The 56,330-nt window shown below is 70.8% G+C and carries 49 protein-coding genes and 1 pseudogene (2 of these 50 running past the window's edge); 32 read left to right on the plus strand and 18 right to left on the minus strand.

All coding sequences use genetic code 11. From position 1 onward, the window contains the following. The 3 genes from ACIQPT_RS13085 to ACIQPT_RS13095 all read left to right on the plus strand — a co-directional run. Positions 1 to 7,905: the 3' portion of an amino acid adenylation domain-containing protein gene (locus ACIQPT_RS13085; RefSeq protein ID WP_401155456.1), read on the plus strand. 4,206 nt of this gene lie to the left of the window's left edge; only the last 7,905 of its 12,111 coding nucleotides appear in the window; its start codon lies beyond the left edge, outside the window; its stop codon occupies positions 7,903 to 7,905. Between the two features lie 123 nt (positions 7,906 to 8,028). After that, positions 8,029 to 9,315, plus strand: a complete 1,287-nt coding sequence (locus tag ACIQPT_RS13090) for a cation:proton antiporter (protein ID WP_401155458.1) — start codon at positions 8,029 to 8,031, stop codon at positions 9,313 to 9,315. Between the two features lie 91 nt (positions 9,316 to 9,406). After that, complete coding sequence (locus ACIQPT_RS13095; protein ID WP_401155459.1) at positions 9,407 to 10,153, plus strand: aspartyl/asparaginyl beta-hydroxylase domain-containing protein; 747 nt, start codon at positions 9,407 to 9,409, stop codon at positions 10,151 to 10,153. Positions 10,154 to 10,193: 40 nt separating this feature from the next. On the opposite strand, the gene ACIQPT_RS13100 is transcribed toward ACIQPT_RS13095, so the two are convergent. Further along, positions 10,194 to 11,177, minus strand: coding sequence for a LuxR C-terminal-related transcriptional regulator (locus ACIQPT_RS13100; RefSeq protein WP_401155461.1), 984 nt, complete (start codon positions 11,175 to 11,177; stop codon positions 10,194 to 10,196). Between the two features lie 683 nt (positions 11,178 to 11,860). On the opposite strand from ACIQPT_RS13100, the gene ACIQPT_RS13105 reads away from it, so the two are divergent. From ACIQPT_RS13105 to ACIQPT_RS13115, 3 genes and pseudogenes are all read left to right on the plus strand, one after another. Continuing rightward, positions 11,861 to 12,019 carry a hypothetical protein gene (locus ACIQPT_RS13105; RefSeq protein WP_401155463.1) on the plus strand — a complete coding sequence of 53 codons (159 nt, stop codon included), beginning with the start codon at positions 11,861 to 11,863 and terminating at the stop codon, positions 12,017 to 12,019. A gap of 143 nt (positions 12,020 to 12,162) precedes the next feature. Then, positions 12,163 to 13,008, plus strand: a complete 846-nt coding sequence (locus tag ACIQPT_RS13110) for a MurR/RpiR family transcriptional regulator (protein WP_401155465.1) — start codon at positions 12,163 to 12,165, stop codon at positions 13,006 to 13,008. Between the two features lie 173 nt (positions 13,009 to 13,181). After that, positions 13,182 to 13,720, plus strand: a pseudogene (locus ACIQPT_RS13115) (hypothetical protein). 42 nt (positions 13,721 to 13,762) lie between these two features. Here the strand turns inward: ACIQPT_RS13115 and ACIQPT_RS13120 are convergent. The 4 genes from ACIQPT_RS13120 to ACIQPT_RS13135 form a co-directional block, all read right to left on the minus strand. Next, entirely contained in the window at positions 13,763 to 14,137 is a 375-nt protein-coding gene (locus ACIQPT_RS13120; protein WP_401155467.1) for a hypothetical protein, read from the minus strand. Positions 14,138 to 14,239: 102 nt separating this feature from the next. Then, positions 14,240 to 14,713: a roadblock/LC7 domain-containing protein gene (locus ACIQPT_RS13125; protein WP_401155468.1), complete on the minus strand. Its 474-nt coding sequence runs from the start codon at positions 14,711 to 14,713 to the stop codon at positions 14,240 to 14,242. Between the two features lie 38 nt (positions 14,714 to 14,751). Next, positions 14,752 to 15,567: a winged helix-turn-helix domain-containing protein gene (locus ACIQPT_RS13130; RefSeq protein ID WP_401155469.1), complete on the minus strand. Its 816-nt coding sequence runs from the start codon at positions 15,565 to 15,567 to the stop codon at positions 14,752 to 14,754. Then, positions 15,564 to 16,004 carry a hypothetical protein gene (locus tag ACIQPT_RS13135; RefSeq protein ID WP_401155471.1) on the minus strand — a complete coding sequence of 147 codons (441 nt, stop codon included), beginning with the start codon at positions 16,002 to 16,004 and terminating at the stop codon, positions 15,564 to 15,566. The genes ACIQPT_RS13130 and ACIQPT_RS13135 overlap by 4 nt, the downstream gene beginning before the upstream one ends. Positions 16,005 to 16,408: 404 nt before the next feature. On the opposite strand from ACIQPT_RS13135, the gene hutU reads away from it, so the two are divergent. The 4 genes from hutU to hutI all read left to right on the plus strand — a co-directional run bounded on the left by hutU (position 16,409) and on the right by hutI (position 21,979). After that, positions 16,409 to 18,067 carry a urocanate hydratase gene (gene hutU, locus ACIQPT_RS13140; protein ID WP_401155473.1) on the plus strand — a complete coding sequence of 553 codons (1,659 nt, stop codon included), beginning with the start codon at positions 16,409 to 16,411 and terminating at the stop codon, positions 18,065 to 18,067. Further along, a complete protein-coding gene (locus tag ACIQPT_RS13145) occupies positions 18,067 to 19,347 on the plus strand; it encodes an allantoate amidohydrolase (RefSeq protein WP_401155475.1) in 1,281 nt (426 codons plus the stop codon). The genes hutU and ACIQPT_RS13145 overlap by 1 nt, the downstream gene beginning before the upstream one ends. Next, positions 19,338 to 20,705 carry a formimidoylglutamate deiminase gene (locus ACIQPT_RS13150; RefSeq protein ID WP_401155477.1) on the plus strand — a complete coding sequence of 456 codons (1,368 nt, stop codon included), beginning with the start codon at positions 19,338 to 19,340 and terminating at the stop codon, positions 20,703 to 20,705. The genes ACIQPT_RS13145 and ACIQPT_RS13150 overlap by 10 nt, the downstream gene beginning before the upstream one ends. Positions 20,706 to 20,806: 101 nt before the next feature. Next, entirely contained in the window at positions 20,807 to 21,979 is a 1,173-nt protein-coding gene (hutI, locus tag ACIQPT_RS13155) for an imidazolonepropionase (RefSeq protein WP_401155478.1), read from the plus strand. On the opposite strand, the gene ACIQPT_RS13160 is transcribed toward hutI, so the two are convergent. Together ACIQPT_RS13160 and ACIQPT_RS13165 are read right to left on the minus strand one after the other, a co-directional pair. After that, complete coding sequence (locus ACIQPT_RS13160; RefSeq protein WP_401155480.1) at positions 21,942 to 22,661, minus strand: hypothetical protein; 720 nt, start codon at positions 22,659 to 22,661, stop codon at positions 21,942 to 21,944. The genes hutI and ACIQPT_RS13160 overlap by 38 nt on opposite strands. Positions 22,662 to 22,850: 189 nt before the next feature. Continuing rightward, on the minus strand, positions 22,851 to 23,849 hold the full coding sequence (locus tag ACIQPT_RS13165; protein ID WP_401155481.1) for an RNA polymerase sigma factor SigF: 999 nt from the start codon (positions 23,847 to 23,849) through the stop codon (positions 22,851 to 22,853). A gap of 285 nt (positions 23,850 to 24,134) precedes the next feature. Between ACIQPT_RS13165 and ACIQPT_RS13170 the strand changes: the two genes are divergently transcribed. The 6 genes from ACIQPT_RS13170 (at position 24,135) to ACIQPT_RS13195 (ending at position 29,737) form a co-directional block, all read left to right on the plus strand. Further along, entirely contained in the window at positions 24,135 to 24,503 is a 369-nt protein-coding gene (locus tag ACIQPT_RS13170; RefSeq protein WP_189525497.1) for an STAS domain-containing protein, read from the plus strand. A 202-nt stretch (positions 24,504 to 24,705) separates the two neighbouring features. Next, on the plus strand, positions 24,706 to 25,197 hold the full coding sequence (locus tag ACIQPT_RS13175) for an ATP-binding protein (protein ID WP_401155483.1): 492 nt from the start codon (positions 24,706 to 24,708) through the stop codon (positions 25,195 to 25,197). Positions 25,198 to 25,403: 206 nt separating this feature from the next. Continuing rightward, a complete protein-coding gene (locus ACIQPT_RS13180) occupies positions 25,404 to 26,138 on the plus strand; it encodes a peptidase (RefSeq protein WP_401155485.1) in 735 nt (244 codons plus the stop codon). A 25-nt stretch (positions 26,139 to 26,163) separates the two neighbouring features. Further along, entirely contained in the window at positions 26,164 to 27,252 is a 1,089-nt protein-coding gene (locus ACIQPT_RS13185) for a hypothetical protein (protein WP_401155487.1), read from the plus strand. Beyond that, positions 27,249 to 28,331, plus strand: a complete 1,083-nt coding sequence (locus ACIQPT_RS13190; protein WP_401155489.1) for a hypothetical protein — start codon at positions 27,249 to 27,251, stop codon at positions 28,329 to 28,331. The genes ACIQPT_RS13185 and ACIQPT_RS13190 overlap by 4 nt, the downstream gene beginning before the upstream one ends. Before the next feature lie 14 nt (positions 28,332 to 28,345). Further along, positions 28,346 to 29,737 (plus strand): hypothetical protein, encoded by a 1,392-nt coding sequence (locus ACIQPT_RS13195; RefSeq protein ID WP_401155581.1) that lies wholly within the window; start codon positions 28,346 to 28,348, stop codon positions 29,735 to 29,737. A 92-nt stretch (positions 29,738 to 29,829) separates the two neighbouring features. Here the strand turns inward: ACIQPT_RS13195 and ACIQPT_RS13200 are convergent, their stop codons facing one another. Continuing rightward, positions 29,830 to 31,314: an oligopeptide:H+ symporter gene (locus ACIQPT_RS13200; protein ID WP_401155491.1), complete on the minus strand. Its 1,485-nt coding sequence runs from the start codon at positions 31,312 to 31,314 to the stop codon at positions 29,830 to 29,832. Positions 31,315 to 31,805: 491 nt separating this feature from the next. Between ACIQPT_RS13200 and ACIQPT_RS13205 the strand changes: the two genes are divergently transcribed. Together ACIQPT_RS13205 and ACIQPT_RS13210 are read left to right on the plus strand one after the other, a co-directional pair. Further along, on the plus strand, positions 31,806 to 32,483 hold the full coding sequence (locus ACIQPT_RS13205) for a response regulator transcription factor (protein WP_007450117.1): 678 nt from the start codon (positions 31,806 to 31,808) through the stop codon (positions 32,481 to 32,483). Between the two features lie 67 nt (positions 32,484 to 32,550). Further along, on the plus strand, positions 32,551 to 33,816 hold the full coding sequence (locus ACIQPT_RS13210; RefSeq protein ID WP_401155493.1) for an ATP-binding protein: 1,266 nt from the start codon (positions 32,551 to 32,553) through the stop codon (positions 33,814 to 33,816). Positions 33,817 to 33,900: 84 nt separating this feature from the next. Here the strand turns inward: ACIQPT_RS13210 and ACIQPT_RS13215 are convergent, their stop codons facing one another. Next, on the minus strand, positions 33,901 to 34,422 hold the full coding sequence (locus ACIQPT_RS13215) for a GtrA family protein (RefSeq protein WP_401155494.1): 522 nt from the start codon (positions 34,420 to 34,422) through the stop codon (positions 33,901 to 33,903). Between the two features lie 177 nt (positions 34,423 to 34,599). Here ACIQPT_RS13215 and ACIQPT_RS13220 point away from each other — a divergent pair, with 177 nt between their 5' ends. Genes ACIQPT_RS13220 through ACIQPT_RS13230 form a run of 3 tightly spaced genes read left to right on the plus strand, consistent with a single transcriptional unit; the run spans position 34,600 to position 37,490 of the window. Continuing rightward, entirely contained in the window at positions 34,600 to 35,739 is a 1,140-nt protein-coding gene (locus ACIQPT_RS13220; RefSeq protein WP_401155496.1) for a 5-(carboxyamino)imidazole ribonucleotide synthase, read from the plus strand. After that, positions 35,736 to 36,284, plus strand: coding sequence for a 5-(carboxyamino)imidazole ribonucleotide mutase (purE, locus tag ACIQPT_RS13225; RefSeq protein ID WP_007450124.1), 549 nt, complete (start codon positions 35,736 to 35,738; stop codon positions 36,282 to 36,284). Before ACIQPT_RS13220 ends, purE begins: the two co-directional genes overlap by 4 nt. Positions 36,285 to 36,293: 9 nt before the next feature. After that, entirely contained in the window at positions 36,294 to 37,490 is a 1,197-nt protein-coding gene (locus ACIQPT_RS13230; protein ID WP_401155498.1) for a dipeptidase, read from the plus strand. Positions 37,491 to 37,604: 114 nt separating this feature from the next. Here ACIQPT_RS13230 and ACIQPT_RS13235 read toward each other — a convergent pair whose 3' ends face one another. Continuing rightward, complete coding sequence (locus tag ACIQPT_RS13235; protein WP_401155500.1) at positions 37,605 to 38,948, minus strand: UDP-glucose dehydrogenase family protein; 1,344 nt, start codon at positions 38,946 to 38,948, stop codon at positions 37,605 to 37,607. 207 nt (positions 38,949 to 39,155) lie between these two features. Between ACIQPT_RS13235 and ACIQPT_RS13240 the strand changes: the two genes are divergently transcribed. Further along, a complete protein-coding gene (locus ACIQPT_RS13240) occupies positions 39,156 to 40,313 on the plus strand; it encodes an acyl-CoA dehydrogenase (protein ID WP_401155583.1) in 1,158 nt (385 codons plus the stop codon). Positions 40,314 to 40,414: 101 nt separating this feature from the next. Here the strand turns inward: ACIQPT_RS13240 and ACIQPT_RS13245 are convergent, their stop codons facing one another. Together ACIQPT_RS13245 and ACIQPT_RS13250 are read right to left on the minus strand one after the other, a co-directional pair. Continuing rightward, positions 40,415 to 40,945, minus strand: a complete 531-nt coding sequence (locus ACIQPT_RS13245) for a hypothetical protein (RefSeq protein ID WP_401155501.1) — start codon at positions 40,943 to 40,945, stop codon at positions 40,415 to 40,417. 143 nt (positions 40,946 to 41,088) lie between these two features. Beyond that, entirely contained in the window at positions 41,089 to 41,682 is a 594-nt protein-coding gene (locus ACIQPT_RS13250; RefSeq protein WP_401155502.1) for a 1,4-alpha-glucan branching protein, read from the minus strand. 88 nt (positions 41,683 to 41,770) lie between these two features. Between ACIQPT_RS13250 and ACIQPT_RS13255 the strand changes: the two genes are divergently transcribed. Then, entirely contained in the window at positions 41,771 to 42,460 is a 690-nt protein-coding gene (locus ACIQPT_RS13255; RefSeq protein ID WP_401155504.1) for a class I SAM-dependent methyltransferase, read from the plus strand. Continuing rightward, entirely contained in the window at positions 42,457 to 42,993 is a 537-nt protein-coding gene (locus ACIQPT_RS13260; protein ID WP_401155506.1) for an AAA family ATPase, read from the plus strand. The genes ACIQPT_RS13255 and ACIQPT_RS13260 overlap by 4 nt, the downstream gene beginning before the upstream one ends. 39 nt (positions 42,994 to 43,032) lie before the next feature. Here the strand turns inward: ACIQPT_RS13260 and ACIQPT_RS13265 are convergent, their stop codons facing one another. Further along, positions 43,033 to 43,605, minus strand: a complete 573-nt coding sequence (locus tag ACIQPT_RS13265) for a dihydrofolate reductase family protein (protein ID WP_401155507.1) — start codon at positions 43,603 to 43,605, stop codon at positions 43,033 to 43,035. A gap of 150 nt (positions 43,606 to 43,755) precedes the next feature. Between ACIQPT_RS13265 and ACIQPT_RS13270 the strand changes: the two genes are divergently transcribed. The 3 genes from ACIQPT_RS13270 to ACIQPT_RS13280 all read left to right on the plus strand — a co-directional run bounded on the left by ACIQPT_RS13270 (position 43,756) and on the right by ACIQPT_RS13280 (position 45,789). Beyond that, positions 43,756 to 44,226, plus strand: a complete 471-nt coding sequence (locus ACIQPT_RS13270) for a hypothetical protein (RefSeq protein WP_401155509.1) — start codon at positions 43,756 to 43,758, stop codon at positions 44,224 to 44,226. A gap of 41 nt (positions 44,227 to 44,267) precedes the next feature. Then, on the plus strand, positions 44,268 to 45,086 hold the full coding sequence (locus ACIQPT_RS13275; RefSeq protein ID WP_401155585.1) for a class I SAM-dependent methyltransferase: 819 nt from the start codon (positions 44,268 to 44,270) through the stop codon (positions 45,084 to 45,086). 109 nt (positions 45,087 to 45,195) lie between these two features. Beyond that, positions 45,196 to 45,789 carry a hypothetical protein gene (locus ACIQPT_RS13280; RefSeq protein WP_401155510.1) on the plus strand — a complete coding sequence of 198 codons (594 nt, stop codon included), beginning with the start codon at positions 45,196 to 45,198 and terminating at the stop codon, positions 45,787 to 45,789. Between the two features lie 70 nt (positions 45,790 to 45,859). Here the strand turns inward: ACIQPT_RS13280 and ACIQPT_RS13285 are convergent, their stop codons facing one another. After that, entirely contained in the window at positions 45,860 to 46,840 is a 981-nt protein-coding gene (locus ACIQPT_RS13285; RefSeq protein ID WP_401155512.1) for a hypothetical protein, read from the minus strand. 380 nt (positions 46,841 to 47,220) lie between these two features. Between ACIQPT_RS13285 and ACIQPT_RS13290 the strand changes: the two genes are divergently transcribed. From ACIQPT_RS13290 to ACIQPT_RS13300, 3 genes are all read left to right on the plus strand, one after another. Continuing rightward, positions 47,221 to 48,099 (plus strand): helix-turn-helix domain-containing protein, encoded by an 879-nt coding sequence (locus tag ACIQPT_RS13290; protein ID WP_401155514.1) that lies wholly within the window; start codon positions 47,221 to 47,223, stop codon positions 48,097 to 48,099. Then, positions 48,096 to 48,302, plus strand: a complete 207-nt coding sequence (locus ACIQPT_RS13295) for a DUF397 domain-containing protein (protein WP_401155516.1) — start codon at positions 48,096 to 48,098, stop codon at positions 48,300 to 48,302. Before ACIQPT_RS13290 ends, ACIQPT_RS13295 begins: the two co-directional genes overlap by 4 nt. 138 nt (positions 48,303 to 48,440) lie before the next feature. Continuing rightward, positions 48,441 to 49,487 (plus strand): DUF5954 family protein, encoded by a 1,047-nt coding sequence (locus tag ACIQPT_RS13300; protein WP_401155517.1) that lies wholly within the window; start codon positions 48,441 to 48,443, stop codon positions 49,485 to 49,487. A gap of 34 nt (positions 49,488 to 49,521) precedes the next feature. Here ACIQPT_RS13300 and ACIQPT_RS13305 read toward each other — a convergent pair whose 3' ends face one another. Next, the gene (locus tag ACIQPT_RS13305) at positions 49,522 to 50,853 is read right to left on the minus strand and encodes an LCP family protein (RefSeq protein ID WP_401155518.1); all 1,332 of its coding nucleotides are present in this window, start codon (positions 50,851 to 50,853) and stop codon (positions 49,522 to 49,524) included. Between the two features lie 117 nt (positions 50,854 to 50,970). On the opposite strand from ACIQPT_RS13305, the gene ACIQPT_RS13310 reads away from it, so the two are divergent. Next, positions 50,971 to 51,540, plus strand: coding sequence for an acyl-CoA thioesterase (locus ACIQPT_RS13310; RefSeq protein ID WP_401155519.1), 570 nt, complete (start codon positions 50,971 to 50,973; stop codon positions 51,538 to 51,540). Between the two features lie 23 nt (positions 51,541 to 51,563). Here the strand turns inward: ACIQPT_RS13310 and ACIQPT_RS13315 are convergent, their stop codons facing one another. Beyond that, the gene (locus ACIQPT_RS13315; protein ID WP_401155587.1) at positions 51,564 to 52,946 is read right to left on the minus strand and encodes an LCP family protein; all 1,383 of its coding nucleotides are present in this window, start codon (positions 52,944 to 52,946) and stop codon (positions 51,564 to 51,566) included. A 367-nt stretch (positions 52,947 to 53,313) separates the two neighbouring features. Between ACIQPT_RS13315 and ACIQPT_RS13320 the strand changes: the two genes are divergently transcribed. Next, positions 53,314 to 54,342 (plus strand): glycosyltransferase family 2 protein, encoded by a 1,029-nt coding sequence (locus ACIQPT_RS13320; RefSeq protein ID WP_401155521.1) that lies wholly within the window; start codon positions 53,314 to 53,316, stop codon positions 54,340 to 54,342. A gap of 99 nt (positions 54,343 to 54,441) precedes the next feature. Here the strand turns inward: ACIQPT_RS13320 and ACIQPT_RS13325 are convergent, their stop codons facing one another. Together ACIQPT_RS13325 and ACIQPT_RS13330 are read right to left on the minus strand one after the other, a co-directional pair. Continuing rightward, entirely contained in the window at positions 54,442 to 56,163 is a 1,722-nt protein-coding gene (locus tag ACIQPT_RS13325; protein WP_401155522.1) for an LCP family protein, read from the minus strand. A gap of 37 nt (positions 56,164 to 56,200) precedes the next feature. Continuing rightward, positions 56,201 to 56,330, minus strand: the 3' portion of a protein-coding gene (locus ACIQPT_RS13330) for an LCP family protein (protein WP_401155524.1). It continues 1,661 nt past the right edge of the window; 130 of the gene's 1,791 nt are visible here — the last part of the coding sequence; its start codon lies off the right edge, out of view; it ends in the stop codon at positions 56,201 to 56,203.

Below are 56,330 nucleotides of genomic sequence, written 5' to 3' on the forward strand. Positions count from 1 at the left end.
CCCGGCGAACTGTGGGTCGGCGGCCCCGGCCTGGCCCGGGGCTACTGGAACCGCCCGGAACTGACCGCGGAGCGGTTCATCGCGCACCCGTTCTCGGACGACCCCCAGGCCCGCGTGTACCGCACCGGTGACGTGGTGCGGTGGCAGGCGGACGGGCTGCTGGAGTTCGTGGGCCGGGTCGACCACCAGGTGAAGATCCGCGGATTCCGGATCGAGCCGGGCGAGGTCGAGGCACTGCTGCTCGGTCTCCCGGGGCTGTCGGAGGTCGCGGTCGTCGTCCGGGAGGACCAGCCCGGAGACAAGCGGCTCGTGGCTTACGTCGTCGCCGAGCCGGACAGGGGCGGGGAGGTGGATGTCGAGAGTCTGCGCGGACATGTGACCGGTGTGCTGCCGGAGTACATGGTGCCTTCCGCGTTCGTGGTCCTCGACCGGCTCCCGCTGACCACCAACGGCAAGCTGGACCGGCGCGCTCTGCCCGCCCCCGAACTGCCCGCCACCGGTGCCGGGCAGGGGCCGCGCACTCCGCGCGAGGAGGCTCTGTGCGGTCTGTTCGCCGAGGTCCTGGGCGTGCCCGAGGTCGGCATCGACGACAACTTCTTCGAACTCGGCGGGCACTCCCTCCTCGCCACCCGCCTGGCCGGCCGCATCCGTTCGGTCCTGGGTGCCGAGATGGCGGTGCGGGTCCTGTTCGAGGCCCCCACGGTCCGCGCCCTGGCCGACCGGGTCGCCGAGGCGGGAGCGGCCAGGACCGCGCTGACCGCGATGGAGCGCCCGGAGCGCATCCCGCTGTCACCGGCGCAGAACCGGCTGTGGTTCCTCGACAAGCTCGAAGGGACGAGTACCACCTACAACGTTCCGGTGGTGTTCCGGATCACCGGCGAGCTGAACGCCGACGTGCTCGAGCGTGCCCTGGGCGACGTGGTGGCACGGCACGAGAGCCTGCGGACGGTCTTCCCGGAGGTGGACGGGAACCCGGTGCAGGTGGTCCTGTACGAGGACGCCGCCGAGGTGAAGGTGCGTCGGGTCACCTGTGGTGCGGACGAGGTGGACGCGGTGCTGCGGGAGGCCGGTCTGCATGCGTTCGACCTGGCGACCGAGTTGCCGCTGCGGGTCACGCTGTGCACGGTCGGCCCCGACGAGCACGTCCTTCTGCTGCTCATGCACCACATCGCGAGTGACGGGGCATCGATGGGGCCGCTGGGGCGCGATCTGGAGGTCGCGTTCCGGGCCCGGCTCCAGGGGCTCGCGCCGTCGTGGCCGGCGCTGCCGGTGCAGTACGCGGACTACACGCTGTGGCAGCGTGAGCTCCTCGGTGCGGAGGACGATCCCGACGCACTGGTGAATGAGCAACTGGGCTACTGGTCCAGGGCGTTGGAAGGGATCCCGGACCAGCTCGAGCTGCCCTTCGATCACTCCCGGCCGAAGGTGGCCGGTTACCGGGGCGACTCGGTCTTCTTCGAGCTCGACGCAGAGCTGCACCGCGGGATGGCCGACCTGGCACAGTCGACCGGCACCACCACGTTCATGGTGGCGCAGGCGGCCCTGGTGGTGGCGCTGACGAAGATGGGGGCGGGGACGGACATCCCGATCGGAACCCCGGTCGCGGGACGCGCCGACGATTCACTGGACGACCTCGTCGGCTTCTTCATCAACACCCTGGTGCTGCGCACGGACACCTCGGGAAAACCGACGTTCCTGGAGCTGCTGGACCAGGTCCGGGAGACCGACCTGGCCGCGTACTCCCACCAGGACGTGCCGTTCGAGCGTGTGGTCGAGGCGGTCAACCCCCGGCGCTCACCGGCCCGCCACCCGCTGTTCCAGGTCCTGCTCAATCTGCAGACCGGTGACGACGGCGCCCTGGATCTTCCCGGCCTGGAAGTCGAGGAAATCGTCGGGGAGCAGCAGACGGCGAAGTTCGACATGTCGCTGAACTTCCTCATGAAGTACACCGATCAAGGTCTTCCCGGGCCCGTGCGAGCGTATGTCACCTACGCCGTCGAGCTGTTCGAGCGGGAGACCGTGGAGCGTCTGTTCACCCGTCTCGTACGCGTCCTGAAGTCCGTTGTCGCGGATCCGGCACGGACGCTCAGCCGCATCGATGTGATCGATACGCACGAGCGTGTGCGGTTGTTGGAGGAGTGGGCGGGAGCGGAGCCCGGTGAGGGGCTCGGGGCCGGTTCGGTGCAGGCGGCTTTCGCCGCGCAGGTGGTGCGGTCGCCGGATGCGGTGGCGGTGCGGTGTGCCGGGCGGGAGTTGTCGTACCGGGAGCTGGACGAGCGGGCGAACCGGCTGGCGCATCGGCTGGTGGGTCTCGGTGTGGGTCCGGAGGCGCCGGTGGCGGTGCTGATGGAACGCTCGGTGGACCTGGTCGCGGCCCTGCTCGCGGTGCTCAAGGCGGGGGCGTTCTATCTGCCGCTGCACAGCGCAAGCCCTCTGGAGCGGATGCAGTGGATCGTGGACGAGACGTCCGCGCCCGTGCTGCTCGCCGATGCGGGGATGCGTGAACGCGGCCTGCCCACCGCCCCGGTGACGGTGAACGTGGACGGGGACGAGACGCTTGCCGGCCTGCCCACCAGTGATCCGGGGGTGGAGTGCCGGCCGGAGCAGTTGGCGTACGTGATGTACACCTCGGGCTCGACGGGCCGCCCCAAGGGCGTCGCCATCACCCACCGCGACATCCTCGACCTGGCCGACGACAGCATGTTCGGTGTGCCCGGCGCACACGAGCGGGTGCTGCTCCTCGCCTCGTACGCCTTCGATCCCTCGACCTACGCCTTCTGGATACCGCTCCTGCACGGCGGACGCACGGTCATCACGCCCGAAGGCGATCTGAGCGTCGCCGAACTGGCCCGCCTGATCACCGACGAGAAGATCACCGGACTGGACATCACCGCGGGCCTGTTCCGGGTCATGGCCGAGGAAGCCCCCACCTGCTTCACCGGCGTACGGGAAGTGATCACCGGCGGTGACGTGATCTCCCCGACCGCGGTGCAGCGGGTGCTCCAGCACTGCCCCGACACGGTGGTGCGGGGTGCCTACGGCCCGACCGAGACCACGCTCTTCGCCAGTCAGTCTCCCTGGCGTACGGGCGATGCGATACCCGGGCCGATACCGGCGCCGATACCCGTCGGCCGTCCGCTGGACGGCATGCGGGCCTACATCCTCGACGAGAACCTGTCACTGACACCGGAGGGTGTGGCCGGTGAGCTGTATCTGGCGGGATCGGGCCTGGCCCGGGGGTACTTCGGGCGTCCGGATCTGACGGGGGAGCGGTTCGTCGCCGATCCCTTCGGTCCGGCCGGCAGCCGCATGTACCGCACCGGCGACCTGGCCCGCTGGACCGGTGAAGGACTCCTGGACTTCGTGGGCCGCGCCGACGACCAGGTCAAGATCCGCGGCTACCGCATCGAACTCGCCGAAATCGACGCCGTACTGGGCCGTTTCCCCGGACTCTCCCAGATCGCGGTCGTGGCCCGGGAGGACCAGCCCGGGGACAAGCGGCTCGTGGCCTACGTCGTCGCCGAGGCCGGCTCCGACGCCCCGGACATCGAGGCCCTGAACAGTCACACCACCGGCCTGCTGCCGGAATACATGGTGCCTTCCACCTATCTGGTCCTCGGCCAACTGCCCCTGACCACCAACAACAAGGTCGACTACCGCGCCCTGCCCGCCCCCGACCAGCCCACCACCGGAACTGGACGCACCGCCCGCACCCCCCAGGAGGAAACCCTCTGCCTGCTCTTCGCCGAGACGCTCGGCATGCCCCAGGTCGGCATCGACGACAACTTCTTCGAACTCGGCGGACACTCCCTCCTCGCCACCCGCCTCGTCAGCCGCATCCGCACCACCCTCGGCATCGAACTCCCGGTGCGGGCCCTCTTCGAGGCTCCCACCATCGCCACCCTCACCGACCAGGTGGCGGAGGCGGACTCGGCCAGGACCGCGCTGACCGCGATGGAGCGCCCGGAGCGGATCCCGCTGTCCCCCGCACAGAACCGCCTCTGGTTCCTGGACAAGCTGGAGGGTGCGAACGCCACGTACAACGTTCCGGTGGCGTTCCGGATCACCGGGGACCTGGACGCGGATGCTCTCGAACAGGCGCTGAACGATGTGGTGGTGCGGCACGAGAGCCTGCGGACGGTCTTCCAGGAGGTCGACGGAGGCTCGGCCCAGACCGTGCTGGCGACGGACGCCGTCAGCCTGAGGCTGGAGCATGTCACGTGCTCGGAAGCCGAGTTGGCCGCGACGCTGGGCGACGCGGGACAGTACGTGTTCGACCTGGCCGCCGAGATCCCGCTCCGGACGACGCTGTTCACCCTCGGCCCCGCCGAGCACGTCCTGCTGATCCTCGTCCATCACATCGCGAGCGACGGCGCCTCGATGGGGCCACTCGGACGTGACCTGGAGGCCGCGTTCCGTGCCCGGCTTCAGGGGCACGCGCCGGTGTGGTCGCCGTTGCCGGTGCAGTACGCCGACTACACCCTCTGGCTGCGCGAGCTCCTCGGCGCGGAGGAGGACCCCCACTCCCTGGCCAGCAGGCAACTCGCCTACTGGAAAGAGACCCTGGACGGCATCCCCGACCAGCTCGAGCTCCCCTTCGACCGCCCCCGGCCCAAAGCCGCCGACCACCACGGCGACACCGTCCCCATCACCATCGACGCCGAACTCCACCACGCACTGCTCACCCTCGCCCAGAACACCGACACCACCCTGTTCATGGTGCTCCAAGCCGCACTCGCCACCCTCCTGAACCGACTCGGCGCCGGCACCGACATCCCCCTGGGAACCCCCGTCGCCGGACGCACCGACGAAGCACTCGACGACCTCGTCGGCTTCTTCGTCAACACCCTCGTCCTGCGCAACGACACCTCCGGAAACCCCACCTTCCGCGAACTCCTCGCCCGCACCCGCGAAACCGACCTCGCCGCCTACTCCCACCAGGACATCCCCTTCGAACGACTCGTAGAAGCCATCAACCCCCAACGCTCACTCGCCCGCCACCCCCTCTTCCAGGTGATCTTCGGCCTGGACGCCACGGGCGGCAGTGCGCTGGGCCTGCCCGGTCTGACGGTGACGGAGGAGTCGGTTGCGTTCGAGGTCAGCAGGTTCGACCTGGGCTTCAACTTCACGGAGGAGTACGGAAGCGAAGGCCGGCCGACCGGCATCGGCGGCCTGCTGCACTACAGCACCCACCTGTTCGACCGGGAGAGCGTCGAAGCCCTGGCGACCCGGATGGTGCGGGTGCTGGAGGCGGCGGTCGCGGAGCCGGACCAGCCGCTCGGCCGCATCGCGATCCTCACCGGGCGGGAGCACCGGCAGGTGCTGGGGGAGTGGAACGACACCGCGGTCGAGCTGACCGACGCGACCCTTCCCACGCTCTTCCAGTCGCAGGTCGCGCTGACCTCCGGGCATCCGGCGGTCCTGGCCTCCGACACCGACCTGAGCTACGGCGAACTCAACGAGCGGGCCAACCGCCTGGCCCACCATCTGATCGCGCGGGGGGTCGGCCCCGAGCAGTTCGTCGCCCTCGCTCTGCCGCGTACCGCGCAGACCATGGTGGCGCTGCTCGCCGTACTCAAGGCGGGAGCCGCCTATCTCCCCGTCGACCCCGCCTACCCGGCGGACCGGATCGCCTATCTGCTGCGGGACGCCGATCCGGCGCTCGTCCTCACCGTCGAGGAGACCGAGCAGATGTTCCCGGACGGCTCCCGTACTCCGCGCCTGGTCCTGGACGCTCCCGAGGTCATCGCCGCCCTGGACGGCCGGCCCGCCACCGACCCGACCGACCGTGACCGGAGCGGCGTCCTGCGACCGTCGCACCCGGCGTACATCATCTACACCTCGGGCTCCACCGGCCGCCCCAAGGGCGTCGTCGTCACCCATGCCAACGTGGCCAACCTGGTCGCCTGGGCGCGTGACGAGTTCGGCGCACAGCCACTGGCGCACGTCCTGTTCACCACGTCCCTCAACTTCGACGTCTCCGTGTTCGAGATGTTCGGCCCGCTGCTGACCGGCGGCCGCATCGAAGTCCTTCGTGACCTGCTGGCCCTGGGCGACCGGAACACCGGCGACCGTTCCGGGGTCCTGGTGAGCGGGGTCCCGTCCGCGCTCGCCAGGATCGTGTCCCGGAGTGACGTACGGACCGCGGCGGACACCGTGGTGTTCTGCGGCGAGGCTCTGACCGCCCAGGCCGCCGCCGTGGTCAAGGACGGGCTTCGGGCCGACCGTGTCTACAACATCTACGGCCCGACCGAGGCGACGGTGTACGCCACCGTGTGGTCCACGGACGGTCCCGTCACCCGGGCGCCGTCGATCGGCCGCCCGCTGCACAACACGCGGACCTACGTCCTGGACGGGAACCTGCGGCCGGTTCCGCCGGGTGTGGCGGGTGAGCTGTATCTGGCGGGATCGGGTCTGGCCCGGGGGTACTTCGGACGTCCGGACCTGACCGCCGAGCGGTTCGTCGCTGATCCCTTCGGTCCGGCCGGCAGCCGTATGTACCGGACCGGTGACCTGGCCCGCTGGACCGGGGACGGGCTCCTGGAGTTCGTGGGCCGCGCCGACGACCAGGTCAAGATCCGCGGCTACCGCATCGAACTCGGCGAGATCGAAGCCGTACTGGGTCGCTTCCCGGGGGTGGCGCAGGTGGCGGTGGTGGCCCGCGAGGACCGGCCGGGCGACAAGCGCCTGGTGGGCTATGTGGTCGCCGAGGCGGACCACCAGGAGGTGGACACCGGAGCCCTGCGCGCCCATGCGGCCGGTCTGCTGCCGGAGTACATGGTGCCCTCCGCCCTCGTGGTGCTGGAGCGGCTGCCGTTGACCGCCAACGGCAAGCTGAACCGGCGTGCTCTGCCGGCGCCCTCGTACGAGGCGCACACGGCCGGGCGGGGTCCGCGGACCCCGCGCGAGGAGATCCTCTGCGGGCTGTTCGCGGAGACCCTGGGCCTGCCCGCGGTCGGAGTCGAGGACAACTTCTTCGAGCTGGGCGGCCACTCCCTGCTGGCGGTCCAGCTGATCGGTCGCATCCGGGACGTCCTCGGCGAGACGCCTGCCATCCGTGCGCTCTTCGCCGCGCCCACCGCCGCGACTCTCGCGGAGGAGCTGGGCCGGTCCTCGGGCGGGGACGCGTTCGATGTGCTCCTGCCCATCAGGGAGCACGGCGGGACGTCGGCCCTCTTCTGCGTCCACCCCGTGAGCGGTATCGGCTGGTGCTATGCGCCGCTGGCGGGCATCGCCTCTCCGGGACAGTCCGTCTACGCCCTCCAGGCGCGAGGTCTGGACGGCAAGGAGGCGCTCCCGGGTTCGATACGGGAGATGGCGGCCGACTACGTCCGGCAGATGCGTGCCGTACAGGAATCGGGTCCGTACCACCTGATGGGCTGGTCCTTCGGTGGAGTCGTCGCCCATGAGATGGCCGTCCAGCTGAGGGCTGAGGGCGAGCAGGTGGAGACCCTCGCCCTGCTGGACGCCTACCCCGTCCTCGACGGGCCGTCGCCGCTCCCCGCCACGGAACACGAAGTGGTCGCGGGACTCGCCGAATTCTTCGGAGTGCGGGCCGAGGAGGGCGCGGAGCCGCTCACCATGACCGGGATCGTGGCGGCGCTGCACCGGGACCGAAGCCTGTTCGCCGAACTCGCCGAACGGCATCTCGCGGAAATCGCTGCGATCTACCGGAACAATCACCGGATTCTGACCGCGCACATTCCCGGCGCATTCGACGGGGACGCCCAGTTCTACGAGGCGGCACACGGAAAGCCCGCCGACGCGGACGAGGCGACCGTCTGGAACGCCTACATAGCGGGTCGCCTCGACGTCGCGCGCATCGACTGCAGTCATGCGGAGATGGCGCGCACGGACTCGCTCTCCGAAATATGGCAGGGCATCGCCCGGACCCGCGGGCGATAGGTCTTCGGGGGCGGTCGCGCCCTCCCGGACCTTCACCGATCACCGATTCCTTCGACTCCTCAGAGAGGTGGTGCTTCGCCGATGTCGACCGAGCTCGCTGTTGGTCTGCCCGCTGTCGCTCACATGTCGCATCTCTTCCTGATGCTTTCCCTGGTCATGGTCTGCTGCTATGCCGCCGGCCGGCTCTGCCGGCGGCTGGGGCAGCCTCCGGTGATGGGCGAGATCCTGACCGGCATAGCCCTGGGTCCCTCACTGCTGGGCGCCGTCTGGCCGTCGGGGCAGCGGTGGCTCTTTCCCGTGGACCTGCTCCCGGTGACCGAGGCACTGGCCCAGCTCGGCCTGATCATCTTCATGTTCCTGATCGGACACGAGCTGAACGTGGGGCAGGTCCGCAGGGCCGGCCGCGTCGCGGTGATGGTCAGCAATGTGAGCGTGCTGGTGCCCATGATCGGCGGGGCTCTCCTCGCGGGCGTGATGTACGGGCGATTCGCCGGACCCGGTGTCGGATTCCCGGCGTTCGCCCTCTTCATCGCGTTGGCGATGAGCGTCACCGCGTTCCCGGTGCTCGCCCGGATCCTCACGGACCGGAAGATCGCCGGCACCACCGTGGGAGGACTCGCCATCACCTGCGCGGCGGTCGACGACATCACCGCCTGGTGCCTGCTGGCTCTGGCGACAGCGCTGGGAGGGCACACCTCCATGACCGCGGCGTTCACCACCGTCGTCATGACCGCCCTGTTCATCACCGTGATGATGTACGGAGTGCGCCCCTTGCTGGCCCGGCTGGCCACGCGTCACGCGGATCGGCCGGCCGGCGGAGCGACGTCCCTGCTCCTGCTCCTCACCGGGATCCTGCTGTCGTCCTTCGCCACCGACTGGATCGGCATCCACGCGATCTTCGGAGCGTTCCTGTTCGGCGCCGTCGTTCCGCGCGGTGCGCCACAGGTGGCAGCCGCAGCGGGACAGGTGCGAGGCGTCACCGTGGTGCTTCTGCTGCCGCTGTTCTTCGCCTACTCCGGCATGCACACCGACTTCCGGCTGATCGGTGCGGAGCCTGCCCTGTGGGGCTGGTGCGCCCTGGTCGTCGTCGTCGCGATCGTCACCAAATGGGCGGGCAGCACCGGTGCGGCACGACTGGCCGGGCTCGGCTGGCAGAACTCGCTCTCGCTCGGCGCACTCATGAACTGCCGGGGGCTGACCGAGCTCGTGGTGCTCGGTATCGGACTGGAACTGGGGATCATCACGCCCACCGTGTTCGCCATGCTGGTGGTGATGACGCTGGTCACCACGGGGCTGACCGCGCCCGCACTCAGCCTGATCGACCGCCTGGCCGCCCGGCGGCGAACGCCCTCCGCCGGTCAGCCGGAAGGCGCGACTCCCGTACCGCAGAAGGAATGTGTCGCCGGATGACCTCCCGGCAGGGACCCGGACCTCAGCTCACCCACACCGTCACCTCGTACGAGTCTGCCGAGCAGGCAGCCGTAGCCGGAAAGGACCGGACATGACACCCGAGATAGACCAGATCTTCGAGACGGTGAAGAACCGGCACGGAGCCGACTCCATCACCCGCGTCGAGGAGATGGTGTACGCCAAGCGGCAGGAGCGCCATCCGCTGCAGAAGGACGCCAAGTGGATCATGCCCGGCATCTCGTCGAAGCCCTGGCACGACCCCTACGAGCACCCCGAGATCGAGCCCGTCGTCCGTGCCTTCGAAGCCGGACACGGCGCCATCGGACAGGAGCTCGCGGAGGCGTGGTCCGACCGCAAGAGCGCCTTCTCCGACTACGAGCACTATTTGACCCGGCAGGAGAACTGGCAGGCGCTCTACCTCTTCCGTGACGGCGGGCCGGTCGAGTCCTCGGCGGCTCTGGTGCCCACCGCGTACGACATCCTCACCCGTGAGGTCGTCGATCAGGGCAAGCTCTGCCCCCTCCTGGAAAGCCACTTCTCGACGCTGCTTCCCGGAGCGTCGATCGCCCCGCACTGCGACCTGTGGAACTTCAGCATCAACCTGCACCTCGCGGTCGACATCCCCGAGGGGTGCGGGATCACGGTGGCCGGCGAGACCCGGCACTGGAAGGAGGGCGAGTGCCTGCTCTTCGACTACTCCTTCGTCCATGAGGCGTGGAACAACGGTGTCAGGCCGCGTACCTGCCTTCTCGTCGACCTGTGGCACCCGGAGACGACCGTCCCGGAGCGCGAGGCCCTGGTCGGTCTCATCACCGAGATCCGCGCACTGATGGGCTGAGCGCACCGTGTGTCCCGGGGCCCGGGAGCGGGAAGGGCGGCTACACCCACCCTTCCCGGGCCGCGAGCACGCCCGCCTCGAAACGGCTGTGCGCCTGCAGACGGGTCATCAGGTCGGCGGCCAGCCGGCGGACCGTGCGGAGCGAGACGGCGAGGTGGCGTGCGGCGACCTCATCGGTGCAGCCCTCGGCGAGGAGCCGCAGCAGTTCCCGCTCCTGGGGGCCGAGGCCGCGGTGGTCCTTCGGCAGCGGCTGTCCCCAGGGGGAGGCGTTCTTCCACACCTCGTCGAAGAGCATCACCAGGGCCGCGACGACGCCCGGGCTGTGCAGGACCAGCGCGCCCTTGAGGGCGTTGCCCGGTTCCAGGGGGACGACCGCGGCCTTCCGGTCCACGATGATCATGCGCATGGGCAGGACGGGCACGGTGCGGGTCTCGCTGCCGAGCGAGTTGAGCCATCGGACATAGCCGCCGGTGGCCGCGTCGTTGCGAAGGCTGTCCTGGTAGATCGAGCGGACGGATACGCCACGCTCCAGTGCCAGTTCGTCGAGTCCCTTGGCCGCGGACATGTCCTCGGGCCGCTGGGCGCCGCCGAGAACGAAGGAGAGGCACTCCTCCTTGGTGTTCGCCGCCAATTCCTCCAGGCGTTCCCGGACCGCTTCGATGCCGTCGAGGCATTCGGCGACCTCGGGCAGGAATTCCCGCCGTGATCCTCCGTACTCGGCGGCCAGTGCGGCGATCGACTCCTTGGCCTCTTCCAGTTGTCTCTGGCGACGTGTCAGGGTCGCGCTCCGGCGCGCGTACAAGGCACTCAGGCTCACCCCCGGATCGACCGGGCGAAGCGTGTCCGCCCCCGGCCCGGTCGGGCGCAGCAGGTGCAGATGGGCCAGTTGGTCCAGAGCGGCGCGGACCGCGCTCCCGGGGAGTCCGGAGCGACGGCACAGATCATCGATCCCCTGCTGGGGCGAGTCCAGGAAGGCGCGGTAGACGACTTCAGCAGCGGGTTCCAGGCCGAGGGCTTCCAGCATGCCTTCACCTTTCGTGGCTGGTGCGGATACAACGGGGGATCAGGGGAGTGCGAGGTCCTGTTGATCCCGTGCGGTCGTAGCTGCCCAGCGTCAGGTGAGGTTGGCAGTGCAGGGGCGCAGTGACATCCGTGGATGCCCTGCTCGTATTCGTCCCATGATTGCCAAGCCACATACGCCGTTTCGAACTCCCCCGAGTCATTCGAACGCCAACGTACCAGTCGGTGTCGGGGAGATCATAGGTCGCGCCATCGACAGAGGAAAACGTTTAATGGGAAACCTTTATCCGTTCCCGGTGTCTTGATTACCAAAGCATGGGTTCGGAGATCAGCGGGCCGGTGATCAAATCCAGGTGATCGCGAAGTCCGCGTATGTATGACCTGGCGCTCTCTCCGACCTTTTTGGGTCGATGGTGAGTTTTGCCGGATAGCGGAGCTTTATGCGCCGGTGGCGGAGTGACATGTCGAGGCCAGGCACGACACTGCCACGCGGGAAAAGAGACCGGTCAGCGCCCTGGGCGGGGTCTCCTGGATTGGCGTCATGGTGACAGTGCGGTTCCTGCCAGCGTCGGACAGCGACAGGGCGGGGCGCGGGCGGCCAGTCTCTAGGCATCGCCAGCCGGTCGGCCCCACGGCAGCCGGCTGAATCGCGAAGCAACCACCCGACGCCTCTCCTGGAGTATCGCCATGTCTCGAGCAGTCTCCTTTGTCACCCTTTCGCTGGTTTCCCTGATCGTGCTGGCCGGATCCTTCGCCGGTGTCGGCACGGGTGCCGCCACCCACGTGAAGGCCGACGCCGCGCCGCCCGTCGTCGCGACGCCCGACGACTTCATCTGGGGCCCGTGAGCCGAGGAGGCTCTCCGGCCCGACCCGCCCCGCCCCCGCCCCTCTCCCCGCCCTGCCCCTGCATATGGACATACAGCGACCTTCCTGGCTGAATAGAACGGTCGGCGCCGGTCGTGGCGCGACCGATCCAGCAAGGGGACAGCATGAGTGGGAGCAGCCCCGCCGCGCGGTTGCAGCGGCTCTTCGAGGGCCACCGGCTCACACCCACCCAGCGGCGCATCGCGCACTGCATGGTCCGCCGGGCCGCCGACGCCCCGTTCCTCTCCAGCGTCGAGCTGGCCGAGCTCGCCGGGGTCAGTCAGCCCTCCGTCACCCGCTTCGCCGTCGCCCTCGGATTCGACGGCTATCCGGCGCTGCGCAGGCACCTGCGCGAGGTCGCGCCCGCCGACGCGGAGCAGGAGGACGCGGGGGAGACGTACAACGAGTACCAGCAGGCCGTCCGCGCCGAGATCGAGAACCTCCAGCACCTCTGTGACGTGCTCGCCGACCCCGCACCCGTCGAGCGGGCCGGGCGACTGCTCGCCGGCTCCCGGCCGCTGCCCGTGCTGGGGCTGCGCGCCGCCTCCTCCCAGGCACGCGGGTTCGGGTACTTCGCCGCCAAGGTGCACCCCGACGTCCGGGTCCTCGACGAGGGCGGCAGCATGCTGCCCGACCGGATCGACTCCGCCCGCCGGGCCGGGGCCACCGCCCTGATGTGCTTCGCGCTGCCGCGCCACCCCAAGGAGACCGTGGACGCGCTCGCGTACGCCCGGGACCAGGGGCTGACCGTGGTGACGGTCGCCGACTCCGCCTTCGCGCCCGTCGCCAAGCACAGCGATCTGCTGCTCCCGGCCGCGATCGGCTCGGGGCTCTCCTTCGACACCGTCTGCGCGCCGATGCTCCTCGGCCGGGTGCTGCTGGAGGCGATGTGCGACGGACTCCCCGACGCCCAGGCGCGGTTGGAGGAGTTCGACGTACGGGCGGCGACGCGCGGCCTGTTCGTGGAGTGAGCGCCCCCGCACCCGGCCCTTTCGCGGATTCTCAGGCATCGCTCATCTGTGGCCGTTAATCTCCGCGCCCAGAAGCACCGCACGATCGGCGGTGCGCGGGATCGCGGAGATCGCGGAGATCGCGGAGTGAGAGGGGTACGGACGTGGGGCGCGGAGGACAGTCGCTGGCGAGAGTGGCCGTGACCGTACGGGCCGGGGCGGCGCCGCTGTGGTGGGCGGGGCTGGTGCCGCGGCGGCCGGGGCGTTCGTCCCGGGGCTGACCGGTCGCCGGATCGGGCTGCTGGCCGGGGCGGCGCTCTTCCTCGTCACCGCCGCCGTCGTGGCCCTGGCGCGCGGGAAGCGTTACGCCGAGCTGGCCCGGAGCGCCTCGCGTGCCGGCCGGGGCGACTTCCTCCAGGACCGGGCCGTGACCGTACGGGGGTGGCGGCGCGGGCGCAGGTGGTGGCTGCTGGGGACGTTCGTCGTCGCGGTGGCGTCCTCGTTCGCGCTGCCGGGCGCGGGCGGGCTGATGCTCGCGGGGGCGGGCGCCGGTCTCTGGGCGAAGGCCGTACGCATCGGACAGCGCGAGCGCCGCGAGGACGTCCTGTACTGGGTGCGCACCGACTGGTCCGGACCCGGGAGCCCGGTCGGCAAGCGGGTGAAGGCCCACCGGACGACGGGCCCGGAGGCGGGGGACGCCGCGCCGGGCGGGGCGCGGCGTCGCCGCCGGTGAGTGCTTCCGGCGTTCCCGAAGGTCGCGAAGATTCCGGGGTGCTCAGACCTCCAGGTCGGCCTCGATCTTCTTCAGCTGATGGCGGGCCATCGCCAGGTTCGCCCGGCTGGAGTCCAGCACCAGGTAGAGGAACAGGCCGTTGCTGCCACGGGACTTGAGCAGCCGGATCAGGTGGTACTGGGTGCCGAGCGTGATCAGGATGTCCTCGATCCCGTCCTTGATGCCCAGCTGCTCCATGGTGCGGAGCTTGGCGCGGACCACATCGGTGTTGCCCGCGGCGGCGACCTCCAGATTGAAGTCCTTGCCGCCGCCGAGCGTGCCCAGGGCCATCCCGCTCGTGTAGTCGACGAGGGCGACACCCGTGGTGCCCTCGATCGAGCTCATCGCTTCCTTCAGTGACGCTTCGGTGTTCGCCATGGAGGCTCGTTTCCTTTCCCTGGCCGGTCGCGGTGACCGGGTCCGATTCTGTGCGGGCTTCTGCGTGGGGGCGGGCTTCCGCGTGGGGCGGTGCGGCATGGTCTACGTGGGGCGCTGCGGCAGGGCGCGGTCCGGCGCGGTGGCGGGGCGCGGGGGTGCGGCGCGGGCGGCGGTGGCGGGGCGCTCGGTGCGGGCCAGCGCGGCGTCGACGAGTTCGCCGATCCGGGCGCCCGCGCGGCGGCCCTCCAGATGGAGCCGGCCGACGTTGATGCGGTCCTCGGCCAGCAGGGTCAGAACGGCGGAGGAGCCCGCGGCGTAGGTGGCGATGTAGCCGCTGCCGCCGCGGACCAGCAGCTCACGGAAGCCGCCCCGGCCGGTGGCGTCGGTCATCCGGATCGATACGCCGAGGGCGGCGGCGGTGAGGGCGGCGACGCCCTCCGCCTCGACGCCCGGGGTGTCGTGGGCCAGGACCAGCCCGTCGGTGGAGGCGGCCAGCGCCCCGGAGAGCAGCGGGACCCGGGCCCGTAACCGCTGGAGCTCGTCGAGGACATCACGTACTTCGGCCTCGGGCACCATCAGCTGTCTCCTCCCGGCACGCTGTCTGAGCGCGCGTATCACAGGGCCTCCAATGCGTCTCGGAGCCGGCGCAGCAGGGCGATATCGGGGTCGGCCGTCACTTCGGGAAGCGTGATCCGGCCGGATCCGGAAGCGGAGGCGTCCGGCAGGGGCTGGGCGCGGACCGCCTCCACCAGGCCGGCCGCCGCCAGCCGTCGCAGGTCGACCAGGATGTGGAACGCCGAACGGCCCAGCGCCTGCGCGATGTCCGAGGCCGTACGGACCCCGTCGGCCAGCTCCAGGATCCGGCGCTGCCGGGCCGGGACCGGGGCGTCGGACGGGTGGGCCGCCGGCCGGCGGAGCGGCGCGCTGTCGCAGGCGGGGTCGGGCCAGATCCGGTCCAGGAACTCCCGTCTGCGCAGCGTCTCGCGCTCCACGGCGGCCACCGGGACGGGCCGCACCGGACCGATCCAGTGCGCGACCCCGTAACGGAAGCGGGCGGGCGTCCCGGTCGGGGCGAGGGCGAAGAACGCGGCGTCGTACAGCGCGCCCAGGTGGCACAACTCCAGCGCGCCGCCCGGCACATGACCGCTGTCCACGAGATAGCGGCCGACCCGGCGGTGCGCCCCGGCCTGGGCCACGGCGTCCCACCAGCCCTCGTGCCGCAGGGTCCCGCCGGTGGTGAGCAGGACGTCGATGCCGGGGGTGGCGGGGCTCTCGGCGTGCACCACCTGGCCGTCGGCGAGGTAGAGCGTGCCGCGGTCGCGCATCAGGGCGCCGGTGGCCCGCTCGGCGGCGAGGCGCTGGAGCATGGGGCTCAGGACCGGGAGCCGGTCCGTCCCGGGGGTGTCGAGGTCGGCGGCTATCGCGCTCATGCCAGCACCAGGCGCTCGGCCAGCTCGCCGAGCCGCATCCGGGCGAGTGCGAGATTGCCCTCGGAGCGGTCCAGCCACAGATGCAGGAAGACGCTGCTGTCGAAAGCCGTCTCGACGAACCGGAGCATGTGGTACCCGTCGTGGGTGGTGACGATGACGTCCTCGACGGGGGTGCTCGGCGGGTCCGCGGACCGGCCGCCGTCCTCCGCTTTCGCTGCCGCTTCCGCTGCAGCTTCCGCGGCGAGGTGGGTGAAGGCCGGCTGTTCGGCGGTCATCCGGGCGACCTCCGCCGTCTCGGCGGCGGTCGCCTCGTGGTCGCCGTTGGGGGACTCCCCGATGGTGCCGAGGGCGAGACCGCTCGTCCAGTCGACCACCGAGGCGCCCCGGGCGCCGGGCAGCCTCATGACTTCGAGCAGGCACTCGTCGATTCCGGGCACGCGGATCTCCCCTCCCGACGTGGCGTACGGCTGTAACGCAGAGGCTACGCAACGTACTTACTCCAGGTGGAAGTTCTGGCATTTTCCCTTGGTACATGCGGATCGCGGTGTAAAGGGACGGCCGGAAAGCTGCGGTGGGGACGGCGGCCGGTGTCCCGTCAGGTGCTCGGGGGCGAGGTGGTGTCGTCGGCCCCTCGATCCCGCCGGTAGGAAGCGGGGGAGAGTTTCGGCGGGAAATCGACGCCCCGGGCGCAGGCTCGAGCGGCGGCGATCGTCCCGGGGGCGGCCGCCGGGACGGCAGGGATCACGCCTTCCCGGACGCGGCGCGCACCGCCCCTGTTGACTACGTCTATTCAGAGCATCAGGATGTGAATAGATTTTCACCGTCGCGAGGAGGCACCGCCATGTCAGGACCCCGCCCCGTACGGGCACCGCGCGGCAGCGCACTGACCGCCCTGGGATGGCAGCAGGAAGCCGCCCTGCGGATGCTGCAGAACAACCTCGACCCCGAGGTCGCCGAGCACCCCGACAAGCTCGTCGTCTACGGCGGCACCGGGAAGGCGGCCCGCGACTGGCGTTCGTTCGACGCGATGGTCCGCACGCTGGAGACCCTCAAGCAGGACGAGACGATGCTCGTCCAGTCCGGGCGGCCGGTCGGCGTCATGCAGACCCACGAGTGGGCGCCGCGCGTGCTCATCGCCAACTCCAACCTGGTCGGCGACTGGGCCAACTGGGAGGAGTTCCGCCGCCTGGAGGCGCTCGGCCTCACCATGTACGGCCAGATGACCGCCGGGTCCTGGATCTACATCGGCACCCAGGGCATCCTCCAGGGCACCTACGAGACCTTCGCCGCCGTCGCCGCGAAGAAGTTCGGCGGGACGCTGGCCGGGACGATCACCCTGACCGCCGGGCTGGGCGGCATGGGCGGCGCCCAGCCGCTCGCCGTCACCATGAACGACGGCGTCGCGATCTGTATCGACGTCGACCCGCGCGCCATCGAGCGCCGCATCGAGCACCGCTTCCTGGACGTGAAGGCCGACAACCTGGAGCACGCCCTCCAGCTCGCCGTCGAGGCCCGCGACGCCCGCCGCCCGCTCTCCATCGGCCTCCTCGGCAACGCCGCCGAACTGCTGCCCCGGATGCTCGCCGAGAGCGCGCCGATCGACATCGTCACCGACCAGACCAGCGCCCACGACCCGCTGGCCTACCTCCCGCTCGGCGTCGACTTCGACGACATGGCCGACCTCGCCGCCGAGAAGCCCGCCGACTTCACCCAGCGCGCCCGTGAGTCGATGGCCCGCCACGTCGAGGCCATGGTCGGCTTCATGGACGCCGGGGCCGAGGTCTTCGACTACGGCAACTCCATCCGCGGCGAGGCCCAGCTCGCCGGGTACGACCGCGCCTTCGACTTCCCCGGCTTCGTCCCCGCCTACATCCGCCCCCTCTTCTGCGAGGGCAAGGGCCCCTTCCGCTGGGCCGCGCTGTCCGGCGAGGCCTCCGACATCCACAAGACCGACAAGGCGATGCTGGAGCTCTTCCCGGAGAACGAGTCGCTGCACCGCTGGATCAAGATGGCCGGCGAGCGCGTCCACTTCCAGGGGCTGCCCGCCCGCATCTGCTGGCTCGGCTACGGCGAGCGCGACAAGGCCGGCGAGCGGTTCAACGACATGGTCGCCAGCGGCGAACTGGCCGCCCCGCTGGCCATCGGCCGCGACCACCTCGACTGCGGCTCCGTCGCCTCCCCGTACCGCGAGACCGAGGCCATGCTCGACGGCTCCGACGCCATCGCCGACTGGCCGCTGCTCAACGCCATGGTCAACGTCGCCTCCGGCGCCTCCTGGGTCTCCCTCCACCACGGCGGCGGCGTCGGCATGGGCCGCTCCATCCACGCGGGCCAGGTCTCCGTCGCGGACGGCACGAAGCTCGCGGGCGAGAAGATCCGCCGCGTCCTGACGAACGACCCCGGCATGGGCGTCATCCGCCACGTGGACGCCGGCTACGACATCGCCGAGAACGTCGCCGCCGACCAGGGCGTACGCGTCCCGATGACGGAGGGCAACTGATGCCCACGGGCACCTCCGGGGGTGCGCCCGGCACGTTGCGGCAGTGGCGTGCGGGTGACTCCTTCCTCTCGATGTGGCGGGAGCTGGCCCCCGTCGGACGCCACCCCGACAGCGGCGGCTACCGGCGTTACGCCTGGTCGCCGGCGGACCTCGACTGCCGGGCCTGGTTCCGGACCCAGGCCGAGGCGCGCGGTCTGACCCTGGAGACCGACCGCAACGGCAACCAGTGGGCCTGGCTCGGCGACCCCCTGGCCGGGGACGCCGTCGTCACCGGCTCGCACCTGGACTCCGTCCCGGACGGCGGCGCCTTCGACGGCCCCCTCGGCGTGGTCTCCTCCTTCGCCGCGCTCGACGAACTCCACCGCAGGGGAGTGGAGTTCACCCGGCCTCTCGCGATCACCAACTTCGGTGACGAGGAGGGCGCCCGCTTCGGCCTCGCCTGCGTCGGGTCCCGGCTCGCCGCCGGACAGCTCGCCGTCGCCGACGCCCGCCGGCTGCGCGACGCGGACGGCATCACGCTGCCCGCCGCCATGGAGGCCGCCGGATACGACCCCGGGACCATCGGCCCCGACCCGGAACGGCTCGCCCGGATCGGCGCGTTCGTCGAACTCCACGTCGAGCAGGGCCGCGCCCTCGACCTGACCGGCGACCCCGTCGGCATCGCCTCCGCCATCTGGCCGCACGGCCGCTGGCGGTTCGACTTCCGGGGCGAGGCCAACCACGCGGGCACCACCCGCCTCGCCGACCGCCGCGACCCGATGCTCACGTACGCCGAGACCGTCCTCGCCGCCCGCCGCGAGGCCGAACTGACCGGCGCGCTCGCCACCTTCGGCAAGATCGCGGTCGAGCCCAACGGCGTCAACGCCATCCCCTCCCTCGTACGCGGCTGGCTCGACTCCCGCGCCGCCGACCAGGCCACCCTGGACGCCGTCGTCACCGGCATCGAGCGCGCCGCCCGCGAGTACGCCGAGAAGGCCGGGATCGACCTCGACGTCGTCCGCGAATCCTTCACGCCCGTCGTCGAGTTCGAGCACGCCCTGCGCGACGAGCTCGGCAGGATCCTGGAGCGGACCGGCGACACGGGACGGCCCGTGCCCGTCCTCGGCACCGGCGCGGGCCACGATGCGGGTATTTTGTCCGCCTCGGCGCCCACCGCCATGCTCTTCGTACGGAACCCCACCGGCATCTCGCACTCACCCGCCGAGCACGCCGCCGAGGACGACTGCACGGCCGGGGTGGAGGCACTCGCCGACGTACTGGAAGGTCTCGCGTGCAGCTGACACACCGGACGACGGGCGCGCCCGTCACCGCGACGTACTGGATGGACCACGCCTGGCTCGGCACCCACGTCGAGCCGGGCGTCACCCTGGACGTCGCGGGCGGCCGCATCGCCGGGATCAGGACCGGGGTCGAGGCGCCGCCGCCCGGCGCGACCGTGCTGCGCGGCCTGACCCTCCCCGGCCTCGCCAACACCCACTCCCACGCCTTCCACCGGGCCCTGCGCGCCACCGTCCAGGTCGGCTCGGGCACCTTCTGGACCTGGCGCGAGCTGATGTACCGCACGGCCTCCCGGCTCACCCCCGACACCTACTTCGACCTGGCCCGCGCCACGTACGCCGAAATGGCCCTGGCCGGCATCACCTCCGTCGGCGAATTCCACTATCTGCACCACGCCCCCGGCGGCACCCCCTACGCCAACCCGAACGCCATGGGCGAGGCGCTGATCGCGGCCGCCGCCGAGGCCGGCATCCGGATCACCCTGCTGGACACCGCCTATCTCGCCGCCGGATTCGGCGAGAAGCCCAACCGGCACCAACTGCGCTTCTCCGACACCACCGCCGAGGCCTGGGCCGAGCGCGCCTCCCTCCTCAAGGGCGACGACCACACCCTGATCGGCGCGGCCGTCCACTCCGTCCGGGCGGTCCCGGCGGACCAACTGGCCACCGTCGCCGCCTGGGCCGAGGAACGGAACGCCCCGCTCCACGTCCATCTCTCCGAGCAGACGGCGGAGAACGACGCCTGCCGGGCCGCCCACGGCCGCACCCCCACCCGGCTGCTGGCCGACCACGGGGTCCTCGGCCCGCGCACCACCGGCATCCACAACACCCACCTCACCGAGGCGGACATCGACCTGCTCGGCTCCTCGGCGACGGGCACCTGCATGTGCCCCACCACCGAACGCGACCTGGCCGACGGCATCGGCCCCGCCGCCGCCCTCCAGAAGGCGGGCTCGCCGCTCTCCCTGGGCAGCGACAGCCACGCCGTGATCGACCTTTTCGAAGAGGCGCGCGCGATGGAGCTCAACGAGCGGCTGCGCACCCACATCCGGGGCCACTGGACCGCCGCCGCCCTGCTCCGGGCCGCCTCCGCCGACGGGCACGCCGCACTCGGCCGCCCCGACGCGGGCATCCTGGAACCGGGCGCCCCCGCCGACCTGACGACGATCGCCCTGGACTCCGTCAGAACGGCCGGACCGGTGCCCCGACTGGCAGCGGAGACCGCCGTATTCGCCGCCTCCGCCGCTGATGTGCGGCACACGGTCGTGGCAGGCCGGCACATCGTGAAGGACGGCCGTCACTCCCAGATCGAGGACGTGCCCCGGGCGCTGGCGACAGCCATCGCCGCCCTGCACGGCTGAGCGCCGGACGTGACCGCCCCGCACCACCGACCCCGGACCCCACGGGCCGGATCCACCCCGCTGATCCGGCCCTCGCGGAACGCAAGGAGAACACTCTCCAGATGACGACCACCGCCGTCACCCACATCGCCAGCCTGGTCACCAATGACCCCTCCCTCGGCAACGGGACCCCCCTGGGCCTGATCCAGGACGCGGCCGTCGTCATCGAGGGCGACCGCATCGTCTGGACCGGTGAATCCAGCAAAGCACCCGCCACTGACAACGTCCTCGACGCCGCCGGCCGCGCGGTGATCCCGGGCTTCGTCGACTCCCACTCCCACCTGGTCTTCGCGGGCGACCGCACCCAGGAGTTCAACGCCCGGATGTCCGGGCAGCCCTACCGCGCGGGCGGCATCCGCACCACCGTCGCCGCCACCCGGGCCGCCTCCGACGAGGAGCTCTCGGCCAACGTCGCCCGCTACCTCGCCGAGGCCCTGCGCCAGGGCACCACCACCTTCGAGACCAAGTCCGGCTACGGCCTCACCGTCGAGGACGAGGCCCGCGCCCTGCGCATCGCCGGCCGCCACACCGACGAGGTCACCTACCTCGGCGCCCACATCGTGTCCCCCGACTACGCCGACGACCCCGCCGGATACGTCGACCTGGTCACCGGCCCGATGCTGGAGGCCTGCGCCCCGCACGCCCGCTGGATCGACGTGTTCTGCGAGCAGGGCGCCTTCGACGGCGACCAGGCCCGCGCCATCCTCACGGCGGGCCGCGCCAAGGGCCTGCACCCCCGCATCCACGCCAACCAGCTCACCTACGGCCCCGGCGTCCAGCTCGCCGTCGAGCTCGACGCCGCGTCCGCCGACCACTGCACCCACCTCACCGACGCGGACGTCGACGCGCTCGGCCAGGGCAACACGGTGGCGACCCTGCTCCCCGGCGCGGAGTTCTCCACCCGCGCCACCTGGCCCGACGCCCGCCGCCTCCTCGACGCGGGGGCCACCGTCGCGCTCTCCACGGACTGCAACCCCGGCTCGTCGTTCACCTCGTCGGTGCCGTTCTGCATCGCGCTGGCCGTGCGTGACATGGGGATGACCCCGGACGAGGCCATCTGGTCCGCCACCGCCGGCGGGGCCGCAGCCCTGCGGCGCACGGACATCGGCCGCATCACCCCCGGCGCCCGCGCCGACCTGGTCCTCCTCGACGCCCCGAGCCACGTCCACCTCGCCTACCGCCCGGGCGTCCCGCTGGTCAGCGCGGTGTGGCGGAGCGGACAGCGGGTGGTGTGACGGGCGGCCCGGGGACCGCCGCCGGGACCCAGTCACGCTCCGGCCACGCGTACGCGTCGAAGCCGTCGGGGAGTTTCCCGCAGCCCGCGTAGGCGCTGACGGTGTACGTTCCCGTCTCCCGGTACCAGCGCGCGTCGACGTGCTCCACCTGCTGCACGTCGTCCTCGCCGGCCGGGTTGCGGAAGCGGAAGCCGGGCCGGTCCACGCCGGTGTCGACGAGGGTCCAGCCTTCGCGTTCCAGCCGCGCCCGCATCCGCAGCAGGCCGGACCGGGCGACGTCCTCCGGGACGGCCGTCACCTGCCAGGCCAGGCCGAAGCTTCTGACATCCGGGCGGCCCCGGTCGATGTGGGCCAGGCTCCGCAGCCCTCGGTAGTAGCAGGTGCCCGTCTCCACCCGGCCGCGCCCCACCTCGGGCCGGCCGGGCAGCGCGGCCTCGTCGTAGGCGCGCTGGGCCTGGACCTTGAGCCGGACGGCGATGCGGTCGGGGTCGGCCTTCGGATAGGGCGGACCGTTCCACAGCCAGGCGAGTGCGGCTACCGTCGCCGCCACGGCGACCGCCGCGCAGAGGGCGACGAGGGCGCGGGCGGCGCGGGACCGGGGAAGACGTGGACGACGCCGACGGGGAGCCGTGCGGTACCAGGGATGGGGCCACGGGCGGATCCGGGTCCGGGGCGGGTTCATGATCGAACGCTAGGAGCCGGCGGTCACCGGACGCCTCCGGTGACGTACTCAGCATGGATGAGTAGCCGATCCGGCCCCGGCGCACCGCCCGACACGCGGAAGGACCCGCTCCCGGTATCCGGGGCGGGTCCTTCCGCGGTGCTCTACGGCCCGTGGAGCCCCGTGGCGAGGCGGCGGGGCCGGGTGCGGTCATTCCTCCAGGGTCAGACCCTTACGGAGCTTGGTCAGCGTCCGGGAGAGCAGCCGGGACACGTGCATCTGCGAGATGTTCAGCTCCTCGCCGATCTCCGACTGCGTCATGTTGCTGACGAAGCGGAGCGAGAGGATCATCCGGTCCCGGGAGGGCAGCGCGGCGATCAGCGGCTTCAGCGACTCGACGTACTCGATGCCTTCGAGCCCGTGGTCCTCGTAGCCGATGCGGTCCGCGAGGGCGCCCTCGTTGTCGTCCTCCTCGGGCTTGGCGTCCAGCGAGCTCGCGGTGTACGCGTTGCTCGCGGACATGCCCTCGACGACCTCTTCCGGCGTGATGCCGAGGCGCTCGGACAGCTCCGCCACGGTGGGCGCGCGGTCCAGCTGCTGGGAGAGCTCGTCGCCCGCCTTCGCCAGGTCGAGCCGCAGCTCCTGGAGCCGGCGCGGCACGCGCACGGACCAGCTGGTGTCACGGAAGAAGCGCTTGATCTCGCCGACGATCGTCGGCATCGCGAAGGTGGGGAACTCCACCCCGCGGCTCAGCTCGAACCGGTCGATCGCCTTGATCAGGCCGATCGTGCCGACCTGGACGATGTCCTCCATCGGCTCGCTGCGGGAGCGGAACCGGGAGGCGGCGAACTTGACGAGCGCGAGGTTCAGCTCGACGAGGGTGTTGCGTACGTAGCTGTACTCGTGGGTGCCCTCTTCGAGGGACTCCAGCCGCTCGAAGAGCGTCTTCGACAGGGCCCTGGCGTCCAGAGCTCCCACTTCGGCGTAGGGCGGGATCTCGGGAAGGCCTTCGAGTCCCTCGCCGGCCGCGCCGGAGAAGTCTGAGGTGGTGCCGGTGGTGCCAGTGGTGCCGGATGCACTGGTGGTGCTGGTGGAGCTGGTGCGCGGGCCGGGAACGGCGCTCGCGGCGGGGGAGTCGGAATTGGTCGGTCCCTGAGGACATGCCGACGACGCGTTGTGGGTACGCGCTTCGTCGAGCCGGGGTGACATGGTTCTCCTCCATCGTTCTCGGCATATGGCTGCCGATGCCCATACGTGTTCCTGCGGTGAAGCGGCGCCTCCAAAGCCGGTCGTGTTTTAGGTGTCCCTCTACCCATACCCGGTCCTGGCCAGCAGTGACAAGCGCCAATTACTGCTATATGTCCGGTTTGTTGAGGTCTCCGACTACCGCGTGGCGAACGGAACGCGTACTGTTTTACGCACGTCGGCGGCAGCTACGCATACAGCCGCACAGGCAGTGACGCGCACAGTGACGAACGGCGAAGAGGGACAGGCATGGACCGCGGGACGGTCGGCAGTGCGAACCGGGGTCGGCTTCAGGTCGACGCCCGGACCGAGGGGCGCAGCGAGGTCGTGACGCCGGTGGGTGAGCTCGATCACCACACCGCCGATCTGCTGCGCGAGCCCCTGGAGAGTGCGGTCGAGCAGGGGCGGTCACGCCTGGTGGTCGACTGCTCCCGCCTGGATTTCTGCGATTCCACCGGGCTGAACGTACTGCTCGGCGCCCGTCTCAAGGCGGAGGCGGCCGGAGGAGGGGTTCATCTGGCCGGAATGCTGCCCGTCGTGGCGAGGGTGTTCGAGATCACCGGCGCGGAGGCGGTCTTCACCGTCCACGCCACGCTCGAAGAGGCCCTGGCCACCTGACCCGGCATGAGCGTGCGACCGTGGACGTCTCCGATGTCGGCTGTATCACGCGATCGTGTGCCCCAAGTGGGTGTTGTTGCGAAACGGCAGGGCAGGAGACACCCCGGCGGTGCCCCGCGAGGGCTCCGGCACACTCGGTAACTGATCACTATCTGTTCAACGGCGACATGGCGACATGGCGAATCGGTGAGGTGAAGCGCTGATGAGCACCACCCGGCAGCATCCGCCGGGCGACCTCGGTCGCGAGCCGGACGAAGCGGGCGCAGCCTCGCCCGCCCCGGCCGAGCGGCAGTGGCGCACGCTCTCACTCGGGCAGGCCGGCGGCATCGTTCCGACGGCCCGTGACTTCGCCCGGCAGGCGCTGCACGACTGGGGCTGGCTCCCGGCCTCCAGCGCGGACCGCCGGGCCGCCGCCGAGGACGTCCTGCTCGTCGTGTCCGAGCTGGTGACCAACGCCTGTCTGCACGCGGAGGGCCCCGAGGAGCTCCGGATCGGCCGCACCCCCAAGGTGCTGCGGGTGGAGGTCGTCGACCGGGGAGCCGGACAGCCCGCACCCCGCACGCCGCACCGCGCGGGTCGGCCCGGCGGGCACGGCATGTTCATCGTGCAGCGTCTCTGCCTCGACTGGGGCGTCCTGCGTACGCCGGACGCCCCGGGCAAGACGGTCTGGGCGGAGCTGGCGGCCCCGGCCTAGCCGCGCCCCCACCCGTACACCTCACCGGTACGCCTCCGGCGCACCTCTCACCAGCACCGACAAGAGCGCGCCGGATCGGCGCGCTCTTTGTCTTCCCTCCATCAGGCCCCGGGCGTACCTTGAGCGCCAAATCTGATGTGCCGTCAGTAATGCGCGCCCGTAAGGATCATGGCGCGCGGCGGCGTCCGGCATGAGGGGAACACGAGGTGTCGAACCAGAAGCGGACCACTCTCGCGCTGGCGGCTGCGCTGGCAGGATCGATCGTGGTGGCGGGCGCGCCCGCCGCGCACGCCGAGGTCGTGGACGTCAACTACCAGTGCGTGACGCCCATCGGGCCCAAGGGGGCGGTCTCGCCCATCGATATCAAGGGCGTCAAGAGCGGCGCCGGCTACAAGCTCACCATGTCCTTCCAGAAGGGCGTCTCCTCCAGCCCGGTCGAACTGGGCAAGGGGGCCATGAATCCGAGCGCCGTGATCGAGCTGGGCGGCGCGGAGGAGGGGAAGGTCCAGGTCTCCGGTCCCGCGAACGCCGAGGCGATTCCGGCCAACACCCCCATCAAGATCAGTGACTTGTCGGGGACGTACACCCCGAAGAAGAGCGGCAAGGTCACCTTCACCGCCGGGGTCCTCACCATCAAGGCCCTCGGTACGACGACCACCTGTACGCCCAAGAACAGCCCCGGGCCCTCCCTGGAACTCGACGTCCAGGGGTCGGGCGGTTCATCGGACGGCGGTTCCACGGGCGGTGGATCCACGGATGGCGGCTCCACAGGTGGCTCCACCGGCGGCAGTTCGGCCGGCGCTTCGGGCGGCGGCGAACTGCCCCGCACCGGCCCGCTGGACTCGGCGGCGGCGCTCGGCACGCTCGGCGGCACCGTGCTGCTGACCGGCGCGGCCGGAGTGCTCTGGCTGACCCGGCGAGGGCAGCGCTCCGCAGGCTGATCCCTCCCCGGCAGAGGAGCCGCCCATGTCGCCACCCATCCCGCGCCTCCGCCGGGCGCTGCTCGTCCTCACGGCGGTGCTCGCCGCGCTGCTGTGCGCGCTCACGTCGCTCCCGGCCGCCGCGGCCGCTGCCGATGACGACGGCCCGGCGGACTGGACGGCCCGGCCCGCCGGCGGCACCGACCGGGAGGCCAGGCCGTACGTCTATCTGGAGGGCACCCCCGGCACGGTCCTCCAGGACCGCCTCGCGGTGACCAACTCCGGACGCGATCCGCTGACCGTACGGCTACGGGGCGACGGCCGGGCCGGGTCCTGGATCCGGTTCGCCACGGAAACGGGCACGGGCACGGAGACGGACACAGGCACGGGCACGGAGACAGGCACGGGTACAGGCACAGACACGGGCACGGACACCGTCACCGTCCCGGCCCGGACCCGTGCCGAGGTGCCGTTCGCCCTCACGGTGCCGCCCGACGCGGTGCCCGGCGACGCTTCCGGGGAGGTCGTGGCGGTCGACGAGGGCGAGGAGGTCCGCGTACCGATACGGGTCCGGATCGGCGGCGCGACGCTGGCGGCGCTCACCGTCGAGGACGTCGAGATATCCGGCGGGACCATTCGGTACGCCCTGGTCAACCGGGGCAACGCGATGCTGGAGCCCCGGCTGGCGGTCCGCGTCGACGGGGTGTTCGGCACGCTGCTGGACCGCCCGGAACGGCCCCTGCCGCTGGAGCTGGCCCCCGGCCGCCGGGTGGAGCGGACCGAACCCTGGCCCGACGCCCCGGCCCTGGACGCGGTCACCGTACGGCTGAGGGTCACCGCCCCGGGGGGCGCCCGGGACGAGGCGGAGGCCTCCGCGACGTACGTCCCGGTGGCCCCGGCCGTCGGCGTCGGACTGCTGGTCCTCGGCGCCCTGGCCGTGCTCGGCTCCGGCGCGTACCGGCGGCGACGACGAACCGGGCGGGGTGACCCGGAACCGGAACCGCCGGACAAGGAATCGGCAGGCGACCGACAACCGACCACAGAAACAGAAGCAGAAACAGAGACAGAAACAGAGACAGAGACGAGGCCCTCGGTGAAGGCGGGACCCCTGGTGAAGGCGGGAGCGGAATCGTGACGCAGCAGCCCGGCCCCCGAGTCCTCCGGCGCACCGCGTCGCCCGCCCTCCTGCTCCTGGCCGCCCTCCTGGCGCTCCTGCCCGCCCTGTTCGTCCTCACCGCGCCGGACGCCCGGGCGGCCGACGGCGACCCCACCGTCACCCTGTCCAAGAAGGAGGCGGGCAAGGGTGGCGAGATCACCGTCAGCGGCAGCGGATGGCGCGCCGAGGCGTTGCTGATGCTGCTGATCTGCGGGCAGTCCACGCCGGAGCGGGGCGTGATCGGCGGCACCAACTCCTGTGCCAACGCCGACGGCCGCGCCGTCACGACCGACAAGAAGGGCGCCTTCAGCAAGAAGCTCCCGGTCACCGAACCGCCGAAGCCATGTCCCTGCGTGGTGCACGTCGCCACGGTGACGGGCGAACAGACGCTGGCCGACGCGGTGTTCGCGGTGGCGGGCCACCCCACGGCGGAGCTGCCGCGGCAGACCGGCGGCGGGAAGCTCGCGGTGCTGGCCACCACCCGGCTGGAGGGCGACAGCTCCCTGCTCACCTGGTTCGGGGCCCCGCCCGCCCGCCACCTGGTCTTCACCGTGGGCAATCTCGGCTCCGCCCCCGTCAAGGACCCCGTCTTCGAGATCGGCACCGCGCACGGCGTCTACGCGCCGCAGTGGGAGGAACGTCAGTGGCGCGGCACGGTCGCCCCCGGCGGCAAGGCGCAGATCAAGCTGCCGGTCGAACTGTCCGCGGGCGCGCACGGCGACTACCAGGTCTCCCTGCGGTACGGGGAGAAAGTGCTGGCCGAGCAGCCGTGGGGGGTCGGCCGCCCCTGGGGCGTCACGCTCTTCTGGGTCCTGCTCTGCCTGGTCGTCCCGGCGGCCGTCTTCCGTATCGGCATGGCGGTCGTGGACAAGGTCAGGCCCCGCCCCGCCGGCTCGCACCGTACGCCGACGCCGGCCGCGTGGCGGAGGCCGAAGCCGCGCCGGCACACGGCCACGAGCGACAGCCAGGACGGGGCCACGGCCGTGCTGCCCTGGTTCACCCCGGATTCCGCACCGTCAGAGAACCGACCCCGACCCACGACGAAGGGACAAGCGTGAGCACGCAACGGAGGATGAGCGCGGCCGGAGTCGCGCTGATGCTCGGCGGCGCGGGCATCCTGATGGCCGCGAGTCCGGCCCAGGCCGCCGAGGTCAGTTACGCGACGGAGTGCGTTCCGCCGCCGATCTCGGGACTGCCCGCGGTGCAGGGCACCACGAAGGTGGAGCTGACCGCCCCGGCCGAGGCGAAGGTGGGCGACGAGATCGAGGTCGTCTGGAAGACGGTCGAGGCCGCGTCCAAGAACCCGGACGTGCTGGACCTGGGAGCGGACACGGTCAAGCCGACCGGGACCGTCACCCTGGGCGGTGCGGCGAGCGGCGAACTGAAGCTGGAGGGCCCGCGGCAGAACCCGCCCATTCCGAAGAACAGCCCCATGGTGCTGCCCGACATGAAGGGCACGCTGAAGCTGGAGGCCGCCGGGGAGATCACGCTGACGCCGGGCGCGTACAACATCAACGTGTCCAAGCCGATCTCCACCGACACCAAGTGCGCGCCGAAGGAGGAGGTCCAGCCCGGCGCCACGATCAAGGTCACCGAGGGCGGCGGCGACACCACCGGCGGCACGACCTCCGGAGGCGCGGACACCGGTGGTACGACGACCGGCGGCGCCGACGGCGGCACGGACGCGGGCGGCACCACCTCCGGAGGAAGTGACTCCGGTGGAAGCGACTCCGGAGGCACCGCTTCCGGGGGAGGCGACTCCGGGGGAAGCGACTCCGGCGGGAGCACCGGCGGCGGGGGCGGCGAGACCGACTTCCCCGGCGAGGAGGTGTCCGTCGCCTACGCGTGCAAGACCCCGATCGGGGACAAGAACGCCACCTCGCCCGTCCGGATCAGCGCCAAGAAGAACGGCGGTGACTACGACCTGACGGTGGAGTTCAGCAAGTCCGTGATGGACAGCCCGATCGACATCCCGGCGGGCCAGGTCAAACCGTCCATGGACGTCAAGCTGGGCGGCGCGGACCAGGGCACGGTCAAGGTCGAGGGACCGCTGAACAAGGAGGTCATCAAGACCGGGGCCCCGATCGAGATCCCCGACCTCACCGGCACGTACAAGCCCGGCGCGAGCGGCAAGTCCACGCTCAGCCCCGGCGTCCTGACGGTGATGGCCGCCGGTACGACGACGACCTGCACCCCGCCCGACGACGTGGCGGTCTCCCTGGAGCTGGACACCTCCGCCCAGCCGGGCGGCGCGTCCGGCGGCAGCGGGAACGGCGGCGCGGCGGGCTCCGGCGGAGCGGCGGCGTCCGGCGGCGGCACGGACTCCGGCGGCGGCCTGGCCGACACCGGGGCCGAGGCCGACGGCGCGCTGCGGGCGCTCGGCCTGGTCGCCGGCACGGCGATCCTGCTGGGCGGCGCGGTGTTCACGTTCACCCCGTGGCGGAAGCTGCGCGGCATGCGCTGAGCCCCCCGGCCCTCCGGAGATAGGCCGAGGGGCCGCCGCACCGGAGATCTCCGGTGCGGCGGCCCCTCGCCGTACATCCCTGCGGGCGTCCGTCAGCGGACGTTGCCCATGAGCTGCTTGACCTTGCCGCGGTAGATGAAGATCGCGATACCGGCGGCGACGGCGAGCGTCGCCTCCAGGGCCACGACCCCGGTGCCGTTGAGCTCCACACCGGCCAGCGAGAGCAGACCCGTGGTGCAGTCACCGGCGGTGACGGCGAGGAACCAGACACCCATCATCTGGCTGGCGTACTTCTCCGGAGCCATCTTCGTCGTGACGGAGAGGCCGACCGGAGAGAGCGTCAGCTCGGCCACGGTCTGGATGAAGTAGATCGCGACCAGCCACATCGCGGCGGCCTTGTGGCCGTCGCCCGCGATGGTCAGCGGCATCAGGAAGACGAAGAACGAGGCGCCGACCAGCACGAGACCGGAGCTGAACTTCACGATCGTGCTCGGCTCCTTGCCGCGCCGGTTCAGGGCGAGCCAGAAGGTGGCGAAGACCGGCGCGAGCGCCATGATCAGGACCGGGTTGACCGACTGGTACCAGGAGACCGGGAAGTCCCAGCCGAAGACGCTGTTCTCGGCCGAGGACTCGGCGAAGATCGCCAGCGTCGAGCCGCCCTGGTCGTAGATCATCCAGAAGATGGCCGCGGCCACGAAGAACCAGATGTAGCCGGTCATCTTCGACTGCTCGGTGTCGCTGAGCTCCTTGTCGCGCTTGATGCGCGTCAGGACCATGATCGGAATGACCAGACCCGCGATGGTGATCGGGACCAGCAGCCAGTTCAGCGTGTAGACACCGGTGACGACCGTGCCTATGTAGAAGACGGCCGCGACGCCCAGCCAGATCATCGACTTGCGCAGCGTGGCGGCGCGCTCGTCCCTGGAGAGCGGCTTCGGGACGACGAGGCTGCGCTCGTTCAGGTGGCGGGTGCCCACGAGGAACTGGATGACGCCCAGGCCCATGCCGAGCGCGGCGAGGGCGAAGCCGAGGTGCCAGTTGACGTTCTCGCCGATGGTGCCGATCACCAGGGGGGCCGCGAAGGCGCCCATGTTGATGCCCATGTAGAAGATCGTGAAGCCACCGTCGCGGCGCGGGTCGTCCGGGCCGTCGTAGAGGTGGCCGACCATCGTCGAGATGTTGGACTTCAGCAGGCCGGACCCGATCGCCACGAGGCCGAGACCGGCGAAGAACGTGGCCTCGGAAGGCAGGGCCAGGGTCAGGTGACCCAGCATGATCACGCCGCCCGCGATGGCGACGGTCTTGCGCGGGCCCCAGACCCGGTCGCCGAACCAGCCGCCGGGCATGGCGAGCAGGTACACCAGCGACAGGTAGACCGAGTAGATCGCGGTTGCCGTGCCGGCGTTCATGTCGAGCCCGCCGGGCGCGATCAGGTAGAGCGGGAGCAGTGCCCTCATGCCGTAGTAGCTGAAGCGCTCCCACATCTCCGTCATGAAGAGTGTGGCCAGGCCGCGGGGGTGGCCGAAGAAGGTCTTCTCGCCGGAACTGGGCGAATCCTTCGTCAGGCTGGACGCCATGGTCGATCCTTGCTGGTCGGGACGCGACGCCTCGTGAGCGGTACGCGCCCGGTGGGGGGCAGCCGGCACCGGCGCGGCATACCCCATCCCCACGCCTGAGGGGGACGTGCTCCGCGCGGCCGGGCTCCTGTACGGAGATTCGGCGGCGGAGCGGGGAAGAACCGCGTCGGGATCCACACCCGTCACGCGCTTGCGCGCTCCGGGCCCGGCTCACAGGTCATTCACTCAAAGCGGGCCGGCGGGAACCGGCCCCGCACACAAAAGGGACCCTTGGCGCTCATGGCTGCCCAAAGGTCCTTGAGTAGTGCAACAGGCGTCGGGACACCATACGACACGACACAGCAGGATATGGAAGGACTTGAGACATGGATCACAGGTCCTGGTGGAACCACACTCCCATATTCAAAGGTCCCCGTCCTCTTTATGGCGCTGACCCGCAGGTGGCGTCGTGGGCCTCACTTCCGGACCTCCGTCCGGACTACCATCAGTCCATGACCCGTGTACTGCTCGCCGAGGACGACGCATCCATCTCGGAGCCACTGGCCCGCGCACTGCGTCGGGAGGGTTACGAGGTCGAGGTTCGCCAGGACGGTCCGACCGCGCTCGACGCCGGACTCCAGGGCGGCATCGACCTGGTCGTTCTCGACCTGGGGCTGCCCGGGATGGACGGTCTCGAAGTCGCCCGCAGGCTCCGGGCCGGCGGCCACACCATCCCGATCCTGGTGCTGACCGCCCGCGCCGACGAGGTCGACACGGTGGTCGGCCTGGACGCGGGCGCCGACGACTACGTCACCAAGCCGTTCCGGCTCGCCGAGCTGCTCGCCCGGGTCCGCGCCCTGCTGCGCCGCGGCGCCTCCGAGCCCGTCCCGCAGCCCGCCACCCACGGTGTCAGGATCGACGTCGAGTCGCACCGGGCCTGGATGGGCGAGGAGGAACTCCAGCTCACCGCCAAGGAGTTCGACCTGCTGCGGGTCCTGGTCCGGGACGCCGGCCGGGTCGTCACCCGCGACCAGCTGATGCGCGAGGTCTGGGACACCACCTGGTGGTCCTCCACCAAGACCCTCGACATGCACATCTCCTGGCTGCGCAAGAAGCTCGGCGACGACGCCGCCAATCCGCGCTACATCGCCACCGTCCGGGGCGTCGGCTTCCGGTTCGAGAAGAGCTGACGTACGAAGCTCCCATGCGCTCTGAGAACCGCCCCGACCGCCCCGACGGCCCCATGAGGCGGCGGACATGCGCCGCCGGCTGATCAACTCCACGCTCGCCGTGGTGCTCGTCGTCATCGCCGTCTTCGGCGTCTCGCTGGTGATCGTGGAGACCCGCACCATCAGCGCCAGCGCCCAGGAGAGCGTCGAGTCCGAGGCGCTCCGGCTGATCAGCGTCGTCGAGAGCCGGCTGCTGGGCGACGAGGCGATCAACTCCGGCGTGCTCGCCGAGCAGATCGACCCGGCCCGGTTCGCCCTGATCGAGATCCCCGGCCGCGAGCCCATCGGCGTCGGCGAACGTCCCACCGGCAGCGTCCTGCGCGCCGTCGAGACCGGGGAGCAGGGCGAGAAGGTCACCGTCGAGGAGTCCCGCTCGGCCGTCACCCGCGAGGTCGGGCGCACACTCCTGATCATCGGTGCGGTGGCGCTGCTGGCGATCGTCTCGGCCGTGCTCCTCGCCGTACGCCAGGCCAACCGGCTGGCCTCCCCGCTCACCGACCTCGCCGAGACCGCCGAACGCCTCGGCTCCGGGGACCCCCGCCCCCGCCACAAGCGGTACGGGGTGCCCGAGCTGGACCGGGTCGCGGATGTGCTGGACTCCTCGGCCGAGCGGATCGCCCGGATGCTGACCGCCGAACGCCGGCTGGCCGCGGACGCCTCGCACCAGCTGCGGACGCCGCTGACCGCGCTCTCCATGCGGATCGAGGAGATCTCGGTCACCGACGACCCCGAGACGGTGAAGGAGGAGGCGAACATCGCCCTCACCCAGGTCGAGCGCCTCACCGACGTCGTCGAGCGGCTCCTGACGAACTCCCGCGACCCGCGCACCGGCTCCGCCGTCGTCTTCGACCTCGACGAGATCGTCAAGCAGCAGCTCGAGGAGTGGCGCCCCGCCTACCGCAGCGCCGGCCGCGCCCTCGTCTGCTCCGGCAAGCACGGGCTGCGGGCCGTCGGCACCCCGGGAGCGGTCGCCCAGGTCCTGGCGGCGCTGATCGAGAACTCCCTCATGCACGGCGGCGGCACCGTCGCCCTGCGCACCCGCGTCACCGGGAACCAGGCGGTCATCGAGGTCACCGACGAGGGCCCCGGCGTCCCCGCCGAACTGGGGGCACGGATCTTCGAGCGGACCATCAGCGGCCGCAACTCCACCGGCATCGGCCTGGCCGTCGCCCGCGACCTCGCGGAGGCGGACGGCGGACGGCTGGAGCTGCTCCAGCAGCACCCTGCGGTCTTCGCGCTCTTCCTCAGCCGGGTCCCGGTCGACCGCCAGACCCCTGAGCGCCCGGTGCGCTGAACAACGACGCTCCTGAGCGCCCGGTGCGCTGAACAACGACGCCCCTGAGCGCCCCGTGCGCTGAACAACGACGGGAGCGGCGGGTCAGTTCCGTACGGGGTCGGGCGTTACCCGCTCTTCCGCCGGCCTGCGCTGCTCCAGAAACCGTTCCGCGCTCAGCACGGCCTCCTTGGCGGGCAGGCTCTTGAAGACCCAGGTCCGGTAGGACCAGAAGCGGAACAGGGTGGCGATCCCGATGCCGACGATCTTGAAGACATTGCTCTGGACCGGGCTGTTCCAGCCGAAGCCGTACGTCGCCAGGTACAGCACGCCCGTCTCGATCACCGCGCCCGCCGCGCTGAACAGCAGGAAGAGGGCCAGCTCACGGGTCCGGCCGGTCTTGTCGCGGTCCCGGTAGGTCCAGTAGCGGAAGCCCACGTAGTTGAAGAGGATCGCGACGAACGTCGCCAGCACGCTCGCCCGGACCACCTGGAGGTCCGTCGTGTGCCGCAGCAGGTTGAAGACCGCGATATTGACCAGCAGGCCGAAAGCGCCGACCGCGCCGAACTTGGCGACCTCCCGGGCCAGCAGCTCAAGCCGGGTCCGCAGTGCGCCCGGTTCGCTCATGGTGATCGCTGGTCCCGTCCGTCGGAAGGCGTCTGGATGACGTGTCGACGTAACCACGTCAACCCCGCCATGCTAACCAGCCCTCCCGTGTGACGCCCCGGAGATGCCCGGGAGCCCGCCGGGGGCGGCACCCGGACGGCGTCCCGGGCGCCCCGGCGCGCCCGATACCCTGGAGGCGTGACGTTCCCGGTAGTCGGCATGGTCGGCGGCGGTCAGCTCGCCCGTATGACCCACGAGGCGGGTATCCCCCTCGGCCTGAAATTCAAGCTTCTCAGTGACACTCCCCAGGACTCGGCGGCCCAGGTGGTCAGCGAGGTCGTCATCGGCGACTATCGCGACCTGGACACGCTGCGCGCCTTCGCGCGCGGCTGCGACGTGATCACCTTCGATCACGAGCATGTGCCGACCGAGCATCTGCGGGCCCTGGAGGCGGACGGCATCCCCGTGCGCCCCGGCCCCGATGCCCTGGTGCACGCCCAGGACAAGGGGGTGATGCGCGCCAAGCTCCTGGAGATCGGTGCCCCCTGCCCCCGTAACCGCATCGTGAGCGACCCGGCCGACGCCGCCGCGTTCGCCGAGGAGACCGGGGGATTCCCCGTCATCCTCAAGACCGTGCGCGGCGGCTACGACGGCAAGGGCGTCTGGGTGGTCCGCTCCGAGGCGGACGCGGCCGATCCGTTCCGCGCCGGCGTTCCGGTCCTCGCGGAGGAGAAGGTCGACTTCGTACGGGAGCTGGCGGCCAACATCGTCCGCTCGCCGCACGGCCAGGCCGTCGCCTACCCGGTCGTCGAGTCCATCCAGGTCGACGGCGTCTGCGACACGGTGATCGCCCCGGCGCCCGACCTGTCCGAGCAGCTGGCCGGCGAGGCCCAGCAGCTCGCGCTCCGCATCGCCGCCGAGCTGGACGTCGTCGGCCACCTCGCCGTCGAGCTGTTCGAGACCCGTGACGGCCGCATTCTGGTCAACGAGCTGGCGATGCGCCCGCATAACTCGGGCCACTGGACCCAGGACGGCGCGATCACCTCCCAGTTCGCCAACCACGTACGGGCGGTCCTCGACCTCCCCCTCGGCGACCCGCGCCCGCGCGCGCCCTGGACGGTCATGTGCAACGTCCTGGGCGGTGACTACCCGGACATGTACCAGGCGTATCTGCACTGCATGGCCCGCGACCCGCAGCTCAAGATCCACATGTACGGCAAGGACGTGAAGCCCGGCCGCAAGGTCGGACACGTCAACACCTACGGCGACGACCTGGCGGACGTGCGGGAGCGCGCCCGGCACGCGGCCGACTACCTGCGAGGAACGATCACCGAATGACTTCCCCCGGCACCGGATCCCCCGCCGCACCGCTCGTCGGCATCGTCATGGGCTCGGACTCCGACTGGCCCGTCATGGAGGCGGCGGCCAAGGCGCTCGACGAGTTCGAGATCCCGTACGAGGTCGACGTCGTCTCCGCCCACCGCATGGCACGCGAGATGATCGCTTACGGCGACGCGGCAGCGGGCCGCGGCCTGAAGGCGATCGTCGCGGGCGCGGGCGGCGCCGCCGCGCTGCCCGGCATGCTGGCCTCGGTCACCCCGCTGCCGGTCATCGGCGTCCCGGTGCCGCTGAAGTACCTGGACGGCATGGACAGCCTGCTCTCCATCGTCCAGATGCCGGCCGGGGTCCCCGTCGCCACCGTCTCCGTCGGCGGCGCGCGCAACGCGGGCCTGCTGGCCGCCCGGATCCTCGCCGCGAGCGACCCCGCGCTCCAGGAGCGGATGCAGGAGTTCCTGCAGGAGCTGAACGACCAGGCCACCGAGAAGGGCAAACGTCTGCGCGCCAAGGTCCAGGGCGCGGACTCCTTCGGCTTCGGAAAGTAGGGCAGGCGCATGGACTACGTGCAGCGGGCCCACGAGCTCCTCGCCGCCCACCCCGTCGTGGACGGCCACAACGACCTCCCCTGGGCCCTGCGCGAACAGGTCGGCTACGACCTCGACGCCCGGGACATCGCCGCCGACCAGCGCGGCCTGCTCCACACCGACCTGAACCGGCTGCGGGCCGGCGGGGTCGGCGGCCAGTTCTGGTCGGTGTACGTCCGCACCGACCTGACCGGCGACGCGGCCGTCAGCGCCACCCTGGAACAGATCGACATCGTCGCCGAGCTGATCGCCCGCTATCCGACGCACCTGCGCCGGGCGCTCACCGCCGACGACCTGGAGAAGGCCCGCGCCGAAGGCCGTATCGCCTCCCTGATGGGGGCCGAGGGCGGCCACTCCATCAACAACTCGCTGGGCACCCTGCGCGCCCTGTACGACCTGGGCGTCCGCTACATGACGCTCACGCACAACGACAACATCGACTGGGCCGACAGCGCGACGGACCTGCCGCGCCTCGGCGGGCTCTCCGCCTTCGGCCACGAGGTCGTCCGCGAGATGAACCGCGTCGGCATGCTGGTCGACCTCAGCCACGTCGCGGACGGCGTCATGCGCGACGCGCTCGCGACCAGCACCGCGCCGGTGATCTTCTCGCACTCCTCGGCCCGCGCCGTCTGCGACCACCCGCGCAACATCCCCGACGACGTGCTCGCGGCCCTCCCGGCCAACGGCGGCGTCGCGATGGCGACCTTCGTCCCGAAGTTCGTGCTGCCCGAGGCCGTCGCCTGGACCCTGGCCGCCGACCGCAACATGCGCGAGCACGGCCTGCACCACCTCGACACCACCCCGGTCGCGATGCGCATCCACGAGGACTTCGAGGCGGCCAACCCGCGCCCCGAGGCCACCGTCGCGACGATCGCGGACCACCTGGACCACATGCGCGCGGTCGCGGGCATCGACCACATCGGCATCGGCGGCGACTACGACGGCACGGCGTTCACCCCGCGCGGCCTGGAGGACGTCTCCGGCTACCCGAACCTGATCGCCGAGCTGCTGCGACGTCACTGGTCCGAGGGCGACCTCGCCAAGCTGACCTGGCAGAACTCCGTACGGGTCCTGCGCGACGCGGAAGCCGTGGCCCGCGACGAGCGGAGCGGACGCGGCCCGTCCCACGCGACGATCGCGGAGCTGGACGGCCAGGCCTTCGGCTAGAGGTCTCCCGACCCCGGGTCGAAGGGGCGAACGGTCGACGTCGGGCTCCGGAGGGCATCGCGCCCCTGGAGCCCGACGTCCTCCAGGCACTCAGGCACTCAGGCACTCAGGCCCTCAGGCCTTCGGGCGGCCCATGGCCCGGTACGTCCACCCGGCCTCGCGCCACACCGCACTGTCCAGGGCGTTGCGCCCGTCCAGGATGATCCGGCGGGCGGCCACCTCGCCCAGCTGAGCCGGGTCCAGCTCGCGGAACTCACGCCACTCCGTCAGATGCAGCACCACGTCCGCGCCGCGCACCGCCTCCAGCGCGGAGTCCGCGTAACCGAGCGTCGGGAACAGCCGCCGGGCGTTGTCCATCCCCTTCGGGTCGAACACGGTCACCTGGCCGCCCTGGAGGTGGATCTGCCCGGCGACATTGAGGGCGGGGGAGTCGCGTACGTCGTCGGAGTCGGGCTTGAACGCGGCGCCGAGCACCGCCACCCGCTTGCCGAGGAACGAGTCGCCGCCCACCGCCTCCCGGGCCAGCTCCACCATGTGGCCGCGGCGGCGCATGTTGATGGAGTCGACCTCGCGGAGGAAGGTGAGCGCCTGGTCCGCGCCCAGCTCACCGGCGCGCGCCATGAAGGCGCGGATGTCCTTGGGCAGGCAGCCGCCGCCGAAGCCGATCCCGGCCCGCAGGAACTTCTTCCCGATGCGGTCGTCGTGCCCGATGGCCTCCGCGAGCTTCACGACGTCCCCGTCGGCGGCCTCGCAGACCTCGGCCATCGCGTTGATGAAGGAGATCTTGGTGGCGAGGAAGGAGTTCGCGGAGGTCTTCACCAGCTCGGCGGTCGGGAAGTCGGTCACCACGAACGGCGAGCCCTCGGCCACCGGCCCGGCGTACACCTCACGCAGCAGCTTCTCGGCGGTCTCGCTGCGCACGCCCACCACGATCCGGTCGGGGTGCAGGGTGTCCTTCACGGCGAAGCCCTCGCGGAGGAACTCCGGGTTCCAGGCCAGCTCTGCGCCCTCGCCCACCGGGGCCAGCTCGGCGAGCCGGTCCGCGAGACGGGCGGCGGAGCCGACAGGGACGGTCGACTTGCCGACGACCAGGACGGGCCGGGTCAGATGCGGGGCCAGCGACTCGAAGGCGCTGTCCACATAGCTCATGTCGCACGCGTACTCGCCGTGCTTCTGCGGAGTGTTCACACAGACGAAGTGGACGTCACCGAACTCCCCGACCTCTTCCCAGGAGGTGGTGAAGCGCAGCCGCCCGGTGGACCCCTCGATACCGGCGACGTGCCGCTGAAGCATCTCCTCGAGCCCCGGCTCGTACATCGGCACACGACCGGTGGAGAGCAGCTCGATCTTCTCCGGCACCACATCCAGCCCCAGGACCTCGAAGCCCAGCTCGGCCATGGCCGCGGCATGGGTGGCGCCGAGATAGCCGGTGCCGATCACAGTGATCCTGAGGGCCATGGAGTGCTCCTGGAAGATACGGACGGACGTGCGGACCGAGCATAGTCGGGGACCGGGAAGCCGGAATTCACCGCTCCATCTGCCGGATACATCCGCTATGCCCCACCCCTGTCGGCAAGCTCACGTGCTCGTCACGTATGCCGTCGGGCGGTCGTCGCACTAAAATTGAGTTACTTAACGGTAGTTAGCATCTGGGGAGTGAGCGTCTTGGCGGGTTCGACCGATTTCGACCTGTACCGTCCGGCCGAGGAGCACGACATGCTCCGCGACACCATCCGCGCGCTCGCCGAGTCGAAGATCGCCCCCTTCGCCGCCGCGGTCGACGAGGAGAGCCGCTTCCCGCAGGAGGCGCTGGACGCCCTGGTCGCCTCGGACCTGCACGCCGTCCACGTCCCGGAGGAGTACGGCGGCGCCGGCGCCGACGCGCTCGCCACGGTCATCGTGATCGAGGAGGTGGCCCGCGTCTGCGCCTCCTCCTCCCTGATCCCGGCCGTCAACAAGCTCGGCTCGCTCCCGGTGATCCTCTCCGGCTCCGAGGAGCTGAAGCGGAAGTACCTGGGCCCGCTTGCCAAGGGCGACGCGATGTTCTCGTACGCCCTCTCCGAGCCGGACGCCGGCTCGGACGCGGCGGGCATGAAGACGAAGGCCGTGCGCGACGGCGACTTCTGGGTCCTCAACGGCGTGAAGCGCTGGATCACCAACGCGGGCGTCTCCGAGTACTACACGGTCATGGCGGTCACCGACCCGACGAAGCGCTCCAAGGGCATCTCCGCGTTCGTCGTGGAGAAGTCCGACGAGGGCGTCTCCTTCGGCGCCCCGGAGAAGAAGCTCGGCATCAAGGGCTCGCCGACCCGCGAGGTCTACCTCGACAACGTCCGCATCCCCGCCGACCGGATGATCGGCGAGGAGGGCACCGGCTTCGCCACGGCGATGAAGACCCTGGACCACACCCGCATCACCATCGCGGCCCAGGCCCTCGGCATCGCCCAGGGCGCGCTGGACTACGCCAAGGGGTACGTCCAGGAGCGCAAGCAGTTCGGCAAGCCGATCGCGGACTTCCAGGGCATCCAGTTCATGCTTGCCGACATGGCGATGAAGCTGGAAGCGGCCCGCCAGCTCACCTACTCGGCCGCCGCCAAGTCCCAGCGCGTCGACGGCGACCTCACGTTCTTCGGCGCGGCGGCGAAGTGCTTCGCCTCGGACGTCGCCATGGAGGTCACCACGGACGCCGTCCAGCTGCTCGGCGGCTACGGCTACACGCGGGACTACCCGGTGGAGCGCATGATGCGCGACGCCAAGATCACCCAGATCTACGAGGGCACGAACCAGGTCCAGCGCATCGTGATGGCGCGCAACCTGCCGTAACGGCCTTTTGCACAGCGCCCCTTGTACGGCCCCCGGTGATCCTGCCGGGGGCCGTACTCGTGCCCGCGTTCCCGCCCCGCGGCGGATCATCGACGCGTGATTCAGGGGGCGAGTGGGTCCGTGTCGTGGAAGACGATCTCCGCGCGGACCGGCCGGTCGGTCGCGGGCGGCTTGGACCACGCGACGCGCATTTTCATCGGCTTGAAGCCGTGCGGGCCGCCGCCCCGGAAACGGGCCAGCGTCACTCCGTCCTCGCTGAGGAAGAGGGCGACCGACAGAATCAGTGCGATCACCGAGAGAGTAGCGGGCACGAGAGTCCGGGACTCGGTCCCCGAATCGCTGCTGATCATCTTCACCGTGACCATGATGGTTACCGCGAGTGCGGCCGTCGCGATGAGCCCGATGGCAAGCCACAGCAGCTGGCGTGCCTTGGCGCGTGCCCGGCTGTGCAGCCGGAAGCCGACCATGTCACCACAGGTGGCGCACCGCAGATACCCGGTGCGGACACCCTCGGGCGGCCGGTCTACCCAGGCGGTCTGGAGCTGGTAGTAGTGGTAGGTGGTCGAGCCGCGGTGCTCGGTGTGCGTCCTGTGGATCAGCCGCATTCCGACCCTGGGTCCGATCTGCTGCACTCCGTCCTCCGCTCACCGTGGGCATCCCGGTCAGACCAAGGTACGGCTGAACTCGGGTGCATGCCCAGGCAGTTCGGCGAAGGACGGTGACGGGCTGCCTCCTGCCTCCGGCCGCCCCCACGTCGCGGCCGGTGGAGGCCGCCCTACCGCGGCGCGACGACCGCCAGCTCTCCCCGTACGGCCGTTCCGTCCGGCCGGGTCCATCCGGCGACGAGACGGCCCGACGCCCCCTGCTCGGGTTCCGACGCCCGCAGGACGCGGTTGATCCGAACGTCGGCTCCCTGGTCGACACCGGTTCCGTACACGGTGACGGTCGGGTCAAGGGTGTCGCTCAGGCTCTGGTGCTGCGGTGTCGCCTCGCCACGCAGAAGAGCGCTCAACTGCGCCAGGACCACCGGGTCGTGGGCGCCGTCGTAGACCCACCGGGTGCCGAGCACGCCGTGCTCCGAGGCGCCGATGAGCGCCTCGTCGGATACGCCCTCCAGCGCCGCTCCCCGGTAGCCCAGCGGCACCAGATACGCCACCGGCTCCTGCGCGGCGGCGACGTCCACCACGACCATGAACTCGATGCCGACCTCCCCGTCCGGATCGTCCAGCCGGAACCCGCCGGCCTTGACCAGGTCCGGTCCCGGGTCCGACGTTCCCGCGGCACCCACGTACCAGCTCTGCTTCGGCAACCAGCCGGTGATGAGCTCCAGCTTGGTGGGCGTCATGGTGGTGCGGTGGATGGCTGCCATGCGAGCTCCCTCTCCCTGTCCTCGTTCTTGTTTTGGCGACCTCTGGCCGCCACGTTCCCGAGATGATGGACTTCCTGCCGTGGTGACCATGACGACCCGAGCCCTCCAGGCCATCGACCGATTCCACAGCGTCCACCCGTGGGACCATAACGCTCACTACCACCGGTGGATCATGCGGCAGCTCCCTGTGCGCTTCGACAGGGCTCTGGACATCGGATCGGGCAGCGGAGACCTGGCCCGGCTCCTGGCCACGCGAGCCACGGCAGTGCGGGGCCTGGACGCGGACCGCGCCATCGTCGCGAGGGCCCGGGAACTCACGGACCCGGGTGCCCCCGTGACGTTCACCGCCGGTGACGCCCTGACGGAGACACCGCCCGGTCCCTACGACGTCATCACGTGCGTGGCCACCCTCCACCACCTGCCGTCGTTCGTCGAAGCTCTCACCCACCTTCGCCGGAACCTGGCACCGGGCGGGACCCTGGTCGTCGTCGGTGTCGCCCGCGCGCAGTCCCCCGGCGATCACCTCCTCGGCGTTGCCGCGATCCCGCTGAACATCGCCATGGCCTGGATCAAGAACAAGGGGCGCAGAGCACCACGGCCGGACTCCATGACCGCCCCCACCCGACCGGCGTCCATGACCTTCGCCGAGATCGTTCGCGACGCCCGCGGCGTCCTGCCCGGGGCCCGGCTGCGCCGACGCTTGTTCTGGCGCTACACGCTGGTCTGGCATCAGGGACCTACCGAGGGCCGTACGCCTGCGCCTAGGCTGGACCGATGATCATCTGGCTGAACGGAACCTTCGGCGCGGGCAAGACCACCACCGCGAAGGAGGTGACCTCGCTCCTTCCGGACTCCCGGCTCTTCGACACCGAGACGGTCGGCTGGATGCTCCGGCACGTCCTCGGCGTCCCGGAGAAGGACTTCCAGGACTTCCCGCCCTGGCGGGGCCTGGTGGTGGAGACCGCACGGCAGGTCCTCGACCACGTGGGCGGAACGCTGGTGGTCACGCAGACGGTCCTGGTCGAGGCGTACTGGCAGGAGATCCACGACGGCCTGACGAAGGCCGGAATCCCCGTGCACCACTTCCTTCTGCACACCGACCGGGACACCCTCGTCGGACGCATCGAGACCGACACCGCGCCGGAGAGCGCCGGTGCCCGGCAGTGGCGCCTGGACCATCTGACCGACTACGAGAGGGCCCTGCCCTGGCTCCGCCGGGAGGCTCAGGTGGTCGATACGACGGGCGTCGTGCCCACCCAGGTGGCGAAGACCGTCCTGCAAGGGGTCGCACCGACTGACCGCACCGACTGACCGCACCGGTTGACCGTCCCGACTGACCGCCCCTACGCGTCAGCGGACGACGTCGAAGACGTTCTTCTGGATGCCGTTCGCGTACGCCTCGTGCTCGACCAGCTTCAGCTTCTGGGCGTCCTTGTCCGTCGTGCTGAACAGGCGCTTGCCCGCGCCGAGGAGGATCGGGAAGACCAGCAGGTGGTACCGGTCGATCAGGTCGGCGTCCGCGAGGTTCCGGTTCAGCTCGGTGCTGCCGTGGACGATGATCGGGCCGCCCTCGGTCTCCTTCAGGGCGGCGACCTCGTCCAGCGACCGCAGGATCGTGGTCTCGCCCCAGTCGGACACCAGGTCGCCGTCGGTCAGCTTGGTGGAGACGACGTACTTCGGCATCGCCTTGTACCCGGTGAACTCCTCCATGCCTGGCCACACCGGGCTGAACGCCTCGTAACTGGCCCGGCCCAGCAGCAGGGCTGCGGCCTCGTCCTGCTCCCGCCCCTTGAGCTCGTACGCCTCCGGCAGGAACTCCACGTCCTTGAACGTCCACCCCGAGTTCCGGTAGCCGGGCTCGCCGCCCGGGGCCTCCATGACGCCGTCGAGCGAAACGAACGCGGTGCTGATCAGAGTGCGCATCGGGGTCTCCCGGGTATCTCGTACGGGCATCTCGTGCGGGTGGCCCGTGGGGCACCCACTCTTACGGATGTACTGACCGCGCACCCCGCCGAAACTCATCGGTCCAGCCGGGCCCATCCGTCCGGACCACGGCCGGTAGCCTCCCTCCCCATGACCGAACTCGACAGGCTGACCGCCCTCTTCAGCGCCCTGGGGGCGGATGCCGAGGCCCGCGACTGGGCCGAGTCCGAGGCGGAGGAAGGCCTGCCGCAGCTCGCCCGCTACCGCCTCCTGCGGACGGTGTGGCAGGACGTCGACGCCTGGGGCACGGCCGCCCCGCAGTGGGTGGACGCCTACCGCGCCGACGGGGCGGCCGCCGACGCCGTCGACCGGGCCCTCGCGGCCGGGCTCACCCCCGAGGACCTCGGCGCGCTGGCCCGCGAGGTCGCCAGGGAGACCGCGTTCGGGGTGCTGTACGCCCTGGCGGACCCGGCGGACGGGTCGCTCCCCGCCGAGGTGGAGGAGCAGTTGCCCGGCTGGCGGCTGGCGGAGCTGACCCCGGCCGGCGTACCGACCGGCCGCCATCTCGACGCCCTCCACGAGGACTTCGCCGAACTCGAACCGAAGGGGATCGCGCCGTGACCGACGTAACCGACGCGACCGACGTGACCTACGTGTCCGGCATGACCGACGTGACCACCCCCTTCGACGACGCCGAGCGGCGCATCTGGTCCGGGCGGGCCGAGGCCTACGCCCGCACCTACGCCCGGCTCTGCGCCCACCCCGTCGAGGCCCTCCTCGACGCCGCCGGGGCCGGGCCCGGCACCCGCGTCCTCGACGTGGGCTGCGGCAGCGGGACCGTGAGCGCGGCGGCGGCCGCGCGCGGAGCGTCCGTGTACGCCGCCGACGCCGACCCGGGCATGGCGGAGGCGACCCGCGTGGCGGTGCCGGACGCCGAGGTGCGCGTGGCCCGACTGCCCGAACTCCCCTACGAAGACGGCCACTTCGACGCCGTACTCGCCAACTTCGTGGTCAACCACGTCGGCCGCCCGCTGGCCGCCCTCACCGAGCTGCGCCGGATCACCCGCCCCGGCGGCCGGGTAGCGGTCACCATCTGGCGGTCGCCCGGAGCCCCCGGCCAGGCCCTGATCGGCCGAGCCGCGCAGGCGGCGGGCCTCACCCGTCCCGACTGGCTCCCGGCCCTCGCGCCCGAGGACGACTTCCCCCGTACGCGGGAGGGGCTCGCGGCCCTGCTCGGCGCGGCCGGGTTCCAGGGAGCGGAGTGCTCCGAAGTGGCTTGGGAGCACCGGTCCGACGTCGACGACTGGTGGGCCGGGCCCGAGCAGGGGATCGGCGCGATCGGCCAGGTCCTCAACAGCCGGGGCCCGGAGGGGGTCGCGGAGGCCCGGCGTGCGTACGACGAACTGTGCACCGAATTCCGTTCGGCGGACGGCCTGTTGGCCCTGCCGCATGTCGCGTTGCTGGCTCACGGGAGAGCGTAGGGGAGCACCGCATGAGGGCTCCGGTCGGATCCGCTGATGGAGAATCGTTTGATCACACAGATATCGTGACGCGCGAGGCGACTCGGCGAAGAGGGGGAGAGCCGCAGCCATGAACAAGAAGCACCTGGTCCTGCCCGCCGTGCTCGTCGTCGCGGCAGCGGTCGTCGCGACCGTTCACCTCTGGCCGACGGAGTTCAAGAAGCTGCGCGAGCGGAACCTGTGCCTGGGCATGCTGACGGAGCGGACTGCGGGCCTGCTCCAGGACGGCGAGGGCGGAGCCGTCGTGGTCGACGGGTTCATTCCGGAGGGCTCGGGATCCGTGTCCGGATCGGCGGACCCGATCTTCTCCACCATCTGCTTCGTCAATCGGGAGAACGCCGACGACAAGAGCGGCACGCGGCTCCAGTACACCTTGGACGTGCGGCCCACCGAAACGCTGAACGACCCCCCGAAGGGCTCCACCCCCATCGGGGAGGGCCTCACGGGCTGGGTGGGCCAGCGGCGGAGTGAGGTCCAACTGCCGGGCGGGTGCGCGAAGGAGATGAGGCGGCCCGACGCGCAGTACATCAGCGTCACCCTCAAGGTCTCACCGGTTGCCATCGTCGGACGGGACTGGGACTACGCGTCGCTGAAGAAGGACTCGCGCACCGTGATCCTTGAGGCCGTGGAGAACCTGACCAAGCAGTACGACTGCGCCGCCTGACACGCGGCGAACGAGTCGGCGCTCCCCGACGAGGCCGAGGACACGCTGCCCGCAGGCTGCCCTCTTCAGGCTAGGCCGCTTCCCAGTACTGGCCCCGGCAGTCGCGGCAGTGGCCCGGGTGCGGGGAGCGGAAGGCCCGGTCGCAGCCCTCGCAGGTCTGGAAAGGGGTGGGGGCCGTAGTGGTTCGGCGGGGCGGTACGAGGTCCTGAGCGCCGGGGAGCGGCGGCGGCAGGAGCACGGTGAGGCGGTGCCGGACGATCTTCGCCGGGTACTTGGGCGGCTGCGGAAGCTCGGTCGTCAGCGCATGGCGGATCGCGTCGGGATGCATGTCGCGCTCCAGCCAGGCGGCCACACCCGGGATCAGCTCCTCGATGTGCTCCTCGGAGAGCACCAGCTCCTTCGCGTGACGCCGCAGGTCGGCGAGGAGCGCGGAGGAGGCCTGCCGCAGCTCCGGGGTGAGTTCGCGGGGCTGGGGGAGCGGCGGGCGCGGCGACTTGGGCGCGGTGCGCGACGGGAGCGGACGGACCGGTGGGTGCGCTTCTGCCGGTACGGGGATGGGTCCGGGCGCAGGTTCAGGCACCGCAGCCGCCACCACGGGCACCGCAGGTGCCGCAGCCGCCATCACGGGCATCACGGGCGCCGCAGCCAGAGGTGCCGGCATGGGCTGCGCCGCCGCCGTCGCCAACGCCCCCGGCTGGTTGCAGAACACCGTACGGGTCGCCAGTCGGCCCTTCGTCAGGCTCACGCGGGTCCGGCTCAGGTAGCCGTGGTCCTCCAGCTCGTGCAGGGCGGCGGCGATCGTCGTCTCGCCCTCGGGGAAGCGGGCCGCGAGCGCCTTGATGCCGACCCTGGACCCGGTGGGCAGCGACTGGATGTGCACACCGATCCCGATCGCGGTGAGCGACAACTCGGAGTGCTGGGCGAGGTGGTTGCCGACGATCGTGAACCGGCTCGTGTGCGGGATCACGATGTGGATCACGCCGAAGGACGGCAGGGGCCCGGGAATCTCCGCCAGGGCGCGGGTGAGGGCGATATCGTGCTGGGTATCCATCGGGAAGCTCTTCTCTTCCTTGGTGGTCAGGTCCTCGCTCGGGATTGCCGTCCCGGCGGGGGCCGTCTCATGTCTGGGGTTGGTCAGCGTGAGCATATGCCTGCCAACCCGTGCAAAATCCAGCTCAGTTGGCGAATCTCACCCGTGTGGGTGACCAGCCCTTCCCGCAGCTGACCACCGGGATCGGGTGGGGTGGGGTTGGGTAATTTCTCTTGGTTCTTTAAGTACTTGATGTCGCGACCCGCCAGGTCGCGGTGGGCCACGACCCGGTGGACCCTTGCCGGGTCGTGACGCTCCACGACCCGGTGTGAGCAGCGATTTCGGGTGGATTTCCGAGGATCCGCCCCGCCTTCCGGCCCGCCGTCCCTACGCTGCGCACCATGGCTGACGAAGACGCGTCCGTGCCCGTGCCCGTGCCCGTGCCTGAGCCCGATCTCGACCTGGACATCGATCCGGCCGACGACTCGAGCGCGGTGATGGCCGCCGTGGGGCGGCAGGTCAAACTCTGGCGGGAGGCGGCGGGGCTGCGCGCCGCCGAGCTGGGCGCGGCCATCGGATACGGCGAGGACCTCGTCTACAAGGTCGAGGGTGGACGGCGCATCCCCAAGCCGGAGTTCCTGGACGGGACGGACCGGGTCGTGGGGGCGCGCGGCAAGATCTCCGCGATGAAGCAGGACGTGGCGGAGGCCCGGTATCCGAAGAAGGTGAAGGACCTCGCCCAGCTCGAACGGGCGGCGGTCGAGCTGGGCGCGTACGACAACCACAACATCAACGGGCTTCTCCAGACTGCTGAATACGCCCGCGCGCTCTACGAGATGCGGCGGCCGGCGTTCGGGCCCGACGAGGTCGAGCGGCATGTGGCGGCACGGATGGCGCGCCAGGAGATCTTCCGGCGGAAGCCGTTGACCATGCTCACCTTCGTCCAGGAAGAGGTGACGATCCGACGGCCGTTGGGCGGGCGTCCTGTGCTGCGACGCCAGCTCGAATACCTACTGGAGATCAGCCAGTTGCGGAACGTCGAGATCCAGGTGATGCCGACCGACCGGGAGGACCACGCCGGGATGGGCGGTCAGATGCAGCTTCTCAAGTTCAAGGACGGCAGCGCGGTGGGACAATGGGAGAGTCAGTTGTTCAGCCGCCTGACCTTCGACCCCAAGGAGATCCGGATCCTGGAGCAGCGGCTCGGTCTCGTCCGGGCCCAGGGCCTTACTCCACGGGAATCACGGACCTTCATCGAGAAAGTGCTGGGAGAGACATGACGCGCAAGACCTCGGGTGGAGACGCCTCCGCCCTGGAGTGGTTCAAGAGCAGCTACAGCAGCAACGACGGCCCCGCATGCGTCGAGGTCGCCGCCGCCCGCAGCACTGTGCACGTCCGTGACTCCAAGGACCTCGTCAGGTCCCCGCTCGGCTTCACCTCCGCCGCCTGGGCGGACTTCGTCCCGTACGCCTCCGGCAACTGAAGCGCACTCACGCACGTACGCACACGCCACCCGCGCGCTCCGAGCGCGCCCGGCCCCCACACGCGGCCGGGCGCGCTCGTGTGTGCCCTTTGTGGCGGAAACCCTGACACCGGCAGCCCCCTTCGGCACACTGAGTACATGGACGATCACCCGGGGAAGTCGCCGGACTATCTCACCATCAACGTCACCCACCGCGACGACCCGGTCTTCGAGGTCACCGAGGCGGACGCGTTCGCCTCGGTCCGGAAGTATCCGAACATCGTGGTCCGGGGTCCGCTGTTCGGGCTTGCCGCGCAGCGGCGCGGGGAGCGGCCGCGCTGGCGGTTGCTGGGTGAACTCGACACCGGGTTCCCGCAGATGGCCCGGGACGAGCTGAACTCGCACCTCTGGTTCAAGGCCAAGGACGAGACCGAGGACCGGGCCGAGCGGCAGTCGCTGCTGGAGGCCGTGGCCCGGCTGGAGGTCGATCCGGTCAACGAGGTGACGGCGGACGGAGTCCGCTACCGGGTCGTGCGGGCCGATGAGTTCACCCGGATCGGCGACGGTCGCCTGGAGCCGCCCCGGGCCACCGACCCGGACGACGACAGCTGGGACCTGGACGCCCCCGACCCCTGCCGGACCAAGGGCTTCGTGGTCGATCACGCGGCCGCCGTCGGGCTGACCGAGGGGATCGACCGGGCCGGGCTGCTCCAGCTCTCCTACACCGCCGACCGCTTCCCCGCAGACGTACGGGCCGACTCCCGGCGGGCGGTGACCACCCACCCGGGGGTCGTGCTCCTCCCGGCGACGTTCCGGGTGGTGGAGCGGAAGGAGCTGTCCTGGTCGATGGTGACCGGGCAGTACTCGACCCCGCAGGGCGCCCGGCGCGCCCTCGTCCACCACCTCACCCGGCCCGTGCCCCAGCTGCCGGATCTGCCGGACATGCCGGAGCTGCCCGCGTGGATGAAGGTGGACGAGAAGGAGGCGGCCATCCATGAGCGGGCCGCGAAGAAGTTCACCGCGCGCCGGAGGCCCAATGAACTCGTGGTGCGGGGACGCCGGTTCGAGGTCGTGCGGGTCGAGCGCGTGATGCGCATCGGGCCGGACGGGCCGGAGAAGCCGCGCCCGTCCGACGTGGACGACTACGGCCCCTCCCAGATCCATCCCCCCATGGACGAGCACGGGACCATCACCTACGGCACGTAGGCGATGGTCCCGTGCAACAGCGGTTCTTCGGGCCTCAGTTGCCCTTGACCGTGACCTTCTCGTCGTTGTTGAGCTGCTCCACCAACTGCTTCACCTTGGCCTTGTCCCAGACCAGGTTCCCGTTGACGCTGCCCGAGAGCGGGATGTTCATCGACGTGCCGTCGCCGCCCGTGACGCCCTTCATGGCGAAGAACATGTTGGCCAGCGACCAGAGCGACATGTCCTTGTCCACGATCAGCGTGTCCAGGCCCGCGCCCATCGTCGGGTACAGCTTGAACGGGTTGATGATCGTGGACGGGGTCGCCGTCTGGCTCGCCAGCGCCGCGAGGAACTTCTGCTGGTTCTTCGTACGGTCCAGGTCGCTGTTCGGGAACGCGTAGCGGGTACGGACGAAGGCGAGGGACTGCTCGCCGTTCAGCGTCTGCTTGCCCGCCTGGAAGTCGGCTCCGGACTTCTTGTCCTTGAAGGCCTTCGGGATGTCCAGCTCGACCCCGCCGATCGCGTCCACGATCTTCGCGAAGCCGCCGAAGCCGATCTCGACGTAGTGGTCGATGTGCAGACCGGTGTTGAACTCCACGGTCCGCACCAGCAGCTCGGGGCCGTCCTCGGCGTAGGCGGCGTTCAGCTTCACCTGCCGGCCGGTGCCCTGGAACATCTTCCCGGACTCGGACCCCTTGAAGGAGGGGATCTCCACGTTGGAGTCGCGCGGCAGTGAGATCAGCGTCGGGCCGCTGGAGCCGTCGTGCAGGATCATCATCGAGTCGGTGCGCTTGCCCTCGGCCGAACCGGTGCGCAGCCGCTTCTTCTCCTCGTCCGACATGCCCTCGCGGCTGTCGGAGCCGACGATCAGGTAGTTCGTGCCGTCGCCGGACTTCGGCCGCTCGATGACCTTCGCGAGGTCGACCTCGCGCTTCAGCTTCGAGTCGGCCCAGAAGTACGTCGAGATCGAGACCGTGAGCACCACGACCACCAGGGCCAGCGCGCCGAGCTTGATCCGGCGGCGCCAGTCCGGTGCCGGGCGGCCCTGGACGTAACCCCCGTCACCGCCGCCGCGACGGCCACCGCCGCCGCCCCGGCCGTCGGATCCGCCGCCGCCCGAGCCGTAGACCTGGCCCGTGTTGTAGCCGCTGTCGTAACCGGGGTCGGGGCTGTTGCCGTAGCCGCCGTCCTGGTGGCGGTCGTCGTACCCTCCCTGGCCCCGCGGCGGGCCCTGCGGCCTCTGCGGCGGCACCTGCGGCCTCTGCGGCGGGGCCGGGCGGCGCTGGATGTGCGGCATCGCCCGCGCACTCTCGGGCTGGGGGCTCGCACTGCCCCGCCCGTAGCGGTCGCTGCGGTCGCCGGTCCGTCGATCGGGCCAATCGTTCATCCGAACAGTGTGCCGTCCCGGCCCGCAGCTATTACAGGGTGTAAGGGAAATCGCACCAGGGCTGTTGCGAACCTGATGCATTCTGCGGGATCACGGACCCCGCATAAGGTGGACTGTATGACAGATCAGGCCACTGGCGTAACAGATCAGGCCAACCGCTCGGAAGGCGAGATTCCGGGCAAGCCGACCGCCGCGTCCCGGACCACCCTCAGCCACATCATGACCGGCAGCGACACCAACCTCCTCGGCACGGTGCACGGTGGCGTGATCATGAAACTGGTCGACGACGCCGCCGGCGCGGTGGCAGGCCGGCACTCCGGCGGGCCCGCCGTGACCGCCTCCATGGACGAGATGGTCTTCCTGGAGCCGGTCAGGGTCGGTGACCTCGTTCACGTACGCGCGCAGGTCAACTGGACCGGCCGTTCCTCGATGGAGGTCGGCGTCCGCGTGATGGCCGAACGCTGGAACGAGTCGACCCCCGCCCAGCAGGTCGGCAGCGCCTATCTGGTGTTCGCCGCCGTCGACGGGGACGGCAAGCCGCGCCGCGTACCGCCGGTGATCCCCGAGACCGAGCGTGACAACCGGCGCTACCAGGAGGCGCAGATCCGGCGCACCCACCGGCTCGCCCGCCGCCGAGCGATCAAGGAGCTGCGCGAGAAGCGCGCCGCCGACGGCATCGACGACTGAGCCCGCGAGACCGCCTCACGGCCCTACGGGCACACCACCTCGTCGCCCGTCACCGTGGCGAACTCGCCCGTCTGCCGGCTCTCCGCCTTCACCCGCTGCACCTTGGTGAAGTCCGCGCCCACCGTCACCTTCATCAGCGCGCCCTGGCCCTTCACCGCCTTCAGCTCGCTCCCGGGCAGGGCGGTGGCCAGGGACTTCGCCGACCGGTCCCAGCGCGGGTCGTACTCCACGAGCGTCCGCTTCAGATCCCGCAGCTCCCCGTTGAGCGGGGCCTCGCCGGTGGTGAACCCGGTGGCCCGCAGCGCCTCGTCCACGGTCCGGCCCAGGCCGTCCTTCGGGGTCCCGTTGTAGACCTGCACCCGGATCTCCTTCGGCGCCACGTCCACGAGCGTGGCCGGCGGCTGCTTCGGACCGGCGGCGGGCTTCGGCTTCGCGGGGGCCAGCGGCCGGTCCTCGCGCAGCGCCTGGAACAGCTTCTTCGACTTCTTCGCGTCCCACTGCACCGTGGAGCCGATGCCCTTGACCGGGAAGCTGGGGTTGCCGATGGGCACGGAGGCGAATTCCGACGAGGCCGGACCGAAGTCCTTCATCGCCTTGCCGAGCGCCAGCATCTGCTCCGTACCGAAGCCCTCGTCGGCCCGGACCGAGCCGAGCGCCGAGGCGGCGACCTGCTGGAACTTCACCGGGTTCAGCAGCACCCCGCTGCCCGTCGCCTGCTTGATCAGCGCCGCCATGAACTTCTGCTGGCGCTCCATCCGGCCCAGGTCGGCGGCCACGTCCACATGGCGCGAGCGCACGTACTGGAGTGCCTGGCCGCCGTCCAGCTCATGGGTGCCCGCGGGCAGATCCAGACCGGTGTACGAGTCCTTCATCGGCCGGGCCGTGCAGATCTTCACCCCGCCGACCGCGTCCACCGTCTTCATGAAGCTGGTGAAGTCGACCTCCAGATAGTGGTCGACCTTGACGCCGGTCATGTTCTCGACGGTCCGCACGGTCAGCGTGGGCCCGCCCTCCGCGTAGGCGGCGTTCAGCTTCACCGGGTGGCTCTCGTGGTGCTTGCCCGTGGTGCGGTCGGTGTGGGCGGGCATCTCCGCGTAACTGTCCCGGGGGAGGCTGACCACGCTCGCCCGCTGCCGGTCCGCCGACAGATGGACCAGCATGATCGTGTCGGTGCAGTGGCAGGGGGCGCCGCCGAGCCTGTACTTCTTCTTCTCGGCCTTGGTGATCGTGTCCCGGCCGTCGGTGCCGACGAGCAGCAGATTCGTGCCGTGGCCCCCCTGCGGGCGGTTCTTCATGTCCTTGAACGGATCGACCCGGCCGATCCCGCCCTCCAGGCTGCTCACCACGGCGTGACCGATCCCACCGGCCCCCAGCACCAGCACCGACAGACCGGTGGCCACCCGCATGCCCCAGCGCGGCCGCTCGTCCTGCTTGCGGCGGCGGACCGGCCGGGTGCCCTGGGGCGGACGGCGTCGCGGGGGAGCGGCGGGGCGGGGCCGGGGCGGGCGCTGCGGTCGTTGCGGCGTGGGCACGGGGGGAGACACCTCCGGGGTGCAAGGGAGACACCTCTGCGGTACAGACAAGTACACGGGGGCCAAGGGGACCAATCGCACGGTAGGCCCATACGATCTCCGCCCCGGCCCGCGACCGGGCGGCGCGCGCACCGGTGTCCCCCATTCGCGGTAACGTGGCGGCCGAATAACGCCGCCCCCCTGGGGTGCCCGCCTCCCGGGCGCGGACCCCTGGCGCCCCCGAGGACCCCCTGAGGACCACATGTCTGCCGCGCAGTACCCCGCCGTCTCCGTGATCATGCCGGTGCTCAACGAGGAACGCCATCTCAGGAACTCGGTCCGGCACATCCTGGAGCAGGAGTACGCCGGTGAGATGGAGGTCGTGATCGCGCTCGGCCCCTCCGCCGACCGCACGGACGAGATCGCCGCCGAACTGGTCGCCGAGGACCCCCGGGTCCACACCGTGCCCAACCCCACCGGCCGCACCCCCGCCGCCCTCAACGCGGCGATCAAGGCCTCCCGCCACCCCGTCGTCGTACGGGTCGACGGCCACGGCATGCTCTCGCCGAACTACATCGCGACCGCCGTCCGCCTCCTGGAGGAGACCGGCGCGCAGAACGTCGGCGGCATCATGCACGCCGAGGGCGAGAACGCCTGGGAGGACGCCGTCGCCGCCGCGATGACCTCGAAGATCGGCGTCGGCAACGCGGCCTTCCACACCGGCGGCCAGGCGGGCCCCGCCGAGACCGTCTACCTGGGCGTCTTCCGCCGCGAGGCGCTGGAGCGGGCGGAGGGCTACAACGTCGAGTTCATCCGCGCCCAGGACTGGGAGCTGAACTTCCGCATCCGCGAGGCCGGCGGGCTGATCTGGTTCTCGCCCGAGCTGAAGGTGCAGTACCGCCCACGCCCCTCGGTGAAGGCGCTCGCCAAGCAGTACAAGGACTACGGCCGCTGGCGCCACGTCGTCGCCCGCTACCACCCCGGCTCGATCAACCTCCGCTACCTGGCCCCGCCGACCGCCGTCGTCGCCATCGCGGCGGGCCTGGTCCTGGGCGCGGCCGTCACCCCGTGGGCGCTGGTCGTCCCGGGCGGTTACGTGGCCGCGATCGTCGCCGGGTCGCTGCCCGCGGGCAAGGGCATGTCGCTGAAGGCGCGCGCGCAGATCCCGGTGGCCCTGGCGACCATGCACATGTGCTGGGGCTTCGGCTTCCTCACCAGCCCCCGGTCCCTGGCCAAGCGGGTCATCGCGAGCCGCCGCCCGGCGATGACCGACAGCAGCGAGACCGTCTGACGCAGCGAGACCGTCTGAGCCGGACGGTTCCGTACGTGAAGGGCCCACCGCTCGGCGGTGGGCCCTTCGCCTGTCTCCTGCGCACGGTCCGTTACGGCGTCACCAGGTGTAGTTCGGGTTGACCTTCATGCAGGCGTTCTCGTCGTCGCCGTTGAGAGCGCCCGCCGACTCCGGGGTCTTCTCCTTGCCCTTGGACACCGGGTAGGCCCCGTCCTCGCGCCAGTCCGCGCCCACGGCGAGCGAGATCCCCGAGACGTCGGTGGACTTCTTCACCTGCGACAGCGGAACCCCGAGCGCCTTGGCGACCGCCTGCGCGTCGCCCTCCAGATCCGCGCTCGGATACAGGATCGCCGTCCGCGCCGCCCCGGTCACGTTGTCCGGGTCGACGGTGGTCTTCCCGAAGCCCGCGTTCTTCAGCTGCTCCGCCACGTCCCCCGCACGCCCCGAGGCCGGTCCGAGCGCGTCGGTCGCGGTCCCGTTCCGTACGGCGACGGCGATCTCGCCGACCGGCGCCGACGGGTCCTTGGGCTCCTCCGGCTTCTTCCGCTTGGAGGCCTTGCCGTCCAGCGGGATGTCGTCGCGGACCATCCGGAACAGCTGCTCGGCGTCGCCCGCCTTCGGGTAGACCCGGCCGTCGTTCACGCCGGTGCCGTACACATTGGGCATCGTCGACATCGTGATGCGCTTCGTCGGGACCTTCTTGAACTCCTCGGCCAGGTCGTAGAGCTTCTTGACCGTGCCGAGGCCCTTGTCGACCGTCAGCGCCTTGGTGGCCGCCTCGGCGAGGTTCGTCAGCTTCGCCGGGTCGGTGAGCTTGGTGCCCTTGCGCAGCTCACGCACCATCGAGTTCATGTACTGGTGCTGGGCCTTCGCCCGCCCCAGGTCGGTGTTGTCCTCGAAGCCGTACCGGGTGCGCAGCCACTGGAGGGCCTGCTCGCCCTGGACGGAGGTGGTGCCCTTCTCCAGCTTCAGCCCGGAGCCCTTGCCGTCGCGGCCGCGCGAGTTGATGTTGGCGTCGACACAGACGGGGACACCGCCGATCGCGTCGGCCATCGAGACCACACCCGCGAAGTCGATCATCATGAAGTGGTCGATCCGGATGCCGGTCAGCTCGTACCAGGTGGCCACCGTGCACCCCGGACCACCGCGGCCCAGACTCTCGTTGGTCTGCACATCCCCCGTGCTGGCCGGGAAGACCTCGCCGTCCGGGGCCGTGCACTTGGGCATCTTCAGCATGGTGTCGCGCGGCATGCTGATCACGGAGAGGTTGGAGCGGTCCGCGGAGATGTGGAGCAGCATCTGCACATCGGCCAGCGGCGGTGCCCCGAAGGTGTCCTTCGCCCCGCCCAGCTTCTGATTGGCCTCGGAGTCCCGGGCGTCGGAACCGATGAGCAGGATGTTGAGCGGGGTCTGACCGGCGGCGTTGGCCTTGTGATCGGCCATCTGCTTGTCGCCGAGGGTCAGTTCCCCTTTCTTGATGTTGCTGTTGAGGTACTCGTAGTAGAGGTAACCGGCGCCGCCGGTGGCGAGTATCAGCACGGCGAGCACGGAGGCGCTCCAGCGCAGTGCGCGCCGCTTGCCGCTCTTGGGCGCGCGGCGGCTGCTGCGCCCCTGGGCAGGGCCGCCGTTGCCGCGCCGGCCCTTCGCCGCCCGGCGGCCGCCCTTCGGCCGCTCACTGCCTGCCGGTGCCTCACCGCCCTCCGGCGGCCCGTCGCCGTCACCCTCGTACAGGCTCTTGTCCCGGCCGAGTTGACCCGTGCCGCGGACGCGTGATCGCGTCCCCTCCCCGCGCGTGCTGCTCCGTCCCACCGGACCCCCCATGCTGTTCAGATTTCCGCTGTGGCGCGGTGACCCGGTGTCACTTGGCGCATACCGCCTTGTCGGCGCTTGCCTGCTCGACGCCCTCCGGAGCCTTCGCGGGCCCGGTGATGAGCTGGCCCGCACCCTTGAAGTCGCCCCCCAGCGTGAGCACCATCGCCTCCAGCCCC

The organism is Streptomyces sp. NPDC091289 (assembly GCF_044757365.1).
In the GTDB taxonomy this organism is placed as follows: Bacteria; Actinomycetota; Actinomycetes; order Streptomycetales; family Streptomycetaceae; genus Streptomyces.

What these genes read in the sequence shown, in the direction of transcription:
- ACIQPT_RS13090 (WP_401155458.1), top strand. Translation starts at nt 8,029, where the DNA reads ATGTCGCATCTCTTCCTGATGCTTTCCCTGGTCATGGTCTGCTGCTAT.
- ACIQPT_RS13095 (WP_401155459.1), top strand. Translation starts at nt 9,407, where the DNA reads ATGACACCCGAGATAGACCAGATCTTCGAGACGGTGAAGAACCGGCAC.
- ACIQPT_RS13100 (WP_401155461.1), bottom strand. Translation starts at nt 11,177, where the DNA reads ATGCTGGAAGCCCTCGGCCTGGAACCCGCTGCTGAAGTCGTCTACCGC.
- ACIQPT_RS13105 (WP_401155463.1), top strand. Translation starts at nt 11,861, where the DNA reads ATGTCTCGAGCAGTCTCCTTTGTCACCCTTTCGCTGGTTTCCCTGATC.
- ACIQPT_RS13110 (WP_401155465.1), top strand. Translation starts at nt 12,163, where the DNA reads ATGAGTGGGAGCAGCCCCGCCGCGCGGTTGCAGCGGCTCTTCGAGGGC.
- ACIQPT_RS13120 (WP_401155467.1), bottom strand. Translation starts at nt 14,137, where the DNA reads ATGGCGAACACCGAAGCGTCACTGAAGGAAGCGATGAGCTCGATCGAG.
- ACIQPT_RS13125 (WP_401155468.1), bottom strand. Translation starts at nt 14,713, where the DNA reads ATGGTGCCCGAGGCCGAAGTACGTGATGTCCTCGACGAGCTCCAGCGG.
- ACIQPT_RS13130 (WP_401155469.1), bottom strand. Translation starts at nt 15,567, where the DNA reads ATGAGCGCGATAGCCGCCGACCTCGACACCCCCGGGACGGACCGGCTC.
- hutU (WP_401155473.1), top strand. Translation starts at nt 16,409, where the DNA reads ATGTCAGGACCCCGCCCCGTACGGGCACCGCGCGGCAGCGCACTGACC.
- ACIQPT_RS13145 (WP_401155475.1), top strand. Translation starts at nt 18,067, where the DNA reads ATGCCCACGGGCACCTCCGGGGGTGCGCCCGGCACGTTGCGGCAGTGG.
- hutI (WP_401155478.1), top strand. Translation starts at nt 20,807, where the DNA reads ATGACGACCACCGCCGTCACCCACATCGCCAGCCTGGTCACCAATGAC.
- ACIQPT_RS13160 (WP_401155480.1), bottom strand. Translation starts at nt 22,661, where the DNA reads ATGAACCCGCCCCGGACCCGGATCCGCCCGTGGCCCCATCCCTGGTAC.
- ACIQPT_RS13165 (WP_401155481.1), bottom strand. Translation starts at nt 23,849, where the DNA reads ATGTCACCCCGGCTCGACGAAGCGCGTACCCACAACGCGTCGTCGGCA.
- ACIQPT_RS13170 (WP_189525497.1), top strand. Translation starts at nt 24,135, where the DNA reads ATGGACCGCGGGACGGTCGGCAGTGCGAACCGGGGTCGGCTTCAGGTC.
- ACIQPT_RS13175 (WP_401155483.1), top strand. Translation starts at nt 24,706, where the DNA reads ATGAGCACCACCCGGCAGCATCCGCCGGGCGACCTCGGTCGCGAGCCG.
- ACIQPT_RS13185 (WP_401155487.1), top strand. Translation starts at nt 26,164, where the DNA reads ATGTCGCCACCCATCCCGCGCCTCCGCCGGGCGCTGCTCGTCCTCACG.
- ACIQPT_RS13195 (WP_401155581.1), top strand. Translation starts at nt 28,346, where the DNA reads ATGAGCGCGGCCGGAGTCGCGCTGATGCTCGGCGGCGCGGGCATCCTG.
- ACIQPT_RS13200 (WP_401155491.1), bottom strand. Translation starts at nt 31,314, where the DNA reads ATGGCGTCCAGCCTGACGAAGGATTCGCCCAGTTCCGGCGAGAAGACC.
- ACIQPT_RS13205 (WP_007450117.1), top strand. Translation starts at nt 31,806, where the DNA reads ATGACCCGTGTACTGCTCGCCGAGGACGACGCATCCATCTCGGAGCCA.
- ACIQPT_RS13210 (WP_401155493.1), top strand. Translation starts at nt 32,551, where the DNA reads ATGCGCCGCCGGCTGATCAACTCCACGCTCGCCGTGGTGCTCGTCGTC.
- ACIQPT_RS13215 (WP_401155494.1), bottom strand. Translation starts at nt 34,422, where the DNA reads ATGAGCGAACCGGGCGCACTGCGGACCCGGCTTGAGCTGCTGGCCCGG.
- purE (WP_007450124.1), top strand. Translation starts at nt 35,736, where the DNA reads ATGACTTCCCCCGGCACCGGATCCCCCGCCGCACCGCTCGTCGGCATC.
- ACIQPT_RS13230 (WP_401155498.1), top strand. Translation starts at nt 36,294, where the DNA reads ATGGACTACGTGCAGCGGGCCCACGAGCTCCTCGCCGCCCACCCCGTC.
- ACIQPT_RS13235 (WP_401155500.1), bottom strand. Translation starts at nt 38,948, where the DNA reads ATGGCCCTCAGGATCACTGTGATCGGCACCGGCTATCTCGGCGCCACC.
- ACIQPT_RS13250 (WP_401155502.1), bottom strand. Translation starts at nt 41,682, where the DNA reads ATGGCAGCCATCCACCGCACCACCATGACGCCCACCAAGCTGGAGCTC.
- ACIQPT_RS13255 (WP_401155504.1), top strand. Translation starts at nt 41,771, where the DNA reads ATGACGACCCGAGCCCTCCAGGCCATCGACCGATTCCACAGCGTCCAC.
- ACIQPT_RS13260 (WP_401155506.1), top strand. Translation starts at nt 42,457, where the DNA reads ATGATCATCTGGCTGAACGGAACCTTCGGCGCGGGCAAGACCACCACC.
- ACIQPT_RS13265 (WP_401155507.1), bottom strand. Translation starts at nt 43,605, where the DNA reads ATGCGCACTCTGATCAGCACCGCGTTCGTTTCGCTCGACGGCGTCATG.
- ACIQPT_RS13270 (WP_401155509.1), top strand. Translation starts at nt 43,756, where the DNA reads ATGACCGAACTCGACAGGCTGACCGCCCTCTTCAGCGCCCTGGGGGCG.
- ACIQPT_RS13275 (WP_401155585.1), top strand. Translation starts at nt 44,268, where the DNA reads ATGACCGACGTGACCACCCCCTTCGACGACGCCGAGCGGCGCATCTGG.
- ACIQPT_RS13280 (WP_401155510.1), top strand. Translation starts at nt 45,196, where the DNA reads ATGAACAAGAAGCACCTGGTCCTGCCCGCCGTGCTCGTCGTCGCGGCA.
- ACIQPT_RS13285 (WP_401155512.1), bottom strand. Translation starts at nt 46,840, where the DNA reads ATGGATACCCAGCACGATATCGCCCTCACCCGCGCCCTGGCGGAGATT.
- ACIQPT_RS13290 (WP_401155514.1), top strand. Translation starts at nt 47,221, where the DNA reads ATGGCTGACGAAGACGCGTCCGTGCCCGTGCCCGTGCCCGTGCCTGAG.
- ACIQPT_RS13295 (WP_401155516.1), top strand. Translation starts at nt 48,096, where the DNA reads ATGACGCGCAAGACCTCGGGTGGAGACGCCTCCGCCCTGGAGTGGTTC.
- ACIQPT_RS13300 (WP_401155517.1), top strand. Translation starts at nt 48,441, where the DNA reads ATGGACGATCACCCGGGGAAGTCGCCGGACTATCTCACCATCAACGTC.
- ACIQPT_RS13305 (WP_401155518.1), bottom strand. Translation starts at nt 50,853, where the DNA reads ATGAACGATTGGCCCGATCGACGGACCGGCGACCGCAGCGACCGCTAC.
- ACIQPT_RS13310 (WP_401155519.1), top strand. Translation starts at nt 50,971, where the DNA reads ATGACAGATCAGGCCACTGGCGTAACAGATCAGGCCAACCGCTCGGAA.
- ACIQPT_RS13315 (WP_401155587.1), bottom strand. Translation starts at nt 52,946, where the DNA reads ATGCGGGTGGCCACCGGTCTGTCGGTGCTGGTGCTGGGGGCCGGTGGG.
- ACIQPT_RS13320 (WP_401155521.1), top strand. Translation starts at nt 53,314, where the DNA reads ATGTCTGCCGCGCAGTACCCCGCCGTCTCCGTGATCATGCCGGTGCTC.
- ACIQPT_RS13325 (WP_401155522.1), bottom strand. Translation starts at nt 56,163, where the DNA reads ATGGGGGGTCCGGTGGGACGGAGCAGCACGCGCGGGGAGGGGACGCGA.